Consider the following 55,870-nt stretch of genomic DNA (forward strand, 5'->3'; position numbering starts at 1 on the left):
AAGAAAGGTTGTAGCCTTCCTGGAAAAAGAGGTCGGGCGTAAGTTATTTATTTAATGATACATTGTGTTTTTGGAAAATACGACACCCAAAGAACCTTCAAAAATAAATGGCAAAACTGCAAAGAAGTATATTTGAAATAGTATTGATTACTAAAAATGGAATTGACCAATAAAAAAAGCAAGTACACTTTTTGGATTCTACAAGTTCTTGGTTGGGGCTTTGTTAATATGCTTTCACTCTTTGTTCTGAAGAAAATAAGCATAGAGCTGATATTATACTCAAGCATATTTGGGATGTTCATTGGTATTTCCTCCACTTCTATGCTTCGTTGGTATTTTAAAAAAAATATTCAATTTGATTCATTCGGTATTAAGGAACTCACCAAAGTAATGGTGTCCTTTCTTATAACAGCAATGTTGTTTGGAGCAATGAACTATGGTTTTGGTTATATCTATGCAAAATTTGGACCTGAACTAACTGATGTGGAACTCCAGATGTTCAACAATTACGATAAAGTTTGGATTCAAATATTAAATTCACTTTTTGTGATTGGAGCATGGACTACAACCTATCTGGTTGTAAAACTTCTCTTAAAGCTAAATAAAGATAGAATAGAACGTTTGGAACTTAATACCAACCTCAAACAGGCACAACTTAATACCTTGAAAGGACAAATCAATCCACATTTTATGTTTAACAGCCTTAACAATATTAGAGGGTTAATGTTAGAGGATGTGGAGAAGTCCAGAGAAATGCTAACAAAACTATCTGAGATTTTAAGATACTCGCTTACCAAGAACAATACAAACGCTATAACGGTGGCAGAAGAGTTGGAAATGGTTGGTAATTACATAGATCTCTCAAAAATCCAATTGGAAGATCGATTGGAATTTGTTGAAGAAATAGATGATGATACGCTCTCATTAAACATTCCACCAATGGTTGTTCAATTATTGATAGAAAACGCTACAAAACATGGAATTTCCAATTTAAAACAAGGGGGACGAATTGTTTTGAGCATAAAGCAAGATGGAGAGCTGTTGGTCATTCAGGTAAGAAATACGGGAAAATTGCAAATAGGAAAAAACACGACCCAATTGGGGTTAAAGAATATCCGTCAAAGACTAAAGTTATTATATGCAGATAAAGCCTCTTTTAGTTTGAAAGAGGTGTCAAGTGAAGTTGTGGCTCATATAAAAATTCCTCTGGCATGAAGATAAGAGCTGTAATTGTTGAAGATTCCAGGCTAGCTCGTAACGAGTTAAAAGAGCTCATTAAAAAGCATGAAGAAATTGAGCTTATCGGGGAGGCTGAAAATGTGGACAAAGGGTTTGAACTCATACAGAAAGAAAACCCGGACTTACTTTTTTTAGATATCAATATGCCGGAAAAAGATGGTTTTGAACTCCTTGAGATGTTGGATGAAGTCCCAATAACAGTTTTCACCACCGCTTTTGATGAGTATGCAATTAAATCCTTTGAATACAATGCATTGGATTATTTGTTAAAACCAATAAATGAAAAGCGTTTTTCAATGGCTTTGGAAAAAGTAAAAGCGCAATTAAGTGGGAATCCAGAAGAGACAGAATCTGAAAAGAAGCTAACGGAAAACAGTCAAATATTTATTAAGGACGGAGAATCTTGCTGGTTGGTAAAGGTTGGGGATATTTCTCATTTTGAAATTGTTGGGAATTATACCCGTGTGTTTTTTGAAGAGAAAAAACCATTATTATACAAGTCTCTTAATCAAGTTGAAGAAAAATTGCCCGAACAGTCTTTTTTTAGGGTAAATAGACAACAAATTGTGAATACCAATTTTATAGGAAATGTAGTGCCATGGTTTAATGGCAAGCTAAAGCTTCAGATGAAGAATGGCGAAGAAATTGAAGTGTCCAGAAGACAGTCCTATATATTTAAGGATAAAATGAGCTTATAATCAAAAAACGAGTAGCATTTAAAAAGCCCTTCTTTTATAGAAGGGCCTTTTTGCTTGAGCTTAAGCTCGTAAGATATCCTTGTATCTATCCTTATAGCCAAGAAGGACAACTATATTTAAAATAATCAATGCCAAAGCCCCGCCAATATCTGCAGGCGCTAGAGTGGCATGGAACAAAACAGCATTTACAGAAACACTCATTAAAATAAGAGCCATTAGAGCGCCATATTTATTTAATATAAATGCTAATCCTGCTAATATCTCAATGATACCTACAATTTTCAAGGTGTGTGTTGAAGACAGTGCACCAAAATAGTTCATTGCCGCTTCGGGCATTTCTCCAAATGGGATAAAACCAAAGAATTTGTTTAAACCAAATACTAAAACAAATAGCCCCAGAAGAATACGTGCGACTAGAAAAACTTTTGAATTCATGTGTTTGAATTTTATTGGTTAAGCAATAAAATTAACTAAAAATTACGAATTCAATATTTTATAAGATGAATGGTTAAATTTTTAAAAAGATTTCTGTTTAAAAAGATTTTAATAACCCACCATCAATGGGGATATTTGTCCCTGTAACATAAGCTGACTGATCGGATGCTAAAAAAGCCACTAAAAAACCATATTCTTCGGGTTTTCCAATACGTTTCATAGGTACTTGTGCTTCCATGGCGGAACGAACCTCAGAGGGGGGTATTCCTAGTTTTTCTGCTTTAGTGACATTCAGTTGAGCAATCCTATCGGTATCAAAATAACCGGTAAGAACATTGTTTACGGTAATTCCGTCTTTGGCAACATCAAAAGCAAGGCTTTTTGCCCAAGTAACCACTGCAGCCCTTATAGAATTGGACAATGCCAAATAGTTCAGCGGCTCTTTAACAGAAATGGAGGCTACGTTAATAATTCTGCCCCATTTCTTCTCCTGCATGTTTTTGAGTGCAAGCTCGGTCGTGAAAACAACGGATTTAAACAGAAAATCAAAAGCCTTTTGATAATCCTCCACATTTTTTTCCAATGCACCCCCTGCTTGTGGACCTTGGGTATTGTTGACTAAAATATCAATGGAATGTTGTTCAAAAAAGTCAGCAATGGTTTTTTTAAAAGTATCAAAGTTTGAAAAGTCAACCACCAGATATTGATGTTTCTGCCCTTTATCTGTAGGGAGCTCTGAAACAATGGTTTTCATTTTACCTTCGTTTCTGGCCATAAGTATCACCCTTGCTCCACTGTCCGCCAGTTGCCTTGCAATAGCTTCGCCAATACCTTTACTGCTTCCACCTACCAAGGCAGTTTTACCTAAGAGATATATTCATAACTATTTATATTCTTCTCTGGCTGGGCTAAAAATATCCATCAATCTACAAGGAGTTAGAGCTTTCCCTCCATGGGATATGTTAGAAGGGATTACAACTACATCTCCTGGATGATAAATGTCTGTTTTTCCTCCAACTGTAAATTCAAAATCACCTTCCAAGACATGCATAATTTGCTCATGTATATGATTGTGCTGAGGTACTTCAGCGTCTTTTTCAACATCCCAAAAAACCCAGGTCATTGTTTCGCCATGTACCATTTTTCCGTGATAGCCTGGCATGATTTCTTTAGATTGTATTTTTGATAAGTTCATTGCTTCAAATTTTACCCTAAGATAAAAATTAATAAGATGTATGGTTTATTTGTATTCGCTATGCCAATGTCTATTTTTGACTTATAAACTGTATTGATGAAAATCCATTTTATTGCAATTGGTGGTAGCGCTATGCATAACCTTGCCTTGGCATTGGAACATAAAGGGTATGAGATTACCGGAAGTGATGATGTTGTCTTTGAACCTTCAAAGAGTCGTTTAAAAGAAAAAGGTTTACTGCCTGAAGAGTTTGGATGGTATCCGGAGAAAATACATGATGAATTGGATGCGGTAATTTTGGGAATGCATGCCAAACCGGACAATCCAGAACTGCAAAAAGCCCAAGACATTGGTATTAAAATTTATTCGTATCCTGAGTTTTTATACGAGCAATCCAAATACAAAACCAGGGTTGTCATCGGAGGGAGCCATGGCAAGACCACTATAACATCCATGATACTGCACGTACTGCATTATCATGACATTGCTGTTGATTATATGGTAGGCGCACAGTTAGAGGGCTTTAACCGAATGGTTCACCTTACGGAAGAAAATGATTTTATAGTATTGGAGGGTGACGAGTATTTGTCTTCTCCAATAGATAGAAGGCCAAAATTTCACCTCTATAAACCCAATATTGCGCTCTTGAGCGGCATCGCCTGGGACCATATTAATGTATTTCCCACTTTTGAAAATTATGTGGAACAGTTCCAGATTTTTGTTGATAGTGTTGTCCGCGGAGGTAGTGTTACCTATAACGAAGAGGATTTAGAAGTGAAAAAAGTAGTGGAGGCTACTGAAAATGCTATTCGTAAGTTCCCTTATAGCACACCTAAGTATAGTGTGGAAGATGGAGAAACGCTGCTGGATACCCCTGAAGGTGAGATGCCCATTGCCATTTTTGGTAAGCACAATCTGAACAATCTGGCGGGAGCAAAATGGATATGCCAGAACATGGGTGTGGACGAAGATGATTTTTACGAAGCAATAGCTTCTTTCAAGGGAGCTTCAAAACGAATGGAAAAAATTGCGGAAGGGTCAGGAAAAGTGGCATTTAAAGATTTTGCACATTCTCCCAGCAAGGTAAAAGCGACCACAATGGCTGTGAAGGAACAATATTCTCAAAGAAAATTGATTGCCTGCCTTGAATTACATACATATAGTAGCCTTAATGCTGAATTCCTAAAAGAATATGATGGAGCTTTGGACGCAGCAGATGAAGCTGTTGTCTTCTACTCTCCAGATGCAGTAAAAATCAAGCAGCTTGAAGAAGTAACGACAAACCAAATTGCAGAAGCCCTAAACCGGGAAGATGTACAGATTTTTACTGATTCCAATGTTTTTCGAGAGTATCTTTTTGCTCAAAACTTTGATAACACTGCTTTGTTACTGATGAGTTCTGGTAATTATGGAGGACTCGATTTTAGTAGGGTCAGGGAGATTTTTCAACGATAGAATTGTCTAAAAAAGCAATTTTGTCAGCACATGAATGTATGGAACAGTAGTTGCCATACATATGGAGTGAAACCATTATTCCATTTTCCTGTCAAAAAATTATACCGCAAACTGCAACGGTTTGCTTCCATAGTGTTGGTTTCGTTCATGCTAGGAATCTCCAATGTTATCTTAGAGGAGGACAGAATGATCAATGATTCTTATAACAAAGTTGAATTGCAAGAAACCCAAGACGAAGATGAAAATCTCTAATACAGCTGATTCTATTTCCAATAATTATTGGCTTTTGCTATTGTAGCAAACTCCATTGCTACCGTTTGGCCAATAGCAATTAGCATTGAAGCATCATTGGCATATATTGGGCGTAATTTTTCTCTGGTTTTGGCATCTGGCTGCGTAATCTTTATGGTTAATCTTGCAATCTTAACCGCTAGTGCCCTTCCTTCTTCAGGAGAATTGGTTTTTAACGAGTTACCGGGAATTAATTGAAATTGTTCTGACATGTTTTTATAATTTGGGCACAAAACTATTGGTAATGCAATTTAAAAACAGTGACATATGCTACTTTACAGTACTTTTATTTTTCGCCCTATTTGTTCCACTTTTTGATTTTTGCCCAGTTTTTTCATCACACGGGTTATAACTTCTCTAGATGTACCAAGGTTGTCCGCAATTTCTTGGTGAGAGATGCCTAGAAGGTTGGACTTTTCGATTTCCGCTTTGGTTTTTAAGTAATCAATCAATCTATCTTCAAGATTATAGCAAATAACCTGTTTTGTGGTATGCAACAGGTCTGTATAATGTTTTTGATAATCATTCAGCACTATACTGGCAAAAGACGGATATTTTTTTAACCATAAACGAACTCTTTCCAATGGAAGTAGCATTAAAGTACTTTTTACTTCTGTAATGGCAGAAAACTCCGCGGGTTCATTGTTGAAGGTATGCGCAAAACTGTAAATGCAAGATGCCCCTGATGAAATGTAGTACAATAGAAATTGCATCGCATCTTCAGTACTATAGACCCTTATGCTTCCGTCTAGTACAATGGGCAATGACCTAATAAACTGCCCTTCTTTTACAATGTATTCTTTGGCTTCAAATTTTTTGATGGACGAATAGTGCTCTATTTCTGTAACGAGCTCTTTCTCAAGGCTCGGAAAACATTGGGTTAAAAAAGATGTTTTCATTTGGATTATTATTTAGAACATAATTGTTCTTTATGTATTGAAATCTAAAGTGTTTCTACTTGAGTTTAGTTTTTTTACTCTTTTTTTCCAAAGATATCAGTACGAATGAAAAGAGTATTTCAAGTGCTCCTCCTACCAATCCAAATAAATAGAAGGATGAGTTAAAAAAGAAGCCAAGAGCTCCTGATAATGCTAATATTGAGCCTAAAAGCCAGTAAAGACGCATTCCATAAATTGAGGAAAACAACAAATATCGCCCACCGATAATGAGCATCATCACTGGAAAAAACCAATTTGGACGAATGTACATTACGGAATAAGCAATAAAGAACCCAATAAACAATAAAAGGGTGCTTTCCAATGCTAAAGTTGATAATGGATTTTCTTTTTTATGCTGTCCAGAACGTTTTAAAAATTTAGATAACAAAATCCCTAGAGGGTGTATGAACATTCCTGCGAAGAAGAATACCAAAACGCTTGTTTTTTCTGTAGTTAGTATAGCCGTAACCCCAGATGCGAGCCATACAGCCCCAGATGCGAAAACCCCTGGACCTCCTCCAAAATAGGAGGTACGCATATCTTCCTGTGCTTCTGTAAAATTCATATTCAATCTAATATTAAAAGGAAACTGGCGAAAAAATCAATGTTTTGGCACATTGCCAGTCTCATCCAAAATACCTTCCATTTTTAAATGTGTTACAATTGGCTCTTTGGTCATCCTTACTAAAGTAACATGATCAAAAGACAACGAATCCGTTTTGTCTTGACCACCTCCAGTAGTACCTAAGATGGTGTAATCCCTACCTTTTCTTTTACGATGGGAAAAGGAATGGAAATGTCCATTAACAACGGTGTACCGTCGATTTGCCATAAGATTTTCAAGATTGCCCAGTCCTTTTTCATCTTCTCTCATCCAAAGTGGTTTATGCATGAGTACAAAAGTCCATTTTACATCAGGGTATTTTTCTAGAACCGATTTATAATAATCAAATTGAGCACTGCTCATTCCACCAACTCTGCGTTCGTTCATTCCAAAGTATTCCGATTCTTCATAGACGCCGTCAATTTCACCTTTGATAATTTTGATTGCTTCTGCTCGGGCATGATAAATTTCCAGCATCCTCTTTTCTTCATAATCTTCGGAATCCATCATTAGGAACAATACATCATCATATAAAAAATGATAATAGCGTGGGCCAAATCTATTCTTCCAAAATTCACGCATTTTAGGATTGGTCAAATCGTGATTTCCACCTAAATAAAAGAAGGGCATATTTAATTTTGAAGTTCTTTTATCAAAAGAATCCCATTCCTTTGCTAATTGCAAAGAATCCTCTGTTCCTCCATCAATTAAATCTCCCACACTGAGCACAAAAGTTGGGTCTAACCTATTTAATTGAGAGACCGCGGTAGCATAGATTCCTTCACGTTCACCTCCATTTAAATCAGAGATTATGGCAAAGGTGAAGTCATCTTCAGTGGTTTCAAAGTTTTCGGAAGTCCAGGGTTTTGGACCGTTTGCTACCTCAGAAATAAAAAGAACTTCCTTTTCCGCTGTTATATTAGATTTTTCCTTGCATGAAGAAATAAGGAGGAGTAAAATCAATAAATTCCAAAGTCTTAACTTAGAAGGATTCTTTGCGTTATACTTCATACTCTTTAAATTTTAAAACAATGTAAATCATCAAAATGTATTTTGAACACATTTATTTTCTCTTTTTACTGTACAACCGGAAATAGAACCAAGCTGCTATACCACCTATCAGTGAAAAGATAGCAAGCATCCAGAAGACATGTTGATGTCCTTCTGCGCCGGGAGAATTATCCAACAGATAACCCATGGCTGGTCCTGCAAATATATCTGGCGTATATCCTATGATTGAAATTAGACCTACAGCGGTTCCAGTAAGTATTAAAGGAATTTCACCTCTTTCCATTACAGCAAAATAGAGTGAACGTGCAGCATATACACCTGCTGCCACGATAAGAATTGCAATAAAAAACAAAACAGTAGCCGATTCGGAAATAATACCGGTAGCGAACAACAGTGCTCCCAAGAATGCAATGATAAAACTAACCACTAACCAATATGTGGTTCGAGAACGATCGGCCAAAATTCCAATAATAACCCCAATTACAGGACGTATAAACAATAAAAAAGTGCCCACTTGTGCCGACTGTACTTGATCATAGCGCATAACATCCTGTGCGTAGAGCGAAAACACATCGGTAATTTTATACCCCACATATGCACAAAGAATAATGATCATCAATAACAAAACAGAGGGCAGTTTTAGTACTTCTTTAATTTGTGAAACGGTTATTTTCTCCAAAATAACAGCCTTTTCCGCAGTGCGATCCATTCTCATGAAGAACCATACTAAAAATCCTACCAGAACTGCAATTCCAGCTGAAACCAATATTACGTACCTGAAGGCTTCCCTTCTTTCTGGGACTGAAGCTTCTATAATTTCTGAGGTGATAAACAAGGAGAAAATTAGGACGCCCATGGCTCCGAACAGCGCACCTACCAAACCACGGCCACCATCTAAAAAGCCAAAGGCCTTACCTTGTGAATTTGAGCCTCCCCAAACACGGGTAGCCTTTATCATTGGGGCCCAGAACAAAAAAATAGTGGTAAAGCCCCAATAGCCATAGAGTATTTTTAAAACAGTATAACTAGGGAAAGTGGCATAGACCAACCCTCCTAATGCAGTCATCCAAAGTGCTACGGCAATTAATTTTCTTGGAGGAAATTTATCAGCCAAAGGACCGCCAAAAAGATACGATACCAAAGCCACGATGCCGTAGACAGAAAAACACAGTCCCAGTTGCACGTTGTCCAACCCAAATACATCGAGTACAGTAGGTCTAAACACACGAGAAAGCACAAACGGAAGAATGAAAACGGTCTCCCCAGCCAATATAAGTAGAAGAAGGTAATACCAAGGAGCTTTCTTTTGTTGCATGCAGCTTAAGCTAAGGACTATCTATTGGTTGCTAATGCTTAAAGATAAGGTTTCAAGATTAGTTAGAAACATTTGGAAGAGTTTACTCAGCCAATAGCATTGGGAGATGTATTAATCTTTAATTATCAATATATTTTTGATCCCAAGTCTTGTTTGGGGTATGATTTCTTAAATCAATTTGAAAGTCGACCGCTGCTTTTAGACTCATCAATACAGATATCCACCCGGAATGTACTTCCAGATATTCATCTTCAGCTACGCCTTCATTGGTTAAGGTTAAATCTGTGCCGTTGTTTAAAGAAGGCTCTAGGCTAAACTTGACCGTCGAATTGAAATAATCCAATTGAAATTCAATATTTGTGTTGGATTTCAAGATTTGACTCTCATAAGATTCTCCATTTGGAAAAGAAAAGTGGATGGTTCCATTTACTTCTGGAGCTTTTTCAGCCCAGAATTTTTCCCGCCCACTTGTTGTAGAAAGAAAACCAAAAACTATTTCGGGAGAAGATTTTAAATGTATTTTCCAGACGATACTTTTCATAAATAGCTGCGCTCAGAATTTATTCCGTTTTCTTTGTTTTTTGACATCTCTGATCATTTTTCCAAAGTTCTTGTCCTTCTTTTTCTTTTCTGCAACACTGGATTCAAAAAAGACCCTTTCTTTTTCCATTTTCTGAAAATTTGCATAGGAGTCCGCATCAACCTCTCCGCGTTCTACAGCATTAAGTATGGCGCATCCATCTTCGTTTGAATGTGTGCAGTCATTGAATTTACAATTTTGTGCCAATTCAATAATTTCATCAAATGTAATTTCAAGTCCTGCGGAAGTATTGGTAATACCAATTTCTCTCATTCCGGGATTATCTATAAGAATGCCGCCATCTTCCAAAACAATTAGTTCCCTGTGAGTGGTAACATGTTTTCCTCTATCAATGCGCTCACTTATAGACCTTGTATCCATAAGTTCTTTACCCGTTAGTTGGTTTAAGAGTGTTGATTTGCCCACGCCGGACGAACCTAATAAACAGTAGGTTTTGCCTTTTTGGATAATTGCTTTTACTTCATCTAACCCAACATGGGATTGATTGCTGATTGCTATTAAGGGAACCTCTTTGATTCTTTCTTTTATTTCATCAAGAAGTGAGCTTAACGTTTGTTCGTCTATTAAGTCTATCTTACTTAAAATGATGATGGGTGCTACTTTGGCAGTATTGCAAATGGTTAAATATCTTTCTAAACGGTTGATGCTAAAATCCCTGTTTACAGATTGAACAATTAAGCCATAATCAATATTTGTCGCAATTATTTGGGTTTCTGCAGATTTGCCAACAGCCTGCCGCTCTAAAATGGAATGTCTTGGGTAAACAGCATGTATTAGTGCCTTATTCTCACCGTATTCTGAAAATGCCACCCAATCTCCAACGGCCGGTAAATCATACCTGCTTTCCGCAGTATATCGCAGATTACCAATTAGTTCTGCATCCAATTCTCCGGTTGCCGTTTTGATCACATATCTGTCTTTATGTTCCAATATAACACGACCAACGTCAAAAGAATTTATGCTATGTTCTTTTCCATATTCTTCCAGCGCAACATTGTATCCTATGTCTTGAAGTGTCATTTTACTCATTGATGATAATTAATTTTCTTTTGTAATACGTTTTACAAAGTGGTCCAAATCTTTTAGGTCTTCCTTTGTTTTAAGGTATTGATCTGTTCTTTTGTCTCCCATATCCTGTATTCGGTACTCTGGTAAATACTTACCGAAATTTAAGAATACAAAAGTGTCCACAATTCGTTCTTTTAAAGCATGGGAAACCCTATATTTATTAACAATCGCTTCTTCAATTCCAATATGGGTTATTTCGTGAATAATTGTGTTGGCGGGATTGTCATAATTTTTGAAGCGTCCGTTGGTTGTAGTGAAAATTAACACCGACCCTTCATCAGGATTATAGCTTCCACCGGGTCCATAGAGGGTAAGGTTTACTTGGTATGTCTTAAATTCTTTGAAATTCCATTTAAAGTTTGATTGGCTTATTTCATTGATCATGCTGTTGATTTGTTCAAGCTCATCTTCTATTTTTTGATACCCTTTTTGGTAGTCAGCTTCGTCATACACACTATCTTGAACAAATACCTTTAATCTTTCGTAATCCTCATTTGTGAGGTTTCCTAATTTAGATTTAACCTTTAAATCGTTTATCAATGAACCCTGGGGAAGACTTATTTGATAATTTTTCCCTTCAAAGAATTTGATGTCCTGGATTGTTCTCCAAATGTATTCGGACTCTGAATCTGCGGTAGGAATATTAACTACAACACGATTTTGACTGCTCCCATAGCAAGATGTAAGAAAGGTCAATACCGTTAATATGTGGATTTTAATCCTCATCTTTATTTCTAATTCGATTCCATCAAATTTTAGAGTAAGGGTTTATCAAAAACAACTTTCAGGTATGGGCCTTTCAATACAATTTCCATCTCCAAAACACACTGCTTCTGTTTCGTAGCCTTCCTCTTCTTGTGTGCAGGGAAATTACTTAATTTAAACAAAATAGCGATTCGGATTAGCACCCAATTTACTATTGTTCTTATACTTATTTGATTTTATTAATATACCCAAACAATTCATATCCAAAATCGTATACTTCGTTGGCATTATTGAACTGAATCAAGCCCCATTTTTCCTCCTTGTCAAAAAGAAACAAGCCATTGAACCCATCGTTGTTGCCTTCATGTCCGTAGACGATATGGCCAGAATTTTTATATTTTGCAAACCCAAGAGTCCAGGCAATGGCTCCCTCATTAGTTGCAAGAGATGGTGCTTTTAAAGATGTAATTTGATCTTTAAGTAAATCGGAAGAGCTACTTTCTGAAAGTAGACTTCCCTCCATTATTGCAATCAGCCATTTGGAGAATTCCCGAGATTCTGTATGTATGGCCGAAGCTGCATTGAATTCATTGACAGTCCAATTGTTTTTTTCTTTTTTAACACCATTAAAATGTGGGAATGCCTTGTGGTTTCTGTTGTATTCATCTTGCACAAACTTTGTATGAGCCATTCCCAGCGGTTCCGCAATACGTTTTTGAAAATAGTTCTCTAAGCCTTCAGAATCGGTTTGTAAAATTGATTTGACAGCTGCTACCAAGAATTGATACCCTTCACCCGAATAGTTGAAATCTGTGCCCGGCTCAAATGATATGGTCAACTCATTTTTTCCACGCCAATTGGGAAAACCGGTGGTATGGGACAGAACCATTCTAGCCGTTATTTTTTGATATCGGGCATCGTAAGCATAATTGGCGCGGGCGTTTTCATCGAGGTAGTTGAACAATGGAGTATCTAAATCAATTTTTTTGTCTTCTACCAATAACATGACCAAAGAAGCAAATACAGGTTTTGAAGTCGAAGCTCCTTCAAACAGAGTTGTTTTATTTACGGTTTCTTTAGTTTCTAAATTGGTGTATCCTATTACATTGTGGAAAACCAATTCCCCATTGTTGATAATGGCATAGGAAACTCCTGGAATATTCATTTCTTCCATTTTAAGTTTCACATATGAATTTATGGAATCGATTGGTACTTCTTTATGGTTTAAGTTTAGGATGGTTTTTGTTTCTTTTTGCAATGAAGTTTGATGAGTTTTTTCCCTACAACTGGTGATTAAAACCAATAGCGTCATCAAAAAAAAGTGTGGAATTTTCATGAGAAGGTTTTGTCTTTAAACAAAGACAAAACCAGAAATAGATTGTTACAGTGCCTAGTTAATTTGACCTTAATTTTTAGGGTAAGTGACTCGGGCTGCGAGTAGTTAAATCTACTTGCAGTTATACAAACATTGTTAGTGTTCTATTGTTTTTTTCTACTATAATGACCATGGCACCTATCTGTTCAATGAATGTATTATAGCTCAAGTCAGATTTGTTTGGGTTTGGCGTGCTTTCCAGCCAATCAACCCCTCCATTTTTATCGGCAATATACCCATCCAAACTTGTTGCTATAAAGACGCAGTTTTTTCATTTCGCTTAGTACTTTTTATTTGGAATCTACTTCAGGTCTTTTTCCGAGTTGCCACATTAAAATTCCACCAGTTATAAACATCCATATGGCGTAGGCTCCAGTTGGAATGCCCATTTCTATATTATTTAATATTGATGTAGCAATCACAAATGCCAACGTTCCGTTTTGTATACCACTTTCCACGGTGATTGAAATGGCGCTCTTTAAGTTCAATTTAAATAATCTGGCCGTTAAATAACCCAGACCCATGGTTATTAGGTTTAAGAGTAAGGTGACCAGCCCCACTTCTTTCATTGCTTTGCCTATTATGTTGAAATTTGCGGCCAACACTGCTAGAAATACTAAAATAAAAATTACGGTAGAAGCAATACGCATTGTTTTTTCCATGCGTTTTGCAAAATCTGTTTTAAACTTGCGAATAAGCATACCAATGGAAATAGGAATAACCGTAATGACCATTATTTGAAGGATAGTGTCTAATATGGGCAATTTGATAGTGACATTTGTGGCAGTTCCAAAATATTCCAATACATAGGACAAGATAAAGGGTATAGTTATGATACTTACAATACTGGCAATAGCAGTTAAAGTAACCGATAATGCAATATTTCCTTTGCAAACCTGCGTTATCAAATTGCTGGTAGGGCCGCCAGGACAAGTGGCCAATATCATTAACCCAACCGCCATCACGGGATTCAAATTAAAAGCTATGGCTAAAGAAAAACCAACAATAGGTAAAAAGATAAGTTGATTGGTAAGGCCAATAAAAATTGCTTTGGGATATCTTATGATTCTAGTAAAATCAGCAGGAATCAAGGTCATTCCCATACCAAGCATAATAATAGCAAGAGATAAGGGCAAAAACACCTTACTTATAAGTTCGGCTGCGGTCATAGTTTGATTAATTATATTCTTAGTAAACGTATAAAACCCAACAATCTCATGTATTACTTAGTTGTGTTGGCTAGAATTAAATTAGGAAAAGAAAACGAACTGGAGGAAATAATCACGGATTTTGTCAATTAGACTCCAAACTGTCTTAGGTGGTGGTCCAAGTGTTTGTATTGCATTTTCCCCCACTGTTCATGGGTAAAAGGACCAAAGGCGGGGTGGGGTTCCCAAGTTTCTCTATTTTTTTCTAAATGAAAATCATTCACCAAGCCCGCAAGTGTTGTTTTTTCAGGGGCAAAATCTTTTTTATCCACTACTTTAAAACCTTTTGCTGTCGGTAGATTGGGTTTCCAGGGTTTATCATCATACATACCTTTTTTAAAACTTTTAAAAATCAACTTCATAAAAGGGTTAGGCTTTTTCATTTGGTACCTACCCAACGCAAGACTTAAGGGAAATTGGCAATGGTGTAACATTTGCCCTACCTCCATTTTTCCCCACGTAGCTTTAGAAGATTCGGTGAGCGTATTAATACGGTTTAGTACTTCGGAACAGGTTTCGGTATCAAAAAGAGATTTCATAACGGAAATATTTAGTGTTAGAAAATTACATAAAATATTAATCTCCTATATTTAGACCATGCAAGAAAAAGTAACTTCTTTTTCCATTAAAAATTGGGCAGATGATGATAGGCCAAGGGAAAAATTGGTACAAAAAGGACGCTCCATACTTTCAGATGCAGAATTGATAGCTATTTTAATAGGCTCAGGCAATAAAAAGGAAAGCGCTGTGGAGCTTTCCAAACGTATTTTAGCTTCTGTAAACCATAACTTAAACGAGCTTGGTAAACTTTCTGTAAATCAGTTAATGCAATTTAAGGGTATTGGAGAGGCGAAAGCGGTTTCCATTGCAGCAGCTTTGGAAGTAGGTCGAAGAAGGAGGGGAGGAGATGCCGAGAAAATTTCAAAAATTTCTGGTAGTAAAGATGCTTTTGAGCTATTGTACCCTTTAATTGGAGAATTACAGCATGAAGAGTTTTGGATCGTCTACCTTAACAATTCCAACAAGGTGATACACAAATCCCAGTTGAGCAAAGGAGGTATTACGGGAACCTTGGTGGATGTACGTTTGGTATTAAAACAAGCTTTGGAACTTGGTGCAGTAGGTATTATACTAGCGCATAACCATCCATCAGGAACGGTAAAACCAAGCCTTGCGGACAAAGAAATTACAGAAAAGCTCAAAAAAGCTTCAGAAGCTTTGGATATTAAAATATTGGATCATTTGATTTTAACCCAGCATGATTATTTAAGTTTTGCGGACCAAGGAATACTTTAGTTGACACGTAGAGATGTTATTGATATTTACCCATAAAATTACCAACCGACTTACCTATACAGCAAAACAGCTGTTTGAAAAGATTTTGGGTATAGAAGTAACGTTTACAACCAAGGTTGAGGATTTTATTAGACATAAAGGCCCAAAAATAACGTACTCAAAACAACCCTTGCAGAACGAGTTTTTTATCAGGAGCAATGATTTGTTGTTTGAACAAGGCATTAACGATCTGGACATTAAAATTGCAGATTGGGATGGTATTCCATGTTTTTTTGCCAGTGGAGAAAAAAGCGCCATACCATATGACATATTTTCGGCAAGCTTTTATCTTTTAAGTAGATATGAGGAGTATTTGCCACATGTAAAAGACAGTGTGGGAAGATTTCCGGCAAAAGAGAGCATTGCTTATCAAAATAAATTTTTGGAACTTCCCGTTGTAGATTTGTGGGCCAATAAGCTGTTGCAGGCCTTAAAAGAACGTTTTCCGGACATACAAAACCCAAAAAGAAAGTACACTTTCACGTCAATTATAAACGTAACCACATCTCATAGTTATGCTTTACGTGGGTTTGTAAGAAGTCTTGGAGGCTTCTTTTTAGATATTGGTGGTTTTAAATTTAGGAGTATGGCCAAACGCACCTTGGTGCTTTTGGGCTTAAAAAAGGATCCCTATGATAATTTTCAGGAGCTGATAGCAATTCATAAAAAGTTTCCGATCAAAACCATGTTTTTCTTTCAGTTCGCCAAGTATTCAGCTCATGACAAGAACATTTCGCCAAACAATAACAAATTTGGGTACCTTATAAAATCGGTTGCGGATTATAGTGCTGTTTCCTTGAGTACATCCTTTTTGTCTTCTACAAACAAGTTGGTCTTAAAAGAAGAAAAACGGCTCTTGGGCAACCTTATTAATAGACCCATTAAATATTCCAGATTAAGATATAACAGGGTCAATGTGCCAAGTACCTACCGCAACCTTATTGAAACTGAGTTTACAGATGACTTTTCTATGGGATATACCCATGAAATCGGTTTTAGGGCCGGTACCTGTACGCCTTTTTATTTTTATGACATTAATATGGAAGTAAGACAGCCCCTAAAAGTGCATCCTTTTGCCATACACGATTACGCCCTTGCAAATTGTAAAAAGAAGGAAGAAGCTTTTGAAGTTATGGATAGGGTATATAGGCTGGTAAAACAAGTAAATGGAGATTTAGTGATAATTTTCTCAAATGAGCTATTGGGAAGTAGCCATAAATTAAATTGGTTAGAATTGTACCAATCCTTCTTAAGACGCTACTATGTTTAAAGAAGTGGTTACAGATGTTTTCTTTGATTTGGACCACACCTTGTGGGACTTTGAAAAAAATTCCGCGTTGACATTTCAAAAGATTCTTGAGCAAAATCAATTGGACGTGGATTTGGAGGATTTTTTAACAGCATACATTCCCATAAATCTTGAATATTGGAAATTATACCGAGAGGATAGAATAAGCAAATCTCAACTTAGATATCAACGTTTAAAAAGAACTTTTGACAACATTGGGAAAACAATTTCGGACGAAACCATAAATGTTTTGGCTTATGAGTATATAGAGCATCTATCCTCTTTTTCTAATTTGTTTCCAAATACAATTGAAGTTTTGGAATACCTGTCTCCCAGATATAAGCTTCATATTATCACCAATGGGTTTCAAGAGATTCAAGAAAAAAAATTAAAAGGTTCAAACATTCACCAATACTTTGATCAAATAATTGATTCGGAAATAGCCGGAGTAAAAAAACCACATCCTTACATTTTTGAATTGGCATTGACAAAAGCAAATGTTGCTCCTCAAAATTCGTTGATGATCGGAGATAGTATAGAGGCAGATATCATGGGGGGCAAAATCGGCAGGGTTCCATGCACTTCACTTTAATGCACATAAGGAACCTGAACATGATTTATGCAAAATCATCAACAATCTCATTGAAATAAAAAGCATTTTATAGAGTTATATTAGGGTATAACAGGGCCACATTGTTTTATTACAAAATGCTTTTGAACCTATGAAAAAATTGCTTTCCCCCCACCTGTTGTTGGCCGTAGCTGCTATGCTGATTCTGTCATGCTCAGAGGAACAGGATTTTGACCAGTTTGATGATTTGAACGTTACCCCAACAGTTGCTTCCAGTATTTTTTATTTGGAATCTGATGAAGAATTCATCAATTCTGTAAGTGCAGTAAGTACTTTTTATGCACAAACCTTCAATTTTGATGCTTTCAATGAACAATTTGTAGCGGAACGATTGCTGGAAGGGACGATTAGTTATGAACTTGAAAACACTACAAGTAAAACACTGAATATTACTATTGAGTTTTTGGATGAAGGAGGAAACATATTGGACACAGAGTCCCTAAGTATTGACCCAGCACCTGCTCAAACAGAAACTTTAGAAGTGGACTATGGTCCTGGAGGGAAGAGTTTGGATATTCTGACCAATACTTCAACATTTAGAGTAACCGGAAACAATCTGGGAGATGCTACTAGTATTTCATCTGAGCCGGACCCCAAAGTTATTGTGCGATCTGCCGCCGAATTTTTATTCCGATTAAAATGAGGCTAGGCAAATTACTCTTTTTAACCACTTTTTTTGGGGTAGCCTCCATGTGGTCCCAAAACAAGCAGTTGCTTTATGATTTTTATGAGATTCCACAATCTCTAATGGTCAACCCAGGGGTGAAGACCTCAGAAAAATGGCACACAGGAATACCTGTTTTATCCGGATTATACTTTCAAGCTGCAACAAGTGGAGTAACCGTAAATGACCTTTTTGCAAATGACGGTGTTGACTTTACCACTAAAGTTAGGGAACGATTGATAGAGGATATGAGCAAAAGAGATGATTTTAGTACTACAAGTCAGATAGAACTGTTCAATGTGGGCTTTAGAAGTAAGAACAGACCAGATGATTACTATTCTTTTGGAATGTACGGAGAGACGGATATCATTACGTATTGGCCCAAGGGTTTAGCGATTTTGGCGTTTGAGGGAAATGGAGGTGATAACATAGGAAGAAGTTTTGATTTGGGTGATCTAAACTTGAGGGGAGAGATGGTCAACGTGTTCCATTTTGGTGTTAATAGAAAAATGAGTAATAATCTTACCATTGGAGCTAGGGCTAAAATCTATTCCAGTATTTTTCAATTCCAATCTATAAAAAACTCAGGGTCTTTTACAACCACACAAGGGCAGAATAATATTTATGCCAATACCATTAGTGCTGATATGGAATTACAGACATCTGGTCTTGATGGTTTTTTGGATATAATAGATGAAGATACGTCCACTACCAGAAGGGATTTGGAGCGTCTGTTCATAAAGAAAGCACTGTTCGGTGGAAATCTTGGACTGGGTTTTGATGCTGGTTTTACATATAACATAAATCCTCAAACAACCATTACAGGAAGCGTATTGGATGTTGGCTTCATTTATAATTCTAAGGATATTAAAAATTATACATTGAGGGGGAGTGCTACCAATGAAGGTATAGAAGTTATCCTGCCAGAAGACATAAACGATTTAAACAACGATTTATGGCAGGAACTTATAGACGAAATTGAAGAATCGGTTCCATTCGATGATAATGACACAAGTGGCTATATTTCTTTTAGGCCAATAAAAGTTTATGGGTCATTTCGATATGATTTTGGTCTAGCTGAAACTTCCAATAAAGATTGCGGCTGTGCAATCAATGCAGAAAGCGGTCAAAATAATGATCTATACAGAAATAGTGTTGGGGGGCAATTATTTATGATGAAGAGACCTAGAGGTGTTCAGGCTGCGTTAACAGGTTTTTACCAAAGAAGATTGGGGAGAACACTTTCTCTTAAAACTACTTATACGGTCGATAAATACTCATTGTCCAACATTGGGCTTGGCCTTAACCTTCAAGCCGGACCAGTCAATTTCTACATTTTGGGAGATAATCTTTTAGGTTATAGAAATGTTGCTGATAGCCACTATGCTTCTTTACAGTTTGGATTTAATATTATATCTTGGAACGATAATTGATTATCTATTCCATATGAAATCTAGACTACTATTTTTTTTGATGTTTACCATAGGATTGAGTTGTTCAATATATGGACAACTAAATGATTATAAATACATTATAGTGCCTAAAAAGTTTGACTCTTATAAAGTTCAAAACAAGCATCAAACAAGTACCACAATAAAACATCTTTTTAACCAAAGAGGATATAAGGCAGTTTATGATGATGCATTGCCTGAGGATTTGAGAAAAAATAGATGTCTGGGCCTTTTAGTAAACCTCGAGGATACTTCATCCCTTTTCAGTACCAAAACTACTTTGGTTCTTAGAGATTGTCAGTCTATTGAAATTTTTAGGACAGTTGAGGGAAAAAGCAAGATCAAGGAGTTTAGGCCTGCTTATACAGATGCACTAAAGAAATCATTTGTTTCTTTTGATACGCTTCAATACAAATACATACCCAAGGAAGAGGTAAAAGAAGTGGAAAGACCTATTACGGTTAGTTTTAAAAACGATGTAAAATCGTTGGATGAGAAACCTAAGGAGCCAATGGTAGTGCAGGAAGCAACAACTGAAAATCAGAGTTTTAAAAGTATGGAACCCGTACCTTCTTCCATGAAAAAAGCGGACGTGGTTGCAGAACCTATAAATTCTGATTTGTTATATGCTCAACCTATAGAGAATGGATACCAACTTGTGGATAGCACTCCAAAAGTTAGGCTTAAATTAATGGAAACCTCTGTGGAAAATGTTTTTTTGGTGAGCCATGGAGATAAAAACGGAGTGGTTTTCAAAAAAGATGACAAATGGTTTTTTGAATATACTGAAAATGGGGAAAAGGTACTTAAAGAACTAAATGTCAAATTTTAAAATTGATATTTATCCTTCCATCTATTTTTTAGGAATTCTCTCATAGCATTTTCTCTCGGATTGCCCCCGGGTCTATAGAACGTAGTTCCTGAAATTTCTTCAGGGAGAAATTCAAAATCAACAAAATTGTTTTCATGGTCATGGGCATAATCGTACCCTTTGCCATAACCTATATCTTTCATCAATTTTGTTGGTGCATTTCTAATAGCTAAAGGGACTGACAAATCTCCTGTTTCCTTTACTTTTTGTTGTGCTTCTTTAATGGCCACATAACTGGCATTGCTTTTTGCTGAACTTGCCAGGTAAGTAGCACATTGACTCAGTATAATCCTTGCTTCCGGGTATCCAATTGTATTTACAGCCTGAAAAGCTGAATTAGCCAATACTAATGCCGTAGGATTTGCATTCCCAATATCTTCGGACGCTAAAATGACCAATCTGCGGGCAATAAATTTTACATCTTCGCCACCTTCTATCATTCTTGCCAACCAGTATACAGCTGCATTGGGGTCACTTCCTCTTATAGATTTAATGAAGGCGGAAATGATGTCATAGTGCTGTTCTCCAGTTTTATCATAAAGTACTGTGTTTTTTTGCACCTTATTCATAACCAAATCGTTGGTTATGGTAACAGTATCACCAGTTTCAGAATTTATGATAAGCTCAAAAATATTCAAAAGTTTTCTTCCGTCTCCACCAGACAACCGTAACAGTGCCTCAGTTTCTTTTAGCTTTATTTTCTTTGAATTTAAAGTGGGGTCAGTATCCATTGCCCTGCTCAAAAGAGCTTCTAGGTCTCCTTTATTAAATGGATTTAGTATGTAGACTTGACATCTGGATAAAAGTGCTGGAATCACCTCAAAACTTGGATTTTCCGTGGTGGCACCGATAAGGGTAACCCACCCTTTTTCAACCGCACCTAAAAGGGAATCTTGTTGTGATTTGCTAAATCGATGTATCTCATCAATAAACAGGATAGGGTTTTTAGAAGTGAAAAGACCTCCACTTTGTTTTGCCTTCTCAATGACCTCTCTTATATCCTTAACACCACTGCTAATGGCACTGAGCGTATAGAACGGTCTTTGGCTCTCATGGGCTATAATATTGGCTAATGTGGTCTTGCCGGTACCTGGTGGGCCCCATAAAATCAAAGAAGGAATAATCCCTTTTTTAATTTGATGCGTTAATGAGCCATTTTCTCCAACTAAATGATGTTGGCTAATGTAATCATCTAAGGTTTTAGGTCGTATACGCTCGGCAAGAGGTTCATTCATAAAGATAAAAATAAGACAATTTTATATGAAGAATGTATCAGAATGACCGTCTTTCATATAATAGTATTTTTTTAGTAAACCTGACAATTTGTGTAAATTCACTTGTATGGTCAAGTATTTGAGTATGAGCTATAGTTATGACGAATAATAATCATTTCAAATTTTCTAACTGGATTTTAATTGCTCCTTTACTGGCTGTCCTATCCATTTGGACCGTATTTTGGATTGAAGTACAATTTGGACTCAATTTTAATGAATTTGGCATTTATCCAAGAAGGTTTTCCGGTTTAATAGGTGTTTTGCTGAGCCCATTTATTCATGGGTCTTTGGAACACTTATACAACAATACCATTCCGTTAGCCGTATTGACTGGTTTTCTAGTATATTTTTACAGACATGCTGCGTTAAGAACGTTGGTGCTGGGTGTTCTTATTTCTGGACTGTTAACCTGGTTTATTGCTAGACCCTCTTATCATATTGGAGTCAGTGGTCTCATTTATGTTCTGGCAAGTTTTATTTTTTTTAAGGGAGTCTTTGCAAAACATTTTAGACTCGTTGCCCTCTCATTGATAATTGTCTTTATTTACGGAAGCATGATATGGTATATTTTCCCTGTAAAAGATAACATTTCGTGGGAGGGTCATCTTTCAGGGTTTCTAACAGGTTTGTTTTTGGCGCTTACTACGAATGTTAGGCTTCCAGCGGAAAAAAAATACGATTGGGAAAAAGAAGATTATAGGGAAGAGGATGATCCTTTTTTAAGTCATTTTGATGAAGATGGCAATTTTATTGAAACTAAAACGGAGGAAGAAGAACATCAAAAAGTTAAAGTGACCTATCACTATAAAAAAGATAAGGACGAATAGAGCTTTTTAGCTCATACGTTGGCGAACCGCTTCATATAAGAACACTCCACAAGCAACAGAGACATTTAAAGAACCAATTTCCCCTAATAAAGGAAGTTTTGCCTTATGATCAACTAGATTAAGTATGGAAGTTGAAATACCCCTGTCTTCAGCGCCCATAATTATTGCACAGGGAGTGTTGAAGTCTACCATATAGATATCATTTTCAGACTTTTCAGTGGCGGCGATAACTTTAATGCCCGAAGATTGAAGATAAAATATAGCATCTTTTAAATGGTCAACCTTTGCAATGGGAACTTTAAAGGCAGCACCTGCAGAGGTTTTAACCGTATCGTCCGTAATTGGCGCAGCACCACTTTTAGGTATAATAATGCCATTTACGCCACAACATTCTGCGGTTCTAATGATTGCTCCAAAGTTTCTAACGTCTGATACTTGGTCCAAGAGCAAAAAGAAAGGACTTTTTTCTTGCCCCAATACTTTCTCTACTAATTCCTCAAAAATATGGAACTGAACAGGAGAGATATTGGCTACAGCTCCTTGATGATTGCTTTTGGTTAAACGATTTAGCTTTTCAATAGGCACGTAAGAACTACTGATACCGTATTTTCGTATTGAGGTCTCCAGTTCTCTGAACAACTCACCGCCAAGTCCTTTTTGAAGAAATATTTTATTTATGGGTTGCTCGGAATCAATCGCTTCCAGTACTGCCCGGATTCCATAGATTTGGTTGCTCATAGTGTTCAGTTGAATAGCGTCTTTTAGATAAAAAATTGCTTAAAGATGTTACAAAGATATTTTATGTACAGACAATGGACCGTTATTAACCGTATTTATTATGTATTTCTCGTTTTTTTGATTGCTGATGATTTCAATGTCCTTGACATTTCCATCTAAAAACAAGCCAGATTCATTATTGGAGACACAGGTATAACCATCTTTTCCATTTGACAAAAGAATAAGGCCCGAAATTGCATCAAGCCTGGGGGTTTCAACTTCGGTTTCATAAATGTTCCCCACGGGAATTACATCTTCATATCCATCTCCATTTATATCGATAAAAACACAATCGAGTAACGGAAAAGACTGACTCTCGGCCGGGAGAAGTACTTTTTCAAAGCTTAAACCTCCTTTGTTGATAAGGATTATTGAGTTAAACTCCGTAACGCTGCTTTCATAGGAAGCATTTAATTTATCTCCATAAATATCTACTAGACTGGCGTTGGCAAATTCTGAATAGGTTTCAAATTTATCTTTTATAAAAGGCATTTGCTGGGATGAACATTCCCTTCCTCTTACAGGCACATAGGTCCCATTGTATTTTTTGCTCAATACAATATCGTTGGTGCCGTTATCATCAAAATCCGCGGCATACACCTTAAAAGGCTTTTCAGAGGAGGCTTTAAATTTGATATTAAGTCCTGCGTTACCAATAATATAGTCCTTAAGCCCATCATTGTTCACATCGGTTTCACTAACGGAAAACCACCAACCTTTTTCATTCAAAGCAGGAATGTCTTCACCAATCTTCTCAAATGTACCTTGGTTGTTAATGAAAATGCCAATACCAGACCATTCACCAACAGCAATAAAATCTTGCCAACCGTCATTATTGATATCAGTGATTTGTAGATCGTTTACTATGCCAAAATTCAATAGTCCCGGAACAATTTTTTCAGTTACATCAACAAGTTCTCCTTCCCTATTTTCATACAAAACGGATGATTGAGGGTTAGGATAATTTTTTGGAACAACTCTATTGCCTACCAAAATGTCATTATCTCCATCCTTATCAAAATCGATAATGGAGACTGTTTTACCATTTTTGGGGTAAGAGCTTAAAACATCAGTGTTAAGTCTGGTAAACTGTCCACCATCATTTACATAGATTCTATCCGTATGGTATGATGAATTTTCGGCAAATTCATTACCTCCGCTAACAACATATAGATCTAAGTCTTTGTCTCCATCAAAATCGAAAAAGATGGATTCCATATCTTCATAATTAGCATCGTTTGAAAGAGCAGGGGAGTTGACCTTAGTGAAGCCTCCATTCGATTGCAGGTATAATTGTCCAGACTGCCCAGAGGCTCCTCCTATATGTAAATCCAATAGGCCATCGTTATTAATATCTCCTTTGGTTATAAATGGCCCTAAATTAGATTGTTTATAGGGCAATAGAATTTCTTCTTCAAAATCATCATAAGCGTTTTCTCTATGCGTAAAATCTAAGCCTAAACTATTTGCACTAACTTCTTGGAAGTGTTTAATTCTTTCTTTCGGTGTTTTAACGGTAATATTTGCTTCGCTCTCACTAAAAGATAGGGTTGTGTTTGCTGGAACATCAAGTTTTTGCTGCATTTTACCAGATTTCCAGAAAATGGTAACCGTATCAATGGTTTTTTGATTACCAATACCAAATAAAGCATTGTTTTCCTGAGATGAACGGTATCCTCTAACTCTTTTTATTTCGATTACTTGAGCGTTTTCTCCAATATCTATTTTTACCTTGGCAAACTCTTCGGACAAATCTCCGTTTGCTATCACTTTTAGGTAGTTGCCTTTTTTTTCTTCAATAGATGTGTTTTGATATAGAAATGCATTCTCATCTATATTATTGATAACAAGGTCTAAATCCCCGTCATTGTCTAAATCTCCTGAGGCTGCACCATTACTAAAGGAGAAATCATCTAACCCCCAATTAGAAGAAACGTTGTCATAGCTTAGGTCTGATGTTCTTTTGTAGAGAATATTTGGCAACTTTTCTGATGGCATAGATTCATAGAGCCGTCGTTTTACATCCAAAGGAACATTTGAGCCATATTTTTGCCTAGCTTCAAATACCTGTCTTTGAAGGTCATTGTCGAGCGCGTAACGCCTATAACCATTAGTGATGTGTATTTCTTTATGTCCATCAAGGTCAAAGTCGTTCATAAGCACGGACCAGCTCCAATCTGTATTTGCTACACCAGAGAGTTGTGCAATATTGTTAAATTTTGAATTACCGATGTTCTTCTGTAACGAATTGTACATGTATTGATGCTGGAAATCTGCCTTATTCACTAGGTAATCAAACCTACCTGTACTCATAGAGGCCATTAGCGTTTTTGATCTTACATGATCATTTGCAGCCATGTCCAAAACAAAAATGTCCTGTAGGTTATCATTGTCAAGGTCAGCAATATCAATACCCATTCCATAGAAGGAAATTTGGTTTGTGGACTCTTTTATTTTGTCTGAAAATGTTCCATTTTGATTGTTTATATAGAGTGCATCGGGCAGATAATAATCGCTTGCCATATAAATATCCATCCAACCATCTTCGTTGATATCTGAAATGGTTAGTCCCAGCCCAAAAATTGGTTTTTCGAGCCCCGCATCTTTAGTGATATCCACAAACCTTCCATTATCATTACGGTAAAGATGTGAGGAATTAAAATAGACATTATCCGGGTTGGCCTTTAAAAGTCTTTGAAGGTTAATTGGATCTACACCATAGAGTTCATTTTCGTTCATTACAAGACAGTCCAAATCGCCATCCTTGTCAAAATCGAAAAAGACAGATTGTGTACTAATGCCCATATCAGCAAGTCCGTAGGTTTCTGCACTTTCTGTGAACGAACCGTTTTTTTGGTTAATGAACAGCAGATTTTTACGATTTTCTCTGGTATTGGGACCTCCTTGAGACACATAAATATCCATCCAATCATCTCCATTGATATCAACAAATGTGATTCCATTGGACCAATGCTTTCCAGTATTGATGTTTGAAGTTTCGGTGGCGTCTTTGAACCTTAAATTACCTTCATTTAGATAAAGTTGATTGGGAACTTGGTTTCCGCAGAAAAAGATATCTAAAAGACCATCATTGTTTAGATCTTCAAGCCCAACTCCAGCACCATTATAAAAGTAATCGTAGTCAAATAGGTTTTGCATGGTTGCTACATCATGCTCAATAGTGTTTGAAAAATTGATGCCACTTGCTGTTGTCACCAACCTTTTGAATACTGGACTTTCCTTTTCGGTTTCAGGTTTTTCACTTATACCCTGATTGTCTTTCGTTTTGTCACCACAGCTTACGAGAAGAAAAAGTAAGAGTGTTATGTAAAAAACTTTGATCATTTAATTCAACCAATTTTAATGAAATATAAACTAATAATTCAAATTTTAAACGTAGGTAGGTATAAAAGTAGGGCTATTGCAAAGTTAAACGGTTTCTTTTGAAGATAGTCGGCACTTAGTGTTTAAACTTATCCAAGAGTTTAATCAAGTACAATTTTATTAAGATATAATTTAAAAGAACAAAAAAAGGGCATCTGTTACAGATGCCCTTTTATGAAATTATCTAATGATAAACTTTTAGTCACAAACAGCTATACCAACTGTGCCCTCAACTGGGCCAAGAGCACCACCTGGGTCAACAGCAGCCTGATTTCCATTTGGATCGGCAATGTTATAAGAATGCTCTGATTCAAAAGCGCCAGGAACATAGGAAACTACTAATGACGTAGCACCTTCTGGTACAGTAAACTTACTGTTTCCTGAACTACCATTTCCAAGCGTAAATGACTGAGCAGCACCACCGTCAATAGATACGGTAATTTGAGCTCCATCCCATCCATCTCCAAAGCTATCAAAGAAGTTGATGATATATTCACCTGGGAACGGCGCATCTGCATTCAATAATGTACAATCTAGGACATTGATCTGAACAAAATTTTCTGTGCCAGGTGTTCTAGTGGTGAAAATTCTACCATCATCAGTTAAAAACTCAAAGCGGTAGTTGAATTCATCATTCACTGATAAATCAGCAAAATCCACTCCATTATAAATCTCAAGAAGTGTACGAGTAAACTCTATAGTTCTTACACCTTCTACAGATGGAAGAGCAGAAATATCATAGCTCACTTCTACAGCTTCATCTTGAGAGAGATCAGGATCACCATCCTCAACAGTTCTATCAATAAATTCTCTATAGATAGTCAATGTGTTAAGTAAAGCTCCATCCATTCCATCGTCAATTCTAATCTCAACTGAGTATTCATCGTTAACGGCTGTTGGTGCGATATTTACACCAGTCTTATCAGCAACATTAATACCATCGTTTAAAAATGGTAATAAAAGGCTGACACCATCATCAACGGTTTCCGTATAACGATAAGGAGAACTAAAGAAAGAACCTCCACTTACGTTACCTGTGGTATCCTCGTTTTTAAACGATCTGCCGTCAGTAAGGAAAAGCTCCATATTCACTATAAATTGGTCACCTGGCAATACTTGCGTAATAGGTATACCAACTGCGGTAAGAAACTCCGCTAACGTAAGGCTATAATCAAAAGTTGGAAGCCCATCTAATTCACCAAATTCACTAGCGGCGATAGTTGCAAGGGCAGCACCAGAAACAGAATCATCATCAGTACCATTGTTGTCCACATAATCTCCTGTAATCTCAACACGGTCCAAAAGTGCTCCACCTTCGGCATCTTGTTCTTGAATACTAAAGGATAAAGTAGCACCAGTATCAAACATGTCCAAGGAACCGGATGAGTCCAAGGTTCTCAAGACAGCACCGGCTGTTACAGTATCCTGTACCAGTAAAGTAATCTTGTCGTCCTCACTACAGGCGGTAACAAAGACTGCCGCAGCCAACAGGACATATATCTTAAATTTTCTCATGAAATTAAATTTTATGTTCATTGCTCTTTTTTTAGTTGGCCACAGGGGCACTTGGGTTAGTATCCCAGAATACGGGCTGTGTTTGATCCGTTTTTTGCGTAATACTAGAGTTAGTATTAACAGCATTTGCAGGATAATACATAGACCTAATAAACGTACCTGGATCAGGCTCTAGGTTAGGCTGTAATGTAGTAGGGAAACCGGTTCTTCTATAGAAGTTATAGGGTTCAACACCGTTGCCAAAATGAGCAATAAAAAACTGCTCTGCTATAACATCCCATTTTCCGTCCATGTCAGCGGCATCAAAACGAACTCCAACCGTTGTGTTCATGTATAGGTTAATCGCAGCTTCAGAAGGCTCAAATGATGTATCTGAACTTCCAGCTCTTCCTGAAAGGAAAGCCTGAACCTTAGCGATAGATTTAGAAATACCGTCCATCATATACATACGAGCATCAGAATCATTTCCATCTGCCATTGCCATTTCAGCTTTCATGAAGTCAACTCCAAAAGCTGTCAAGAGATTAGTGATGCCATTTCCGCCTCCACCTGAAGATGGGCTAATAGCTTGGAAGCTGTCATCATCAAATCTACCACCAACAGGATAGGTCCCGTAAGTAGTTCTTAACAAACCATCTGGTGGAATACCATCTGCTTCTCCATGCGCTCTACCCCAAAATCCGTTTGGTAAATAGCAGAAATCTCCTCCAAACCCTGCATCAAGATAATGTTGCGGTGGAGTCTCTAAAGAACAGTTCAATAATTCTTCGTTTGGCGCTATACCAGCTCCAGGAACTGCAGCTGTTTGTCTGTAGAAGTAGTAACGAATTCTTGGATCATCTGTAGTATCCATCAATTGCATCAACCAGTTGGACATATACTCTCCAGCACCTGCCGCTTGATAGTTAATACCATATCTAGGGTGTCTAGTATCTGGTTGTGTAGCACTTGCAGCTGGCCAGTTGTACAAGAAATCATCAGCTGTATCTTGAATATAGTCACCACTGGCGATAATAGCATCAAAGCTAGCTTTGGCATTTGTGTCTACCAATCTACGTTGTACATAGATTTTCAACTTTAATGTATTGGCTGCATTCACCCATTTATCATAATCATTTCCATAAAAGAAATCATTAGCTGGATCAGAGGAAGGTGAGCTATTGAAATTGGCAATTGCATCATCTAAAAGAAGCAACATAGCATCATAAATGCTTGCTCCTGAATCCAATGCTGGGTTAAAATTCTGCTCTGCTCCTTGAACGATTTCTGAATAAGGAACGTCGCCGAAGAAATCTACCATACTGATCATTAAATATGCCTCGATAAATTGGGCAATACCAATGTGTCTGGTTTGTTCTGCTGCTTCAGCCAAAGGTGTCATAGCGCGAATATCCGCAAGAACACCTCTATAGGCATTGATCCATTCATCGTTCATATCACTGTCCTGATAAACACTTTGGTAATTTCTACCATTCATGTTTACAACACGTGTCATCTCCATACCCAACTCATTGAAACCATCCCCGGTGGTATTACCACCTGACTGGAAGTTGTCATTAAGGTCAAAATCGGCATCACCTTCATACTGTCTTACAAAATCCTCTTGAATAGAATTCAAGAAGAAATCAACACCTGCTTGATCAGGGGTAAGCGCATTTGGATTTGCGGTAATGTCGAGCTCTGTGGTCTCACAAGAGGTAAATGCAAGCAAACCTCCTAAGACCGTCAAAGTCATATATCTGTTTATGTTTCTCATTATTTTCATTATTATAATTCTTAGAATGTTGCTTTTACACTAAATCCGTACCTTCTTGAACTTGGTCCGTTGATAAAGTCAAAACCAAATCCGTTACCTACTCCAGTACCATTGGTGTTAGGATCAAAGTTGGCACCTTTTGGTGTGTTTATTGCTCTGTACCAAAGGTTGTTACCAGATACGGTGAATGTAAGTGCTCCAAATGGTGTCTTGTCCAAGAATTTAGAAGGCAAACTATAGCTAAAAGAAGCTTCTTGCAATCTAACCGTTGTAGCATCATACACTTGCAATTCGTTAGGGCCAAATAAAAGGTTACTAAAGAAATAAGTAGAGTTGTTAATCTGTCTGTTATTGACATTGCCATCGGCATCAACACCAGGTAGAATAAAAGTATTCTCTCTATCTATAGTCTCAGTAATCAACCCTCTACCCAATAAAGTAGAAATGGTAGATGAATATACATCTCCTCCTTGAGTATAGTTCCATTGGAATCCGAAAGTAAAGTTCTTATAAGAAATACTGTTTCTTACGTTAGCTACCCAGTCTGGGTTTGGATCACCAATAATACCGTCATTTGGATCCTGAACATAATTTCCATCAGCACCTACTACAAAGTCACCATTATCGTCTGTCAAGATTTTACTTCCAAAGAATACACCAAAAGCTTCACCTTCTATAGCGGCGTTACCTAAGTTGGAAAAACCAGAGAAAACTACTTGGTCAGTATCCAACCCAAGGTCATTTACTGTAGTCTCATAAGCGGTAAAGTTTAGATTGGTAGTCCAATCGAAACCACCTTCTTCTTTTGCTCTTATCCAATTAACACCTAAGTCAATTTCAACACCTTCAGATTCAATCTCACCAATATTGGTAGCAGTAACCGTAAATCCAGTTGCTGGATCCAATGGTCTGTCCAAAATCAAATCATTAGTTTTTCTCTGATATACAGAAGCATCCAATGTAATTCTGCTATCCCACCATCTAGACTCGATACCAACTTCGATTTCTTGCAAAGTTTCAGGAGATAAATCAGGGTTTCCAAGACGTATACCTGTGGTGTTGGTCACTATATTTTGACCAGAACCATCTTGTGCATCTTGAGTATCCAATGTTAAAGTATTCGCTACTGGGAAATTAGAAGTTAGTACATCAAAGTTTGCAGAAACTCCGATACCACCACGAATTTTTAAGTAGTTCAATACATTTTCTGACTTAAGACCATCAATTGCCGCAGTTGGTATGAAAGAGATACTTGCAGAAGGATAGAATTGTGAGCGGTTATCTTTTGAGAAGTTAGATACCCAGTCATTTCTTCCTGCAAGCGTTAAATATAAAAAGTTGTCATAGTCAAAATCAGCTTGTGCATATACACCAGCGATGTTTCTTTCAGACGTTTGCTGAATTTCATTTTGGTTTAAGAAGTTGAAGTGTCTCAATACTCCAAATACCTGTTGACCATCACTGGCAACACCTTGCTGATTGAATTCCTCTCTTCTTGTAGTTGCACCAATGTTGAAAGTAGAACCAATCTTTTCTGTGATATCATAATCTCCGTTCAATACAAGGTTATGATCCCAAATAGTATTGGTGTTGTTCCAAGTTTCATAGATACCACTGGCCAATCTTACATCTCCAGAGTTACTATTGATACCACCTTTGTTTTGAAAGTTTGTATTTCCTTCACTATAAACATCCACACCAGCACGGTATACAATGTTTAGATTATCGTTAATTTCATACTGAACTGTAGCTTGTCCGAAAACCCTGTTGGTTTCCTGATTTGTTTCTGCGTTATTTACAGTCCAAAGTGGATGTTGGATAGAGTTGTTCTGTCTGTAGTATACACTACCACCAGTAACTGGGTCTTGAAACGGCAATCCTATAACATCTATACTTCTTGGAGTAAACCAAAGGTCACCAAATACAGAAGAACCTGTTCCGGTAGCACCGTTACCTTGACTCAAAGCAACTGGAGGTGAAACAAATTTAGTTCTTGCATAGTTTAATGTACCATTTATAGTAAACTTATTGGATAAAATAGCACGACCACCAACAGAAAGTGTGTTACGGTTAACACTGTTGTTAGGAGTAAAACCATTATCCTTAAGATAACCGTAGTTCATATTGTATCCAACTTTACCATCGTCAGAAGTTCCTCTAACGTTAATGGAAGTATTTGATACTGTACCTGTTTTAAAGAAGTTCTTTACACTGTCATAAGGTCTCCAATCGTAACGCGCTCCTTGAAATTCTGGGAACGCCGCTTGGATAGCTGCAGTTGAAGTTGAATATGGATGTGCAAGTGTTGCATTTTCATCAATTGCAGGCTGATTTCCATATCCTGAAGCTCCGCCTTCTGCGAAAGCTGGACCCCAGTTACTAAAGAACCATCCAAAGTTTTGATCAAATCCATTTCCATATACATCTTGGTAATCTGGAAGTGAAGCAATCTCATTAAAGAAAACCGAAGAATTAACAGTGATTTCAGTTTTCTTAGGTCCTTGTTGAGTTGAACCACCTTTAGTTGTAATTAAGATAACTCCGTTACGTCCTTGAGAACCATAAAGTGTAGCAGCGGCAAGTCCTTTAAGAACGTTGACACTTTCTATACTGTTTGGGTCTAAATCCAAGAATCTACTAGAACCATTGTTACCATTAACGAAATCTTGACGAGATCCGTTTCTTCCTGAAGGGTTGGTATCTGTACTAAAAGGAACACCATCCACAATGAACAGTGCTTGGTTACTACCACTAAAAGTTGTTTGACCCCTAATGATAATATTGGTACCAGAACCAGAAAGACCACTTTGTTGAGTGATCTGTACACCAGAAGCTTTACCTTGAAGCACACGAGCAACATCACCTTCGGCGCGTTGTTCAAGCTCCTCGGAACCTACTTCAGTCACGGCATAACCCAATGCTTGTTTCTCTCTTTTGATACCAAGAGCCGTAACAACTACTTCTTCAAGAGCTTGAGCGTCCTCCTGCATTTGAACGTTAACTACGCTCTCTGCGCCAACAGTCCTTCTCGCGGGTTTTTGCCCTATGTAAGTAAAAAGTAGTGCTTGACCTTGACTTGCACTAATAGCATAGTTTCCATCAAAATCTGTTTGAGTACCGTTAGTGGTACCTTCAACGACAATGTTAACTCCAGGCAACGGAAGTCCATCAGAATCCGTCACATTACCTGAAATCGTCTTGTCTTGTGCAAATGAAATTTGCACAACAAACGCCAATAACAGCGTTAACAATCCATTAAGTTTTGTTCTCATTTTAAAATTATTTGAATTAGCTAGGCGCTAAAATCATAATTTCATGTTAATAATCCAAACTAATTTTACTAAATTTTTAAGACAATGTTTTTAATTGGGTTAACCGTAAAATGATTCTTCATAATTATTAACTCTTCAATTATGGGTATTAAAAATTGTATTGAACGCAAATTTCCCTTATTTGAAGATTGCTTCAGAGGTGGTTCAAAAACCATTGGAGTTGTACAGGTTCTGATCTAATGCCCAAATTTGAAGACTTATTTGTTAAATATTGTTGACGAATGTTAAAAGACAATTTTAATTTGTAAATTATACCTTAATATATATACTACTATTATGAAGTCTATTTTTAGTGGAATTGTACTCTTTTTGTGTTTTACGTATTCAATGGCCCAGCAAAGTGCTAATGTTCAACCTGGCGTTATTGGTTCATATCAAAAAGGTTTACAAGGAATAGGTCCTGATTTTGGTAACAACCCAGCATCTGAGAATTTTTATAATCAAATGCGTGATAAGTTGGCCAATATGGGGATTGAACAAAAAATAGAATTAAAGGATATTGAAGGGTCTATATATTTGGAGGATGAATTTGTGTTGGGCACAATTTTCTTTAACGGTAATGAGGAGAGTAAAATGTATATGCGATATAATGCATTTAATGATGAATTTGAGATCAGGAAATCGAAGCTAAAGAAAGATGGAGTCCTTGCGCTGTTGAAGAATTCTAATATTTCATGTTCATTCGGGGGCGATAAATTTAAATACACTTCTTTTCTTGATGATAATAGCGTTAAGTCGTACGGCTATTTAAAAATGATATACTCCACGGATAATTACAAACTGTTTGAACAGAATAGAAAATTGTTCAAAGAAGGCAAGCGAGCAAAGACATCACACGCTGTGTCTTTTCCACATCGTTTTGTGGATGAGATCAACTATTATATTTCAATTGATGATAATGACCCAGTTCGTATCAGTAGAAGCAAAAAAGAGTTGGTTGATTTGTTTCGAGCTGAACATCAAAATAAAATTAAGCAATTTCTAAAAGAAAAAAATGTGGATCTAAAAAGTAGAAGTGGGTTGGTAAACCTGGTAGCTTTTAGTGGAACATTGTAAAACAGAAAAAGTAAAGGGTTTTTTGCTCTTTACCTCTTTGATGTCAAGGTCTTTCCATTTTCCTTATTGTTGTTGATTTTGGTTTTTTGAGATAGATTGCAAATTTAATCTGTAAGGATTTGAATTATTCCGAAATATCACTACATTTGCAGCCCTCAAAAAGAGGGTTGTTTACATTTATAACAAAAATTTTAATGCCAACAATTTCACAATTAGTACGAAAAGGAAGAGTCACAATTACCAAGAAGAGTAAATCGGCTGCTTTGGATTCGTGTCCTCAAAGACGAGGGGTTTGTACGCGTGTTTATACAACTACGCCAAAGAAACCAAATTCTGCAATGCGAAAAGTTGCAAGGGTAAGGTTGACAAATGGTAAGGAAGTTAACGCATACATCCCTGGTGAAGGTCACAATCTCCAAGAGCACTCGATAGTATTGGTTAGAGGTGGTAGAGTAAAGGATTTGCCAGGAGTTAGATATCATATCGTCCGTGGCGCATTGGATACTGCAGGTGTTGCGGGTAGAACACAGCGTAGGTCAAAATACGGTGCAAAACGTCCAAAAAAATAAGAAGAGATGAGAAAAAGACAGGCAAAGAAAAGACCGCTTTTACCAGATCCAAGATTTAACGATCAGCTTGTTACACGTTTTGTGAACATGATGATGTGGGATGGTAAGAAATCAGTTGCTTTTAAAGTTTTTTATGATGCAATTGATATTGTTGAGGAAAAAAATACTGACGAAGAAAAAACAGCTTTGGAGTTGTGGAAAGATGCACTTTCCAATGTAATGCCACACGTTGAGGTAAGAAGTAGAAGAGTGGGTGGTGCTACATTTCAAATTCCAATGCAAATCCGTCCAGATAGAAAGATTTCTACTGCGATGAAATGGTTGATTAGTTACTCTAGGAAGCGTAACGAAAAATCCATGGCGCAAAAATTGGCTGCAGAAGTTTTGGCTGCTGCAAAAGAAGAAGGCGCGGCGGTTAAGAAAAGAGTAGATACTCACAAGATGGCGGAAGCCAATAAAGCATTCTCTCACTTTAGATTCTAGTTGGTAAAATGTCAAGAGATTTAAAATTCACAAGGAATATAGGTATTGCAGCGCATATTGATGCTGGAAAAACCACTACTACAGAACGTATTCTGTTTTATACCGGTGTAAGTCATAAGATTGGTGAAGTGCATGATGGCGCTGCCACTATGGACTGGATGGAGCAGGAGCAGGAGCGTGGTATAACAATTACCTCGGCTGCAACTACTTGTACATGGGAATTCCCTACAGAAAATGGAAAGCCTACGGCAGATGCCAAAGGATATCACTTTAATATTATAGATACCCCAGGTCACGTTGATTTTACCGTAGAGGTAAATCGTTCATTACGTGTGTTGGATGGTTTGGTTTTCTTGTTTAGTGCTGTTGATGGTGTTGAACCACAATCAGAGACTAATTGGAGATTGGCCGATAACTATAAAGTGCCACGTATAGGTTTTGTTAACAAAATGGACCGTCAAGGGTCCAACTTTCTAAACGTTTGTAATCAAGTAAAAACGATGCTTGGTTCTAATGCTGTTCCAATTGTATTGCCAATTGGAGACGAGGCTGATTTTAAAGGAATTGTCGACTTGGCCAAGAACAGGGCTATAGTTTGGCATGATGATAACTTTGGTTCAACGTTTGATGTTGTTGATATTCCGGAAGAAATGAAAGCTGAAGTTAAGGAGTATAGAGCTGCTTTGATCGAGGCTGTTGCGGAGTATGATGAAGAGTTGATGGAGAAATTCTTTGAAGATGAAGATTCTATCACCGAGGAAGAAGTGCATGCTGCACTTAGAGCTGCGGTAATGGATAGAGCTATCATTCCTATGATTTGTGGTTCTTCATTTAAGAATAAAGGAGTTCAATTCTTATTGGATGCTGTTTGTCGTTACTTGCCATCACCTATAGATAAAGATGATATTGTAGGTACCGATCCAAATACTGGTAATGAAATTACTAGAAAACCTGATTCAAAAGAGCCGTTTTCTGCCTTGGCCTTTAAAATTGCCACTGACCCTTTTGTAGGTCGTTTGGCATTCTTTAGAGCGTACTCAGGTCGTTTAGATGCTGGTTCTTATATATTGAACAATCGTTCAGGTAAAAAAGAACGTATTTCACGTATCTATCAAATGCATTCCAATAAGCAGAATGCTATTGATTATATAGAAGCTGGAGATATAGGTGCGGCGGTTGGATTTAAGGATATTAAGACTGGGGATACTATGTCTTCGGAGAAGCATCCTATTATCCTTGAAAGCATGGACTTTCCTGATCCGGTAATTGGTATTGCTGTTGAGCCTAAGACTAAGGCTGATGTTGATAAATTGGGTATGGCTTTGGCTAAATTGGCCGAAGAGGATCCTACTTTTCAGGTAAAAACGGATGAGGCTTCAGGGCAGACCATTATATCTGGAATGGGTGAGCTTCACTTAGATATTATTGTTGATCGTTTACGTCGTGAGTTTAAGGTTGAGGTGAACCAAGGTGAGCCACAAGTTGAATATAAAGAAGCGCTTACTAAAATGGCTGCTCACAGAGAGACTTACAAGAAGCAATCTGGTGGTCGAGGTAAGTTTGGGGATATTGTATTTGAGATGAGTCCTGCGGATGAAGATTTCGAAGGAACTGGATTGCAGTTTATTGATGAGATAAAAGGTGGTCGTATTCCAAAAGAATTTATTCCATCGGTTGAGAAAGGATTTAAGGCTGCAATGAAAAACGGACCTTTAGCTGGATTTGAAATGGATACCATGAAAGTCACGTTGAAAGATGGATCTTTCCACCCTGTGGATTCTGATGCACTTTCTTTCGAATTGGCTGCAAAAATGGGCTACAAAGCTGCTGGTAAAGCTGCAGGTGCTGTGATTATGGAGCCAATCATGAAGATTGAGGTGCTTACACCTGAAGAAAACATGGGTGATATAGTAGGTGACTTGAATAGAAGACGTGGAACAATCAGTGATATGAGTGATAGAGCTGGTGCTAAAGTCGTAAAAGGAACCGTACCGCTTTCAGAAATGTTCGGTTATGTTACTTCCCTAAGAACTTTGTCTTCAGGTAGAGCAACGTCAACTATGGAATTCTCGCACTATGCGGAAACTCCATCGAGCATATCAGAAGAGGTAATTAAATCAGTAAAAGGAGTAACCGCTTAATTTTTCAGCAAGATGAGTCAAAAAATTAGAATAAAACTTAAATCTTACGATCACAATTTAGTGGATAAATCTGCTGAGAAGATTGTAAAAACAGTTAAGACAACCGGTGCTGTGGTTACTGGGCCAATCCCATTGCCAACGCACAAAAAGATATTTACGGTTTTGCGTTCGCCACACGTGAACAAGAAATCAAGAGAGCAATTCCAGTTGAGTTCTTATAAGAGATTATTGGATATTTACAGTTCTTCTTCAAAAACCATTGATGCTTTAATGAAATTAGAGCTTCCGAGTGGTGTAGAAGTCGAAATAAAAGTATAAATTTGCACGCCTTTTAAGAGAGAGGCAGACATGTCCGGAGCTGCGTGCGATGGAAAAACGGGAATAAGAAAAATATCTGGGTCACAGAATCTTTTCTTTGACCCAATTTTTTTGCCAAGAAATTGGTGTAATAAAAAAGTAAACAATTAATAATTATATATATGTCTGGGTTAATAGGAAGAAAAATCGGTATGACCAGCATCTTCGACGAGAATGGAAAGAATATTCCATGCACCGTTCTTGAAGCTGGACCATGCGTGGTTACCCAAGTCAGAACCGAAGAGGTTGACGGGTACAGTGCCCTTCAGCTTGGTTTCGATGACAAGGCAGAAAAACGTGCAAACAAGGCTGAACTTGGTCATGTTAAAAAAGCAGGTGCTTCTCCAAAGAAGAAAGTCGTTGAATTCCGAGATTTTGAAGGTGAACATAAATTAGGTGACACTTTGGGTGTTGATCTTTTTATGGAAGGTGAATTTGTAGATGTAATAGGTACATCAAAAGGAAAAGGTTTTCAAGGTGTTGTTAAAAGACACGGCTTTGCCGGAGTTGGTCAAGCAACCCACGGTCAGCATAACAGACTAAGAGCTCCTGGTTCCATTGGTGCAGCGTCTTATCCAGCTCGCGTTTTCAAAGGAATGAAAATGGCAGGTAGAATGGGTGGAGGAAGAGTAACAGTTCAAAACTTGAAAGTATTAAAAGTGGTTCCGGAGAAAAACCTTATTGTAGTAAAAGGTTGTGTTCCAGGTCATAAGAATGCTTACGTAACAATTGAGAAGTAATGAAGGTTGCAGTTTTAGATATTAAAGGAAAAGAAACGGGAAGAAAGGTTGAGCTTTCTGACGATGTTTTCGCTATAGAACCTAATGAGCATGCCATCTATTTAGATGTTAAGCGATATTTAGCACACCAAAGACAGGGTACTCACAAAGCTAAAGAGAGAGCTGAGATAGCGGGTAGTACCAGAAAGATAAAAAAACAGAAAGGAACGGGTACCGCAAGGGCTGGTAGTATTAAATCTCCTGTTTTTAGAGGTGGTGGTAGAATTTTTGGTCCTAGACCGAAAGATTACCAACAAAAATTAAACAAGAATGTTAAGCGTTTGGCAAGGAAATCTGCCTTAACATTAAAGTCAAAAGACAAAGCTTTGGTTGTTGTTGAAGACTTCAATTTTGAAGCTCCTAAAACCAAGGATTTTAAAGCGTTTTTGACCTCTCTTGGAATAGAAAATAAAAAGTCTCTTATAGTGTTGGGCGATTCAAATAATAATGTATATTTGTCGTCGCGCAATTTGGAGCGTTCCGAAGTTGTAAATAGCTCAGAATTAAGTACTTACAAGATTATTAATGCTGGTAAGGTAGTACTGACCGAAAGCGCTTTGGAAGGAATAGAATCGAACCTAAAGAAATAAGAATATCATGAGTGTGTTGATAAAACCAATCATTACGGAAAAAATGACCGCGGACAGCGAGCTTTTCAATCGTTATGGTTTCTATGTTGACCCAAAGGCCAACAAACTTCAGATCAAAGAAGCGGTTGAGACTACCTATGGTGTTTCTGTGGATAAAGTACGTACCATGAACTATGGTCCAAATCGTAAGAGTCGCTATACAAAAACAGGAATCCAACACGGAAAAACAAACGCCTTGAAAAAAGCGATTGTTGATGTGGCGGAAAGCGATATTATTGATTTTTACAGTAATCTATAAAGACAAGAAATGTCAGTTAGAAAATTAAAACCGATAACCCCTGGACAGCGTTTTAGAGTAGTAAACGGATTTGACGCGATTACTACTGATAAGCCGGAGAAAAGCTTGCTTGCTCCGTTAAAAAAGTCTGGTGGTAGGAACAGTCAAGGAAAAATGACCATTCGCCATAGAGGTGGAGGGCATAAAAGAAGATATCGTGTTATCGACTTCAAAAGAGATAAGCAGGGTGTTGATGCTACTATTGTATCAATCCAGTACGATCCTAACAGAACTGCATTTATCGCACTAGTTGAATATAAAGATGGCGAGAAGAGATATGTGGTTGCTCAAAATGGAATGCAGGTAGGTCAGAAGATTTCTTCTGGTACTAAGGCTGCTCCAGAAATTGGAAATGCACTTCCTTTAGGTGAAATTCCATTGGGTACCATTATTTCTTGTATTGAACTAAGACCAGGTCAAGGAGCTGTAATGGCAAGAAGTGCTGGTACTTTTGCGCAATTAATGGCAAAAGATGGAAAATTTGTTACCATTAAACTGCCATCTGGTGAAACACGTATGATATTGGCCAATTGTTTGGCTACTATTGGAGCTGTTTCTAACTCTGACCACCAATTATTGGTATCTGGTAAAGCCGGTAGAAGCAGATGGTTGGGTAGAAGACCAAGAACTAGGCCAGTAGCTATGAACCCTGTTGATCACCCAATGGGTGGTGGTGAAGGAAGGGCTTCTGGAGGTCATCCAAGATCTAAGAACGGTATTCCTGCTAAAGGATTTAGAACGCGTTCCAAGACAAAAGATACAAATAGATATATCATAGAACGTAGAAAGAAATAAAAGTAAAAGCAAATGGCACGTTCATTAAAAAAAGGACCTTACGTTCATCATAGTCTGGAAAAGAAAGTCCAGAATAATATAGATTCAGGTAAGAAAACGGTTATCAAAACATGGTCTAGAGCCTCAATGATAACGCCAGATTTCGTAGGACAAACTATAGCTGTGCATAATGGGAGACAATTTGTTCCTGTTTATGTAACGGAAAACATGGTAGGTCACAAGCTTGGAGAATTTTCACCTACAAGATCCTTTAGAGGTCATGCAGGAGCTAAAAACAAAGGAAAAAAGTAAGTAAGCTATGGGAGTTCGAAAAAAACAAATGGCCGAAAGGTTGAAGGAAGAGAAAAAGCAACTTGCTTTTGCAAAGCTTAACAACTGCCCTACCTCACCAAGAAAGATGCGTTTAGTAGCTGACTTGATTAGAGGAAAGCAGATAGAAATGGCACTTGCAATTTTAAAGTTCAATTCAAAAGAAGCTTCTAGAAAGTTGGAGAAACTTTTGCTTTCTGCAATTGCTAACTGGGAAGCTAAGAATGAGGATGCAAGTATTGAAGATGCGGACCTTTTTATAAAGGAAATCCGTGTGGATGGCGGTACTATGTTGAAAAGATTGCGTCCAGCACCACAAGGTAGAGCACATAGAATTAGAAAACGTTCCAATCATGTTACCATGGTTTTGGAATCTAATAACAACGTTCAAAGCTAGAGTATAATATGGGACAGAAAACCAATCCGATAGGAAATCGCTTAGGAATTATCAGAGGATGGGAATCCAACTGGTACGGCGGTAAAGATTACGGCGATAAGCTGGCTGAGGATGATAAAATAAGAAAATACATCCACGCACGTTTGGCGAAAGCAAGTGTGTCAAGGGTTATTATTGAAAGAACTTTAAAACTTATTACCATTACTATTACTACGGCAAGACCAGGTATTATTATTGGTAAAGGGGGCCAGGAAGTTGATAAGCTGAAAGAGGAGCTTAAGAAAATTACTGGTAAAGAAGTTCAAATCAATATTCATGAAATCAAAAGACCTGAGCTTGATGCCAATTTGGTAGCTGCAAGTGTTGCTAGACAGATTGAGAGCAGAATTTCATATAGACGTGCTATTAAAATGGCAGTTGCAGCAGCAATCCGTATGAATGCAGAAGGTATTAAGATTCAGATTTCTGGACGTTTGAACGGAGCTGAAATGGCACGTTCTGAGTCTTATAAAGAAGGAAGAATCCCTTTGTCAACTTTCCGTGCAGATGTAGATTATGCTTTACATGAGGCGCACACTACGTACGGAAGATTGGGAATCAAAGTTTGGATTATGAAGGGTGAGGTTTATGGTAAAAGAGAACTTTCCCCATTAGTAGGATTGTCCAAAGGTCAAGGAAAAGGCGGCAAACAAGATGGTAAAAAACCACAACGTCGTAGAAAGTAATAAGATAAAGTAAAGGTAAAATGTTACAGCCAAAAAGAACAAAATTTCGTAAAGCCCAGAAGGGACGTATGAAAGGAGACTCCCAAAGAGGGCACCAACTTTCCAATGGAATGTTTGGTATTAAGTCCTTGGATTCACACTTCATCACTTCTCGTCAGATAGAAGCTGCACGTATTGCTGCGACAAGGTACATGAAAAGGCAAGGTCAACTGTGGATTAAAATATTCCCGGACAAACCTATCACTAAAAAGCCTCTTGAAGTACGTATGGGTAAAGGTAAAGGTGCTCCTGAATATTTTGTTGCAGTTGTTAAGCCAGGAAGAATCATGTTTGAGGTAGCTGGAGTTCCAATGGATGTTGCAAAAGAAGCATTGAGGCTTGCGGCGCAAAAATTACCAGTGAAGACTAAGTTTATCGTAGCAAGGGATTATTCCGCTTAATTTTTAATTGAGAAGAAGATGAAACAATCAGAGATAAAAGAACTTTCAATTGAAGAGCTAAAAGAAAGATTAGCTGAGCATAAAAAACAACACGCTGATTTGAAAGTAGCGCATTCAGTTACTCCTTTGGAAAATCCTTTACAGATAAGAAAAACGAGAAGGACGGTAGCAAGACTTGCAACAGAATTAACAAAAAGGGAATTACAATAATTGGTTCTGCCTTATGGAAAAAAGAAATTTAAGAAAAGAAAGAATAGGGGTTGTTACCAGCAATAAAATGGAGAAATCGATTGTGGTTGCTGAAGTAAAGCGAGTAAAGCACCCTATGTACGGTAAGTTCGTTTTGAAGACCAAGAAGTACGTTGCCCATGATGAAAAGAATGATTGCAAGGAAGGTGACACTGTTAAAATAATGGAAACAAGACCATTGAGTAAGACTAAATGTTGGAGACTGGTTGAAATCCTTGAAAGAGCTAAATAATTATGTTACAGCAAGAATCTAGATTAAAGGTCGCGGACAACACCGGTGCAAAAGAAGTTTTGACCATTCGTGTGCTTGGAGGAACAAAAAGAAGATATGCTTCATTGGGAGATAAGATTGTGGTGACTGTTAAAGAAGCCGCCCCCAATGGTACTGTAAAAAAAGGTTCTGTTTCAACAGCTGTTGTGGTTCGTACAAAGAAAGAAGTAAGAAGACCGGATGGCTCTTACATCCGTTTTGATGACAACGCATGTGTGTTATTGAATCCAACAGGTGAAATGAGAGGAACTAGGGTTTTTGGACCAGTTGCCAGAGAGCTTAGGGACAAGCAGTTCATGAAGATTGTTTCATTAGCTCCAGAGGTGCTTTAAAAGAAATATCAGAAAGATGAAGTTGAAAATAAAAACAGGAGATACGGTAAGGGTCGTTGCGGGAGACCACAAAGGCACTGAGGGCAAAGTACTTCAGCTTGACCGTGAAAAGAACAAAGCTATCGTGGAAGGAGCCAATATAGTCTCTAAGCACGAAAAGCCGAGTGCAAAGAATCCTCAAGGAGGAATTGTAAAAAAAGAAGCTCCTATCCATGTTTCCAACCTTTCGTTGATCGATCCAAAATCTGGAGAGAATACACGAGTAGGGTATGAAGTGAGAGATGGAAAGAAAGTTAGATTTGCGAAGAAATCCAATGAAGTAATTTAGTTATGAGTTACATTCCAAGATTAAAGACAGAATATAAGGAACGTGTTGTAAAGGCATTGTCCGAAGAGTTTGGTTACAAAAATGTAATGCAAGTTCCAAAGTTGGAGAAGATAGTTGTCAGCCGTGGGGTTGGTGCTGCCGTATCTGACAAGAAACTTATCGATCATGCGGTTGATGAGTTGTCGAATATTACTGGGCAAAAGGCGATTGCTACCCTTTCAAAAAAGGATGTTGCTTCCTTTAAATTGAGAAAAGGTATGCCAATTGGTGCCAAAGTAACTCTTAGAGGTGAAAGAATGTATGAGTTCTTGGATAGATTGATTACATCTGCACTTCCTAGAGTACGTGATTTTCAAGGGATAAAGGCTACAGGTTTTGATGGAAGGGGTAATTATAACCTTGGTGTTACGGAGCAAATCATTTTCCCAGAGATCAATATTGATAAAATCAACAGAATTAACGGTATGGATATCACATTCGTTACTTCTGCAGACACAGATAAAGAAGCTAAATCATTGTTAACCGAATTGGGATTACCCTTTAAAAAGAACTAAGTATGGCTAAGGAATCAATGAAAGCCCGTGAGGTAAAAAGGGCTAAAACGGTAGCAAAATATGCTGAAAAGAGAAAGGCTTTGAAAGAAGCGGGTGATTATGAAGCTTTACAAAAGCTTCCTAAGAACGCATCTCCAGTACGTATGCGTAACCGATGCAAATTGACTGGAAGACCAAGAGGGTATATGAGAACATTTGGTATATCTAGGGTTACTTTTAGGGAAATGGCCAATCAAGGTTTGATCCCGGGAGTTAAAAAAGCAAGTTGGTAAACAGATAAAGAAAAGAAATGCTTACAGATCCAATTTCAGATTATTTGACCAGAATTAGAAATGCCAGTAGTGCAGGTCATAGGGTAGTGGATATTCCCGCTTCCAATCTAAAAAGACAGATTACCAAAATATTGTTCGATCAAGGATATATTTTGAGCTACAAGTTCGAGGATAACAAAGTTCAAGGGAACATTAAAATTGCCTTGAAGTATGATAAGTTTACCAAAGAGCCGGTTATTAAAAAATTGCAAAGGGTAAGTAAACCTGGACTACGTAAATATGCAGGTTCAGGTGAATTGCCAAGAGTTCTTAACGGTTTGGGTGTTGCTATTGTTTCAACATCTCACGGAGTTATGACAAGCAAACAAGCTAAGCAAGATAACGTAGGTGGCGAAGTTTTGTGCTACGTTTATTAATTGAGTAAAGAGAAAAAAAATGTCTAGAATAGGTAACAATCCAATTACAATTCCTGATGGAGTCACTATAGAAGTGAACGAGAATGTAGTTACCGTTAAAGGTAAGTTGGGAGAACTGTCTCAAGAATTTTCAGGGGTTACAGTTAAGGTTGAAGATGGAAGCATTCATGTGGCAAGACCCTCTGATTCCAAAGAGCATAAAGCCAAGCACGGTCTTTACAGATCATTGTTTTTGAATATGGTTGAAGGAGTTTCCAAAGGATGGACCAAAGAACTTGAATTGGTTGGTGTAGGGTACAGAGCAAGTAACCAAGGACAAAAATTGGATTTGGCTCTAGGTTTCTCTCATAACATTGTAATGAATATTGCTTCAGAAGTAAAAATTGAAGCTGTTTCTGAGAAAGGAAAGAACCCGATTATAAAGTTAACGTCTCATGACAAACAATTGGTTGGTCAAGTGGCTGCCAAGATTAGAGCTTTCCGTAAGCCTGAGCCTTACAAAGGAAAAGGAATCAAGTTTGTAGGTGAGCAGTTAAGAAGAAAAGCCGGTAAATCAGCATAATAAGTAATACGATGGGATTATCTAAGACCGAAAGAAAATTACGAATCAGAAGAAGAATACGAAAGGTTTCTGCTGGTACTGAAACAAGGCCGAGATTGTCTGTTTTCAGAAGTAATAAAGAGATATACGCTCAATTGATTGATGATAACAATGGTGTCACATTGGCAGCGGCATCATCAAGAGATAAAGGTGTAGACGCAAAAGGAACAAAAATTGAGATTGCGAGCCAAGTCGGTAAAGCAATTGCAGAGAAAGCTGCAAAACTAGGTTTTGAAACAGTGGCTTTTGATAGAGGTGGAAACCTTTACCATGGAAGAGTTAAATCATTGGCTGAAGGAGCTAGGGAAGCAGGACTTAAATTCTAATAAACTATGTACCAGAAATACAAAAACGTAGAAACAGTTAAGCCAGGTGGACTGGAGTTGAAAGATCGTTTGGTTGGTGTCCAAAGGGTTACTAAAGTTACCAAAGGTGGTAGAGCATTCGGTTTTTCGGCAATTGTTGTTGTTGGTGATGAGAATGGTGTGGTAGGACATGGTTTAGGAAAATCTAAAGAAGTTGCTACTGCTATTGCCAAGGCTATTGAAGATGCTAAAAAGAATTTAATAAGAATTCCTTTGAACAAAGGAACACTTCCTCATGAGCAGAAAGGAAAGTATGGTGGTGCACGGGTATATATTCAGCCAGCATCTCATGGTACAGGAGTTATTGCAGGTGGTGCGGTTAGAGCAGTATTGGAAGCAGTAGGAGTACATGATGTACTTTCAAAATCGCAAGGTTCTTCCAATCCCCACAATGTTGTTAAAGCCACTTTTGATGCGCTTTTACAATTAAGAGGAGCACAAACAGTAGCTAACCAAAGAGGTATTTCTTTAGAAAAAGTCTTTAAGGGATAAATAAGAGGATATTATGTCAAAGATTAAGGTTAAACAAGTAAAGAGCGCTATTAAGAGAACCCAAAACCAAAAAAGAACTTTGGAGGCTCTTGGTTTGCGTAAGATTGGGCATGTTGTTGAGCATGATGCAACGCCTAATATCCTTGGAATGATAAATAAGGTAAAACACTTGGTTTCCACTGAGGAAGCTTAAAATATAACGGTACATGGATTTACATAATCTTAAACCAGCAGAAGGCGCTGTTAACAGAGATGGAAAACGCTTAGGAAGAGGTCAAGCTTCTGGTAAAGGCGGAACTGCCGCAAGAGGGCATAAAGGTGCAAAGTCTAGATCTGGATATTCCAAGAAGATTGGTTTTGAAGGTGGGCAAATGCCTTTACAGCGTCGTGTTCCTAAATTTGGTTTTAAGAACATCAACAGAAAGGAATACCAAGGAATCAATTTGAGCAAATTGCAAGAGTTGGTGGATAATGGTACCCTTAAAAAGGAAGTAACCTTGGATATTCTTGTTGAGAACAGATTGGCTCACAAGAATGATTTAGTGAAAATTTTAGGAAATGGCGAATTAAAGGCATCTCTAAAAATATCAGTACATAAATTTACTGCTTCTGCTAAAGCAGCAATTGAAGCCGCAGGAGGTGAAGCAATAAGTTTATAAGAAAAATAGCATGAAGAAATTTATTGAGACCATATCAAATATTTGGAAGATAGAAGAACTAAGACAACGAATCCTCGTTACCCTTGGTTTACTTATAGTGTACCGTTTTGGTGCCCAAGTTGTCCTTCCAGGTATTGATACTTCCCAATTGGCGCAATTAACCTCTAATACCGAACAAGGTATTTTGGGTATTCTTAATGCTTTTACCGGTGGAGCTTTTGCAAATGCTTCTGTTTTTGCATTGGGTATTATGCCATACATTTCTGCTTCTATTGTAGTTCAACTAATGGGAATTGCCATTCCTTATTTGCAAAAATTACAGAAAGAAGGAGAAAGTGGTAGAAAGACCATTAATCAAATTACACGATGGCTGACCATTGCTATCTGTATTGTTCAAGCTCCAGCATATTTATTTGGTTTAGGTGCTCTTGGAGTTCCGGACAGTGCTTTTGTATTGGGCAAAGGACCTGATTTCATAATCCCTGCTGTAATCATATTGGTGACAGGATGTGTGTTTGCTATGTGGTTGGGAGAAAAAATTACGGATAAAGGTATCGGAAACGGTATTTCTTTATTGATTATGATTGGTATTATTGCTACAATGCCACAGTCGTTCGTTCAAGAATTTATATCTAGAACAACCAACAATACAGGTGGTATTATGTTTATCCTTATAGAAGTTATCATTTGGTTCTTGGTAATATTGGCCAGTGTCCTTTTGGTAATGGCAATAAGACAAATTCCAGTACAGTATGCTAGAAGAACTGCTTCGGGCGGGTATGAGAAAAACGTTATGGGGTCTAGACAGTACATCCCATTAAAGTTGAATGCATCTGGAGTAATGCCTATCATTTTTGCACAAGCCATTATGTTCGCACCTAGTTTATTGGGTAGAACGTTTAACAATACAGCTGTTGGCCAATGGATGGAAGTCCAGTTTGCCGATATATTTGGATTGGCATATAATATCCTGTTTGCTGTGTTGATTATCATATTTACATATTTCTATACAGCTATTACAGTTCCTACGAATAAAATGGCTGATGATTTAAAAAGAAGTGGTGGATTTATTCCTGGAATACGACCTGGCAAAGAAACTGGGGATTATCTGGATAAAATTATGTCGTTGATCACATTACCTGGTTCTGTCTTCTTGGCGCTATTGGCAGTTTTACCTGCTGTGGTTGTAAAGTTGATGGATGTGCAGGCGGGTTGGGCCTTGTTCTATGGCGGTACTTCGCTGTTGATTATGGTTGGTGTTGCAATCGACACGGTGCAACAAGTAAATTCATATTTGTTGAATAGACATTATGATGGTTTGATGAAAACCGGAAAAAATAGAAAAGTAGCATAATTTATGGCAAAGCAGCCAGCAATAGAACAAGACGGAACAATAATAGAGGCATTGTCAAATGCAATGTTCCGGGTAGAATTAGAAAATGGGCATGTTGTTACGGCACATATCTCTGGGAAAATGCGTATGCATTATATAAAATTACTTCCTGGAGACAAGGTAAAACTTGAAATGAGCCCATACGATTTAACAAAAGCAAGAATTACTTACAGATACTAATACGATGAAAGTAAGAGCATCAATAAAGAAGAGAAGCGCCGAATGCAAGATAGTTCGCAGAAAAGGCAGATTATACGTAATCAACAAAAAGAATCCTAGATTTAAACAAAGACAAGGGTAATTATGGCAAGAATCGCAGGTGTAGATATACCAAAACAAAAGCGTGGAGTTATTTCACTTACCTACATTTACGGAATTGGTAAAAGTAGGGCGCAAGAGATTTTAGAGAAAGCCCAAGTAAGCGAGGATACTAAAGTTTCAGATTGGAATGATGAAGAAATAGGAAGAATCAGGGATTCTGTTTCCTCTTATACAATTGAAGGTGAACTTCGTTCAGAAACACAATTGAACATCAAACGTTTGATGGATATTGGTTGTTATCGTGGAATTCGTCATAGATCAGGATTGCCACTAAGAGGTCAACGTACCAAGAATAACTCTAGGACGAGAAAAGGAAAAAGAAAAACGGTTGCCAACAAGAAGAAAGCAACTAAATAATAGGTAGGTATTATGGCAAAGGCAAATACTAAAACAGCTAAGAAGCGCAAAGTAATAGTAGAATCTACAGGTGAGGCTCATGTTACTGCTTCATTCAACAATATCATTATTTCTTTGACCAATAAAAAAGGAGATGTAATCTCTTGGTCATCTGCTGGTAAACTTGGTTTTAGGGGTTCTAAAAAGAACACACCTTATGCAGCTCAAGTTGCAGCTGAAGATTGTGCTAAAGTTGCACATGAAGCGGGTCTAAGAAAAGTGAAAGTATATGTAAAAGGACCAGGAAATGGTAGAGAATCTGCCATTCGTTCTATTCATAATGCTGGTATAGAAGTAACAGAAATAGTTGATGTTACCCCACTTCCGCACAACGGTTGTAGACCACCAAAAAGAAGAAGAGTTTAATTAGTTAATAAATCGGCCCGTTAGGGTCTTCACGAAAGTGCTTTATAGATTATCGAAGGATAAGCCTTAATTCATAATCGCACTTTCCAATTTAAAGAAGATGGCAAGATACACAGGACCAAAATCAAAAATCGCTAGAAAATTTGGAGAAGCGATTTTCGGAGACGATAAAGCCTTCGAAAAGAAAAGTTACCCTCCAGGACAACACGGTAACAACAGACGTCGTGGAAAAAAGTCTGAATATGCAATCCAGTTGATGGAGAAGCAAAAAGCCAAGTATACCTACGGTATTTTGGAAAAACAATTTAGAAACCTTTTCGAAAAAGCTAACAGAAGCAAAGGGGTAACCGGTGAGGTCTTACTTCAATTGTGTGAGTCCCGTTTAGATAATGTAGTCTACAGAATGGGTCTTTCTCCTACGAGAAGTGGTGCAAGACAATTGGTTTCACACAGACATATCATCGTAAACGGTGAAATAGTAAACATTCCTTCTTACTCTTTAAAACCAGGAGATGTGGTTGGAGTTAGGGAAAAATCCAAATCCGTTCAAGCGATCCTTGATTCACTGTCTAATAACAGTAGCGTTTACGAATGGATTACCTGGAATACTGAAAAGCAAGAAGGTTCTTTTGTAACCGTTCCAGAAAGAATGCAGATTCCTGAAAATATCAAGGAACAATTAATCGTCGAGTTATACTCTAAATAAAATCAACATTAATCCAATATGGCATTACTAAATTTTCAGAAGCCCGATAAAGTTATAATGATAGATTCAACCGATTTCGAAGGGAAATTTGAATTTCGCCCTTTGGAACCTGGTTACGGATTAACAGTTGGAAATGCGTTAAGAAGAGTTCTTCTTTCCTCTTTGGAAGGTTTTGCAATCACTTCTGTTCGTATTGATGGAGTTGAACATGAGTTTTCTGTTATTCCTGGCGTTGTTGAAGACGTTACAGAAATGATATTGAACCTTAAGCAAGTTCGTTTCAAAAGACAGATTGATGATGTTGAGAGCGAAACAGTTTCTGTTTCCGTTAGTGGAAAAGAACAATTGACTGCTGGTGATTTTCAAAAATTCATCTCTGGATACCAAGTACTAAATCCAGATTTAGTTATCTGTAACATGGATCCTAAAGTAAGTATTAACCTAGAGGTTATTATTGAAAAAGGACGTGGTTACGTTCCTGCTGAGGAAAACAAAAAATCCAATGCACCTTTGGGTAGTATTGCGGTTGATTCTGTTTACACTCCGGTAAAGAACGTAAAGTACAGTATTGAAAACTTTAGGGTTGAGCAAAAAACCGATTACGAAAAATTGGTTTTTGAAATCGTAACAGATGGTTCTATCCACCCTAAAGATGCATTGACTGAAGCTGCTAAAGTTTTGATTCACCACTTCATGTTATTCTCTGATGAGCGTATTACATTAGAAGCTGATGAAATTGCACAAACTGAAACATATGATGAAGAATCTTTACATATGCGTCAGTTGTTGAAAACCAAATTGGTAGACATGGACTTGTCCGTTAGGGCTTTAAACTGTCTTAAAGCTGCTGAAGTTGATACTTTGGGAGATTTGGTTTCTTTCAACAAGAATGATTTAATGAAGTTCAGAAACTTTGGTAAAAAATCATTGACCGAATTGGAAGAGTTGGTAATCAACAAAGGCCTTCAATTTGGAATGGATTTATCCAAATATAAATTGGACAAAGATTAAGTAATCATATTTTGCTCCTCGTGGTACTACGAGTTAGGAAGCAAGATGATAAAACAAAAACATGAGACACGGAAAGAAATTTAATCACTTAGGTAGAACAGCTGCCCACAGAAAGGCAATGTTGGCCAATATGGCGTGTTCCCTAATAGAACATAAAAGAATCAACACTACAGTTGCCAAAGCAAAAGCGTTAAAGCAATTTGTGGAGCCGTTGATTACCAAGTCTAAAGTAGAGAACAATCAAACTACTGAGAAAGGTACTCACAACAGAAGGATTGTTTTTAGTAACCTAAGGAACAAGTATGCTGTTACAGAACTTTTCAGCACAGTTGCGGAAAAAGTTGCTGATAGACCGGGAGGATATACAAGAATCATCAAGTTGGGTAACCGTCTTGGAGATAACGCTGATATGGCCATGATAGAGTTAGTGGACTTCAACGAAGTTTATAACGCTGGAAAACCTGCCAAGAAAACCACACGAAGAAGTAGAAGAGGTGGAGGTAAAAAAGTAGAAGCTGCTGCTCCAGTTGCTGAAACCAAAACAGCAGATGATTCAGAAGAATAGCAATATGTTATTAACTATTGTATTAGAAAAAAAAGGATAAGTGAAAACTTATCCTTTTTTTATGTTTTTTTGTCAAACTTGAAATTAAAAATCGCATGAAGTATCACTCAAAGAAAAGAGCACTGTTATTACTGGCAGATGGTACTATTTTTTATGGCAAAGCCATTGGGAATAATGAAGGTACCGCTGTTGGAGAAGTATGTTTCAACACCGGAATGACGGGTTATCAAGAAATTTTTACGGACCCCTCCTATTTTGGCCAATTAATGGTTACGACCAATGCACATATTGGTAACTATGGAACCAATGCGGAAGAAATAGAATCGGATTCCATAAAAATTGCTGGACTTATCGTAAAAAACTTTAGTTATGAGTATTCACGTCCAAGTGCGGACATGAGCCTATTGGATTTTTTGGAGAAGAACAATCTTTTTGCCATTTCTGATGTGGATACCAGGGCATTGGTAAGCTATATTCGTGATAACGGGGCAATGAACGCTTTAATTTCCACAAGAGTTGATGAGATAGAAGAATTAAAAAAAGAGTTGGCCAACGTTCCAAGTATGGAAGGGTTGGAACTCTCCTCTAAAGTTTCAACTGCAGAACCATATTACTTTGGCGAAGAAAATGCTACATATAAAATTTCAGCCTTAGATATAGGTATCAAGAAGAACATTCTTAGAAACCTTGCTAAAAGAGGAGCTTATATAAAAGTATTTCCATACAATACTCCATTTGAAGAAATGAAGAAATGGAATCCAGATGGATATTTCATATCCAATGGACCTGGAGATCCAGAACCCTTGACAGATGCTATTTCTGCAACAAAGGAGATGATAAAATCCAATAAACCATTATTTGGAATATGCCTAGGGCATCAAGTGCTGGCATTGGCAAATGGCGTTTCAACATATAAAATGCACAATGGGCATAGAGGGATTAACCATCCAATTCTCAATTTAGTCACCGGAAAAGGGGAAATAACTTCGCAAAACCATGGTTTTGCTGTGAATAGGGAAGAAACAGAAGCTAATCAAGATTTGGAGATTACCCATTTGCATCTTAATGATGATACAGTAGCTGGTATCAAAATGAAAGGAAAAGAAGTGTTTTCTGTTCAATATCACCCAGAAGCCAGCCCTGGACCACATGATGCAGATTATTTATTCGATCAATTTTTTGAAGCGATCAAGACAAGTCGCAACTAAAACGTTGTAGTTTATTTTTAGGTTATTATCAGTGTTTTATGAGTATTATCATGAAGCTAAAAAGTTCACCTTTCGTATCTTAGCCAAATTAATTTCAACCATAAATATTAAGTTCAGATGAGCATTATTATAAACATTCATGCAAGACAGATTTTAGACTCAAGAGGTAATCCAACAGTAGAAGTAGATGTGCTGACCGAAAACGGAATTTTGGGAAGAGCAGCTGTGCCTTCTGGAGCATCTACGGGAGAGCATGAAGCTGTTGAGTTAAGAGATGGTGGAAATTCATTTATGGGAAAAGGTGTTGGCCAGGCGGTTAATAATGTCAACACAACTATAGCAGAAGAATTAGTGGGAACGTCAGTTTTTGAACAAAACTATATTGATGAAACCATGATTGCTTTGGATGGAACACCAAACAAATCCAAGCTGGGGGCAAATGCAATTCTAGGGGTATCTCTTGCCGTTGCTAAAGCTGCCGCAAATGAATTGGGCATGCCTTTGTATAGATATGTTGGTGGCGTTAGTGCAAATACATTACCGGTGCCTATGATGAATATTATTAATGGAGGTTCTCACTCAGATGCTCCAATTGCTTTTCAAGAGTTTATGGTAATGCCGGTTAAGGCGAAAAGCTTTTCGCACTCCATGCAAATGGGAACTGAGATTTTTCACAATTTGAAAAAAGTTCTACACGATAGAGGACTAAGTACCGCTGTAGGTGATGAAGGCGGTTTTGCACCTAATCTGGCAGGAGGAACTGAAGATGCTTTGGATACCATTGCTAAAGCTGTTGACAAGGCTGGATATAAACTAGGTGATGATGTAATGATTGCTCTAGATTGTGCCGCTGCAGAATTTTTCGTAGACGGTAAATATGACTATACAAAGTTCGAAGGTGATAAAGGTGTTGTAAGAACTTCAGAAGAACAAGCTCAATATTTAGCTGATTTATCTGCAAAGTATCCTATCATTTCAATCGAGGATGGTATGGATGAAAATGATTGGGATGGATGGAAATCATTAACAGATAAGATTGGGGATAAGGTACAGTTAGTTGGGGATGACTTGTTTGTAACCAATGTGGAGCGTTTATCAAAAGGAATCGAAAATGGTATAGCCAACTCTATCCTTATAAAAGTAAATCAAATAGGCACGCTTTCTGAAACAATTGCTGCAGTTAATATGGCAAAGAATGCTGGGTATACTTCCGTAATGTCCCACCGTTCAGGAGAAACCGAAGATAATACTATTGCAGATTTAGCAGTCGCTTTGAATACAGGACAAATTAAGACAGGTTCTGCTTCAAGAAGTGATAGAATGGCCAAGTACAATCAGTTGTTGCGTATTGAAGAGGAGCTGGGAAGTATAGCTTACTATCCACAAGAGAAAGCTTTCAAAATAAAGTAATGATAATGATTTTTTAGCACTATGAACGCCTTTCTCAATTGGGAAAGGCTTTTTTTTGTTTCAGAAATAAACTTTGGTTAACTTAATTGACTAAACAAAACTTACCTAATGAACAATTTTCTTTTTGCTGCGGCAGAAAATGATGCTTTGGCCAATTGTAAGGCTGGTGGAATGGGAGACGTGGTTAGAGACGTTCCTAGACAAATTTCAGAACAAGGAGATAAGGTTCATGTAATTGTACCGTCGTACTCTAGACTTCATCAAGATGGTCTATTTAAAACAAACCTAAACTTTAGTCTAAGAGGACTGTCCTATACCGCGGAACTTTACGAGGTAAAACCAAAGAAAGAATACCCAAATATTGTCCATTATGTAATACACCACCCTGAAATTGAAGCAGGTGACATTGCCCATATCTATCATAATGACCCCGAAGAACCTTTCTATACGGATGCGGTAAAATACTTTATTTTTTGCACCGCTGTGGCCGAGGCTATTAAAAAAGGAGCTTTTGGGAAGTTGGATATTATTCATCTACATGATTGGCACTCAAGTTTGCTTTTATTTTTAAGGGAATACCATAAGGATTATCAGAGCCTAAAAGATATTCGTACCGTTTATAGTATCCACAATTTGGCCATTCAAGGTATTAGACCATTTGATGATAATTACTCATCGCTTAAGAACTGGTTTCCAGATATACCAATTGACTATATGTCACTAATGGATTATCGGTACCAGGATTGTATTAACCTAATGGCAGTTGGTATCCGTTTTGCTGATGCCGTACATACCGTTTCTCCTTCCTATAAAGAAGATGTGTTGCTTCCTAGTTCCCCGCCGGAGTTTATTGGTGGCGAAGGGTTAGAAAAAGACTTATTAAAAGCTGATGAAGAGGGAAGACTCTTTGGTATTTTGAATGGGTGCAATTACAAAAATATCAATGCAGAAGAAAAAGGTTTTATTTACAGAAATACTGTGAAAGCCCTTTTTAGGTGGCTACAAGAAGAATCAAAAAAATACAAAGCTGATTTTTTGGCGCATACAGGTGAAAAAATAATGGAATACGTGGATAACAGACCAAAATTCATTGTATCCAGCGTAGCTAGATTAACAGAGCAAAAATTTTACTTTTTTAGACGTTCCCCTGAGGCTTTTGTTGAAATTCTGAAAAAGCTAGAAAAGGTAGATGGTATTTTCATGCTTTTAGGCACTGGAGCCCCTGAGTATGAGGAGCTTTTTAGAAAATTGAGCTACGAGCATAAGAATTTTGTTTTTACCAATGGCCAATCTGAAAGCCTTATTGACTCCATTTATCTAGAGTCAGATCTATATTTTATGCCAAGTCTTTTTGAGCCCTGCGGAATTAGTCAAATGCTGGCTATGCGAAATGGAAACCCTTGCTTGGTTCATCATACGGGAGGTTTAAAAGATACCGTCTCTCATATGAAAACAGGCTTTAGTTTTGATGGAGATACTTATGATGAAAAAATCAAGAGTATGTTGGAAGGTTTTGATCTAGCCTTAGATGTTTATAAGAATGATAAACCTGCATGGAAAAAAATTCAAAATGCGGCCAAGAAAAAGAGATTTACCTGGAAGAAATCTGTAGATAACTATTATAGAGAGTTGTATAATTTTAGTTAGCTACCCCGTTAGTTTACGACTTATAAAATAAGCAGTTCCTGAACCATAATTGAAGCCTGGAATATTGTTAATGGCCGTGCTTTTTCG

Annotated in this window: 69 protein-coding genes (1 of these 69 cut by a window edge); 48 read left to right on the forward strand and 21 right to left on the reverse strand. The window is 37.5% G+C overall.

The annotated features are described in order from the left end of the window. From LV704_RS12410 to LV704_RS12420, 3 genes are all read left to right on the forward strand, one after another. Positions 1-42: the 3' portion of a hypothetical protein gene (locus LV704_RS12410; protein WP_163423608.1), read on the forward strand. The gene continues 162 nt to the left of window position 1, outside the view; only the last 42 of its 204 coding nucleotides appear in the window; the start codon falls outside the window, past its left edge; the stop codon is at positions 40-42. A gap of 114 nt (positions 43-156) precedes the next feature. Further along, entirely contained in the window at positions 157-1,215 is a 1,059-nt protein-coding gene (locus tag LV704_RS12415; RefSeq protein WP_163423607.1) for a sensor histidine kinase, read from the forward strand. Next, entirely contained in the window at positions 1,212-1,937 is a 726-nt protein-coding gene (locus LV704_RS12420) for a LytTR family DNA-binding domain-containing protein (RefSeq protein WP_163423606.1), read from the forward strand. Before LV704_RS12415 ends, LV704_RS12420 begins: the two co-directional genes overlap by 4 nt. Positions 1,938-1,997: 60 nt before the next feature. Here the strand turns inward: LV704_RS12420 and LV704_RS12425 are convergent, their stop codons facing one another. From LV704_RS12425 to LV704_RS12435, 3 genes are all read right to left on the reverse strand, one after another. Further along, positions 1,998-2,372 (reverse strand): DoxX family membrane protein, encoded by a 375-nt coding sequence (locus LV704_RS12425; RefSeq protein WP_163423605.1) that lies wholly within the window; start codon positions 2,370-2,372, stop codon positions 1,998-2,000. Positions 2,373-2,469: 97 nt separating this feature from the next. Next, on the reverse strand, positions 2,470-3,225 hold the full coding sequence (locus tag LV704_RS12430) for an SDR family oxidoreductase (protein WP_317164657.1): 756 nt from the start codon (positions 3,223-3,225) through the stop codon (positions 2,470-2,472). A 30-nt stretch (positions 3,226-3,255) separates the two neighbouring features. Beyond that, a complete protein-coding gene (locus tag LV704_RS12435) occupies positions 3,256-3,567 on the reverse strand; it encodes a cupin domain-containing protein (RefSeq protein ID WP_163423604.1) in 312 nt (103 codons plus the stop codon). A gap of 96 nt (positions 3,568-3,663) precedes the next feature. Between LV704_RS12435 and murC the strand changes: the two genes are divergently transcribed. Together murC and LV704_RS12445 are read left to right on the forward strand one after the other, a co-directional pair. After that, positions 3,664-5,022: a UDP-N-acetylmuramate--L-alanine ligase gene (gene murC / locus LV704_RS12440; RefSeq protein WP_163423603.1), complete on the forward strand. Its 1,359-nt coding sequence runs from the start codon at positions 3,664-3,666 to the stop codon at positions 5,020-5,022. A 30-nt stretch (positions 5,023-5,052) separates the two neighbouring features. Further along, positions 5,053-5,274 carry a hypothetical protein gene (locus tag LV704_RS12445; protein WP_163423602.1) on the forward strand — a complete coding sequence of 74 codons (222 nt, stop codon included), beginning with the start codon at positions 5,053-5,055 and terminating at the stop codon, positions 5,272-5,274. An 11-nt stretch (positions 5,275-5,285) separates the two neighbouring features. Here LV704_RS12445 and LV704_RS12450 read toward each other — a convergent pair whose 3' ends face one another. The 12 genes from LV704_RS12450 to LV704_RS12505 form a co-directional block, all read right to left on the reverse strand. Next, the gene (locus tag LV704_RS12450; RefSeq protein ID WP_163423601.1) at positions 5,286-5,525 is read right to left on the reverse strand and encodes a hexameric tyrosine-coordinated heme protein; all 240 of its coding nucleotides are present in this window, start codon (positions 5,523-5,525) and stop codon (positions 5,286-5,288) included. A 63-nt stretch (positions 5,526-5,588) separates the two neighbouring features. After that, the gene (locus LV704_RS12455; protein WP_163423600.1) at positions 5,589-6,212 is read right to left on the reverse strand and encodes a Crp/Fnr family transcriptional regulator; all 624 of its coding nucleotides are present in this window, start codon (positions 6,210-6,212) and stop codon (positions 5,589-5,591) included. 55 nt (positions 6,213-6,267) lie between these two features. Continuing rightward, entirely contained in the window at positions 6,268-6,816 is a 549-nt protein-coding gene (locus LV704_RS12460) for a hypothetical protein (RefSeq protein ID WP_163423599.1), read from the reverse strand. Between the two features lie 36 nt (positions 6,817-6,852). Then, positions 6,853-7,866 carry a metallophosphoesterase gene (locus LV704_RS12465; RefSeq protein WP_163423598.1) on the reverse strand — a complete coding sequence of 338 codons (1,014 nt, stop codon included), beginning with the start codon at positions 7,864-7,866 and terminating at the stop codon, positions 6,853-6,855. A 52-nt stretch (positions 7,867-7,918) separates the two neighbouring features. Then, the gene (locus LV704_RS12470) at positions 7,919-9,181 is read right to left on the reverse strand and encodes a nitrate/nitrite transporter (RefSeq protein WP_163423597.1); all 1,263 of its coding nucleotides are present in this window, start codon (positions 9,179-9,181) and stop codon (positions 7,919-7,921) included. Between the two features lie 118 nt (positions 9,182-9,299). Beyond that, entirely contained in the window at positions 9,300-9,722 is a 423-nt protein-coding gene (locus tag LV704_RS12475; RefSeq protein WP_163423596.1) for an SRPBCC domain-containing protein, read from the reverse strand. Between the two features lie 12 nt (positions 9,723-9,734). Next, on the reverse strand, positions 9,735-10,811 hold the full coding sequence (rsgA, locus tag LV704_RS12480) for a ribosome small subunit-dependent GTPase A (RefSeq protein WP_233782037.1): 1,077 nt from the start codon (positions 10,809-10,811) through the stop codon (positions 9,735-9,737). A gap of 9 nt (positions 10,812-10,820) precedes the next feature. Beyond that, complete coding sequence (locus LV704_RS12485; RefSeq protein ID WP_205597906.1) at positions 10,821-11,576, reverse strand: hypothetical protein; 756 nt, start codon at positions 11,574-11,576, stop codon at positions 10,821-10,823. 205 nt (positions 11,577-11,781) lie between these two features. Then, positions 11,782-12,891, reverse strand: coding sequence for a serine hydrolase (locus LV704_RS12490; RefSeq protein WP_163423595.1), 1,110 nt, complete (start codon positions 12,889-12,891; stop codon positions 11,782-11,784). A 121-nt stretch (positions 12,892-13,012) separates the two neighbouring features. Further along, positions 13,013-13,174 (reverse strand): hypothetical protein, encoded by a 162-nt coding sequence (locus LV704_RS12495; RefSeq protein ID WP_205597905.1) that lies wholly within the window; start codon positions 13,172-13,174, stop codon positions 13,013-13,015. A 46-nt stretch (positions 13,175-13,220) separates the two neighbouring features. Beyond that, complete coding sequence (locus tag LV704_RS12500) at positions 13,221-14,099, reverse strand: bile acid:sodium symporter family protein (protein ID WP_163423594.1); 879 nt, start codon at positions 14,097-14,099, stop codon at positions 13,221-13,223. A gap of 128 nt (positions 14,100-14,227) precedes the next feature. After that, the gene (locus tag LV704_RS12505; protein ID WP_163423593.1) at positions 14,228-14,677 is read right to left on the reverse strand and encodes a DUF1569 domain-containing protein; all 450 of its coding nucleotides are present in this window, start codon (positions 14,675-14,677) and stop codon (positions 14,228-14,230) included. A 58-nt stretch (positions 14,678-14,735) separates the two neighbouring features. Here LV704_RS12505 and radC point away from each other — a divergent pair, with 58 nt between their 5' ends. The 6 genes from radC to LV704_RS12535 all read left to right on the forward strand — a co-directional run bounded on the left by radC (position 14,736) and on the right by LV704_RS12535 (position 20,339). After that, positions 14,736-15,434 (forward strand): DNA repair protein RadC, encoded by a 699-nt coding sequence (radC, locus tag LV704_RS12510; protein WP_163423592.1) that lies wholly within the window; start codon positions 14,736-14,738, stop codon positions 15,432-15,434. A gap of 13 nt (positions 15,435-15,447) precedes the next feature. Beyond that, positions 15,448-16,743: a polysaccharide deacetylase family protein gene (locus tag LV704_RS12515; protein WP_163423591.1), complete on the forward strand. Its 1,296-nt coding sequence runs from the start codon at positions 15,448-15,450 to the stop codon at positions 16,741-16,743. Continuing rightward, positions 16,736-17,353, forward strand: coding sequence for a YjjG family noncanonical pyrimidine nucleotidase (locus tag LV704_RS12520; protein WP_317164656.1), 618 nt, complete (start codon positions 16,736-16,738; stop codon positions 17,351-17,353). Before LV704_RS12515 ends, LV704_RS12520 begins: the two co-directional genes overlap by 8 nt. Positions 17,354-17,483: 130 nt before the next feature. Continuing rightward, positions 17,484-18,035 carry a hypothetical protein gene (locus LV704_RS12525; RefSeq protein WP_163423590.1) on the forward strand — a complete coding sequence of 184 codons (552 nt, stop codon included), beginning with the start codon at positions 17,484-17,486 and terminating at the stop codon, positions 18,033-18,035. Beyond that, positions 18,032-19,489 (forward strand): DUF5723 family protein, encoded by a 1,458-nt coding sequence (locus LV704_RS12530; protein WP_163423589.1) that lies wholly within the window; start codon positions 18,032-18,034, stop codon positions 19,487-19,489. The genes LV704_RS12525 and LV704_RS12530 overlap by 4 nt, the downstream gene beginning before the upstream one ends. 13 nt (positions 19,490-19,502) lie before the next feature. Further along, entirely contained in the window at positions 19,503-20,339 is an 837-nt protein-coding gene (locus LV704_RS12535) for a hypothetical protein (RefSeq protein ID WP_163423588.1), read from the forward strand. Here the strand turns inward: LV704_RS12535 and LV704_RS12540 are convergent. Further along, positions 20,336-21,613, reverse strand: a complete 1,278-nt coding sequence (locus LV704_RS12540; RefSeq protein WP_163423587.1) for a replication-associated recombination protein A — start codon at positions 21,611-21,613, stop codon at positions 20,336-20,338. The two genes, LV704_RS12535 and LV704_RS12540, sit on opposite strands and share 4 nt — an antisense overlap. Positions 21,614-21,750: 137 nt before the next feature. On the opposite strand from LV704_RS12540, the gene LV704_RS12545 reads away from it, so the two are divergent. Continuing rightward, positions 21,751-22,479 carry a rhomboid family intramembrane serine protease gene (locus LV704_RS12545; protein WP_163423586.1) on the forward strand — a complete coding sequence of 243 codons (729 nt, stop codon included), beginning with the start codon at positions 21,751-21,753 and terminating at the stop codon, positions 22,477-22,479. Between the two features lie 6 nt (positions 22,480-22,485). On the opposite strand, the gene rlmB is transcribed toward LV704_RS12545, so the two are convergent. From rlmB to LV704_RS12570, 5 genes are all read right to left on the reverse strand, one after another. Next, positions 22,486-23,217: a 23S rRNA (guanosine(2251)-2'-O)-methyltransferase RlmB gene (gene rlmB, locus LV704_RS12550; protein ID WP_163423585.1), complete on the reverse strand. Its 732-nt coding sequence runs from the start codon at positions 23,215-23,217 to the stop codon at positions 22,486-22,488. A gap of 48 nt (positions 23,218-23,265) precedes the next feature. Further along, positions 23,266-26,601, reverse strand: a complete 3,336-nt coding sequence (locus LV704_RS12555) for a VCBS repeat-containing protein (RefSeq protein WP_163423584.1) — start codon at positions 26,599-26,601, stop codon at positions 23,266-23,268. 237 nt (positions 26,602-26,838) lie between these two features. Further along, positions 26,839-28,155, reverse strand: a complete 1,317-nt coding sequence (locus LV704_RS12560; RefSeq protein ID WP_163423583.1) for a hypothetical protein — start codon at positions 28,153-28,155, stop codon at positions 26,839-26,841. 31 nt (positions 28,156-28,186) lie between these two features. Next, a complete protein-coding gene (locus tag LV704_RS12565) occupies positions 28,187-29,911 on the reverse strand; it encodes a SusD/RagB family nutrient-binding outer membrane lipoprotein (RefSeq protein ID WP_163423582.1) in 1,725 nt (574 codons plus the stop codon). A gap of 20 nt (positions 29,912-29,931) precedes the next feature. Next, positions 29,932-33,183, reverse strand: coding sequence for a SusC/RagA family TonB-linked outer membrane protein (locus tag LV704_RS12570; RefSeq protein ID WP_163423581.1), 3,252 nt, complete (start codon positions 33,181-33,183; stop codon positions 29,932-29,934). A gap of 336 nt (positions 33,184-33,519) precedes the next feature. On the opposite strand from LV704_RS12570, the gene LV704_RS12575 reads away from it, so the two are divergent. The 36 genes from LV704_RS12575 (at position 33,520) to LV704_RS12750 (ending at position 55,783) form a co-directional block, all read left to right on the forward strand. Next, a complete protein-coding gene (locus tag LV704_RS12575) occupies positions 33,520-34,299 on the forward strand; it encodes a hypothetical protein (protein WP_163423580.1) in 780 nt (259 codons plus the stop codon). Between the two features lie 194 nt (positions 34,300-34,493). Continuing rightward, positions 34,494-34,868 carry a 30S ribosomal protein S12 gene (gene rpsL / locus LV704_RS12580; protein ID WP_031445118.1) on the forward strand — a complete coding sequence of 125 codons (375 nt, stop codon included), beginning with the start codon at positions 34,494-34,496 and terminating at the stop codon, positions 34,866-34,868. A 6-nt stretch (positions 34,869-34,874) separates the two neighbouring features. Beyond that, positions 34,875-35,351, forward strand: coding sequence for a 30S ribosomal protein S7 (gene rpsG, locus LV704_RS12585; RefSeq protein ID WP_055397037.1), 477 nt, complete (start codon positions 34,875-34,877; stop codon positions 35,349-35,351). 8 nt (positions 35,352-35,359) lie between these two features. After that, on the forward strand, positions 35,360-37,492 hold the full coding sequence (gene fusA / locus LV704_RS12590) for an elongation factor G (RefSeq protein ID WP_163423579.1): 2,133 nt from the start codon (positions 35,360-35,362) through the stop codon (positions 37,490-37,492). 12 nt (positions 37,493-37,504) lie between these two features. Next, complete coding sequence (rpsJ, locus tag LV704_RS12595) at positions 37,505-37,810, forward strand: 30S ribosomal protein S10 (protein WP_007094989.1); 306 nt, start codon at positions 37,505-37,507, stop codon at positions 37,808-37,810. A 161-nt stretch (positions 37,811-37,971) separates the two neighbouring features. Next, on the forward strand, positions 37,972-38,589 hold the full coding sequence (gene rplC, locus LV704_RS12600; protein ID WP_163423578.1) for a 50S ribosomal protein L3: 618 nt from the start codon (positions 37,972-37,974) through the stop codon (positions 38,587-38,589). Continuing rightward, complete coding sequence (rplD, locus tag LV704_RS12605) at positions 38,589-39,218, forward strand: 50S ribosomal protein L4 (RefSeq protein WP_163423577.1); 630 nt, start codon at positions 38,589-38,591, stop codon at positions 39,216-39,218. The genes rplC and rplD overlap by 1 nt, the downstream gene beginning before the upstream one ends. 7 nt (positions 39,219-39,225) lie before the next feature. After that, positions 39,226-39,516, forward strand: a complete 291-nt coding sequence (gene rplW, locus LV704_RS12610) for a 50S ribosomal protein L23 (RefSeq protein ID WP_163423576.1) — start codon at positions 39,226-39,228, stop codon at positions 39,514-39,516. A 9-nt stretch (positions 39,517-39,525) separates the two neighbouring features. Then, the gene (rplB, locus tag LV704_RS12615; protein ID WP_163423575.1) at positions 39,526-40,350 is read left to right on the forward strand and encodes a 50S ribosomal protein L2; all 825 of its coding nucleotides are present in this window, start codon (positions 39,526-39,528) and stop codon (positions 40,348-40,350) included. A gap of 12 nt (positions 40,351-40,362) precedes the next feature. Further along, positions 40,363-40,641, forward strand: coding sequence for a 30S ribosomal protein S19 (gene rpsS / locus LV704_RS12620; protein WP_097047030.1), 279 nt, complete (start codon positions 40,363-40,365; stop codon positions 40,639-40,641). 7 nt (positions 40,642-40,648) lie between these two features. Further along, complete coding sequence (rplV, locus tag LV704_RS12625) at positions 40,649-41,056, forward strand: 50S ribosomal protein L22 (RefSeq protein WP_163423574.1); 408 nt, start codon at positions 40,649-40,651, stop codon at positions 41,054-41,056. Positions 41,057-41,064: 8 nt separating this feature from the next. Then, positions 41,065-41,781 (forward strand): 30S ribosomal protein S3, encoded by a 717-nt coding sequence (gene rpsC / locus LV704_RS12630; RefSeq protein WP_163423573.1) that lies wholly within the window; start codon positions 41,065-41,067, stop codon positions 41,779-41,781. Positions 41,782-41,801: 20 nt separating this feature from the next. Beyond that, positions 41,802-42,221, forward strand: a complete 420-nt coding sequence (rplP, locus tag LV704_RS12635) for a 50S ribosomal protein L16 (RefSeq protein WP_163423572.1) — start codon at positions 41,802-41,804, stop codon at positions 42,219-42,221. 18 nt (positions 42,222-42,239) lie between these two features. After that, positions 42,240-42,431 carry a 50S ribosomal protein L29 gene (gene rpmC / locus LV704_RS12640; protein WP_163423571.1) on the forward strand — a complete coding sequence of 64 codons (192 nt, stop codon included), beginning with the start codon at positions 42,240-42,242 and terminating at the stop codon, positions 42,429-42,431. A gap of 13 nt (positions 42,432-42,444) precedes the next feature. After that, complete coding sequence (rpsQ, locus tag LV704_RS12645; RefSeq protein ID WP_163423570.1) at positions 42,445-42,702, forward strand: 30S ribosomal protein S17; 258 nt, start codon at positions 42,445-42,447, stop codon at positions 42,700-42,702. A 2-nt stretch (positions 42,703-42,704) separates the two neighbouring features. Continuing rightward, entirely contained in the window at positions 42,705-43,073 is a 369-nt protein-coding gene (gene rplN / locus LV704_RS12650) for a 50S ribosomal protein L14 (RefSeq protein WP_055397059.1), read from the forward strand. A 16-nt stretch (positions 43,074-43,089) separates the two neighbouring features. Next, positions 43,090-43,401, forward strand: coding sequence for a 50S ribosomal protein L24 (gene rplX, locus LV704_RS12655; protein WP_163423569.1), 312 nt, complete (start codon positions 43,090-43,092; stop codon positions 43,399-43,401). Between the two features lie 2 nt (positions 43,402-43,403). Continuing rightward, on the forward strand, positions 43,404-43,955 hold the full coding sequence (gene rplE / locus LV704_RS12660) for a 50S ribosomal protein L5 (RefSeq protein ID WP_163423568.1): 552 nt from the start codon (positions 43,404-43,406) through the stop codon (positions 43,953-43,955). Positions 43,956-43,957: 2 nt separating this feature from the next. Beyond that, positions 43,958-44,227: a 30S ribosomal protein S14 gene (rpsN, locus tag LV704_RS12665; protein WP_055397065.1), complete on the forward strand. Its 270-nt coding sequence runs from the start codon at positions 43,958-43,960 to the stop codon at positions 44,225-44,227. A gap of 17 nt (positions 44,228-44,244) precedes the next feature. After that, positions 44,245-44,643 (forward strand): 30S ribosomal protein S8, encoded by a 399-nt coding sequence (rpsH, locus tag LV704_RS12670; RefSeq protein WP_163423567.1) that lies wholly within the window; start codon positions 44,245-44,247, stop codon positions 44,641-44,643. A 19-nt stretch (positions 44,644-44,662) separates the two neighbouring features. Then, positions 44,663-45,205 (forward strand): 50S ribosomal protein L6, encoded by a 543-nt coding sequence (gene rplF / locus LV704_RS12675; protein WP_163423566.1) that lies wholly within the window; start codon positions 44,663-44,665, stop codon positions 45,203-45,205. A gap of 11 nt (positions 45,206-45,216) precedes the next feature. Beyond that, positions 45,217-45,570, forward strand: a complete 354-nt coding sequence (gene rplR, locus LV704_RS12680; RefSeq protein WP_163423565.1) for a 50S ribosomal protein L18 — start codon at positions 45,217-45,219, stop codon at positions 45,568-45,570. A 6-nt stretch (positions 45,571-45,576) separates the two neighbouring features. Next, positions 45,577-46,101, forward strand: coding sequence for a 30S ribosomal protein S5 (gene rpsE, locus LV704_RS12685; protein ID WP_109661663.1), 525 nt, complete (start codon positions 45,577-45,579; stop codon positions 46,099-46,101). Positions 46,102-46,114: 13 nt separating this feature from the next. Further along, on the forward strand, positions 46,115-46,294 hold the full coding sequence (gene rpmD, locus LV704_RS12690) for a 50S ribosomal protein L30 (RefSeq protein ID WP_055397075.1): 180 nt from the start codon (positions 46,115-46,117) through the stop codon (positions 46,292-46,294). Between the two features lie 13 nt (positions 46,295-46,307). Next, positions 46,308-46,760 (forward strand): 50S ribosomal protein L15, encoded by a 453-nt coding sequence (rplO, locus tag LV704_RS12695; RefSeq protein WP_163423564.1) that lies wholly within the window; start codon positions 46,308-46,310, stop codon positions 46,758-46,760. 10 nt (positions 46,761-46,770) lie between these two features. Continuing rightward, positions 46,771-48,114 carry a preprotein translocase subunit SecY gene (gene secY / locus LV704_RS12700; RefSeq protein WP_163423563.1) on the forward strand — a complete coding sequence of 448 codons (1,344 nt, stop codon included), beginning with the start codon at positions 46,771-46,773 and terminating at the stop codon, positions 48,112-48,114. Between the two features lie 3 nt (positions 48,115-48,117). Then, positions 48,118-48,333 carry a translation initiation factor IF-1 gene (gene infA / locus LV704_RS12705; RefSeq protein ID WP_014031991.1) on the forward strand — a complete coding sequence of 72 codons (216 nt, stop codon included), beginning with the start codon at positions 48,118-48,120 and terminating at the stop codon, positions 48,331-48,333. 4 nt (positions 48,334-48,337) lie between these two features. Next, positions 48,338-48,454 (forward strand): type B 50S ribosomal protein L36, encoded by a 117-nt coding sequence (gene ykgO, locus LV704_RS12710; protein ID WP_013621733.1) that lies wholly within the window; start codon positions 48,338-48,340, stop codon positions 48,452-48,454. Positions 48,455-48,456: 2 nt separating this feature from the next. Continuing rightward, complete coding sequence (gene rpsM, locus LV704_RS12715; protein ID WP_163423562.1) at positions 48,457-48,831, forward strand: 30S ribosomal protein S13; 375 nt, start codon at positions 48,457-48,459, stop codon at positions 48,829-48,831. 12 nt (positions 48,832-48,843) lie between these two features. Beyond that, the gene (rpsK, locus tag LV704_RS12720) at positions 48,844-49,236 is read left to right on the forward strand and encodes a 30S ribosomal protein S11 (protein WP_109661671.1); all 393 of its coding nucleotides are present in this window, start codon (positions 48,844-48,846) and stop codon (positions 49,234-49,236) included. A 100-nt stretch (positions 49,237-49,336) separates the two neighbouring features. Then, positions 49,337-49,942 (forward strand): 30S ribosomal protein S4, encoded by a 606-nt coding sequence (rpsD, locus tag LV704_RS12725; protein WP_163423561.1) that lies wholly within the window; start codon positions 49,337-49,339, stop codon positions 49,940-49,942. 18 nt (positions 49,943-49,960) lie between these two features. Next, positions 49,961-50,953: a DNA-directed RNA polymerase subunit alpha gene (locus LV704_RS12730; RefSeq protein ID WP_055397087.1), complete on the forward strand. Its 993-nt coding sequence runs from the start codon at positions 49,961-49,963 to the stop codon at positions 50,951-50,953. Between the two features lie 61 nt (positions 50,954-51,014). Continuing rightward, complete coding sequence (gene rplQ, locus LV704_RS12735) at positions 51,015-51,518, forward strand: 50S ribosomal protein L17 (RefSeq protein ID WP_163423560.1); 504 nt, start codon at positions 51,015-51,017, stop codon at positions 51,516-51,518. A gap of 95 nt (positions 51,519-51,613) precedes the next feature. After that, positions 51,614-52,726: a glutamine-hydrolyzing carbamoyl-phosphate synthase small subunit gene (gene carA, locus LV704_RS12740; protein WP_163423559.1), complete on the forward strand. Its 1,113-nt coding sequence runs from the start codon at positions 51,614-51,616 to the stop codon at positions 52,724-52,726. Between the two features lie 117 nt (positions 52,727-52,843). Beyond that, on the forward strand, positions 52,844-54,136 hold the full coding sequence (eno, locus tag LV704_RS12745) for a phosphopyruvate hydratase (RefSeq protein WP_163423558.1): 1,293 nt from the start codon (positions 52,844-52,846) through the stop codon (positions 54,134-54,136). 108 nt (positions 54,137-54,244) lie between these two features. Further along, a complete protein-coding gene (locus LV704_RS12750) occupies positions 54,245-55,783 on the forward strand; it encodes a glycogen synthase (RefSeq protein ID WP_163423557.1) in 1,539 nt (512 codons plus the stop codon). Positions 55,784-55,870: the final 87 nt, after the last annotated feature.

The sequence above is a fragment of the Flagellimonas sp. CMM7 genome, assembly GCF_021390195.1.
Classification (GTDB): domain Bacteria; phylum Bacteroidota; class Bacteroidia; order Flavobacteriales; family Flavobacteriaceae; genus Flagellimonas.

Bases quoted from the DNA above. Each gene is read 5' to 3' on its own strand.
- LV704_RS12415 (WP_163423607.1), top strand. From the start codon at position 157: ATGGAATTGACCAATAAAAAAAGCAAGTACACTTTTTGGATTCTACAA.
- LV704_RS12420 (WP_163423606.1), top strand. From the start codon at position 1,212: ATGAAGATAAGAGCTGTAATTGTTGAAGATTCCAGGCTAGCTCGTAAC.
- LV704_RS12425 (WP_163423605.1), bottom strand. From the start codon at position 2,372: ATGAATTCAAAAGTTTTTCTAGTCGCACGTATTCTTCTGGGGCTATTT.
- LV704_RS12435 (WP_163423604.1), bottom strand. From the start codon at position 3,567: ATGAACTTATCAAAAATACAATCTAAAGAAATCATGCCAGGCTATCAC.
- murC (WP_163423603.1), top strand. From the start codon at position 3,664: ATGAAAATCCATTTTATTGCAATTGGTGGTAGCGCTATGCATAACCTT.
- LV704_RS12445 (WP_163423602.1), top strand. From the start codon at position 5,053: ATGAATGTATGGAACAGTAGTTGCCATACATATGGAGTGAAACCATTA.
- LV704_RS12450 (WP_163423601.1), bottom strand. From the start codon at position 5,525: ATGTCAGAACAATTTCAATTAATTCCCGGTAACTCGTTAAAAACCAAT.
- LV704_RS12455 (WP_163423600.1), bottom strand. From the start codon at position 6,212: ATGAAAACATCTTTTTTAACCCAATGTTTTCCGAGCCTTGAGAAAGAG.
- LV704_RS12460 (WP_163423599.1), bottom strand. From the start codon at position 6,816: ATGAATTTTACAGAAGCACAGGAAGATATGCGTACCTCCTATTTTGGA.
- LV704_RS12465 (WP_163423598.1), bottom strand. From the start codon at position 7,866: ATGAAGTATAACGCAAAGAATCCTTCTAAGTTAAGACTTTGGAATTTA.
- LV704_RS12470 (WP_163423597.1), bottom strand. From the start codon at position 9,181: ATGCAACAAAAGAAAGCTCCTTGGTATTACCTTCTTCTACTTATATTG.
- LV704_RS12475 (WP_163423596.1), bottom strand. From the start codon at position 9,722: ATGAAAAGTATCGTCTGGAAAATACATTTAAAATCTTCTCCCGAAATA.
- rsgA (WP_233782037.1), bottom strand. From the start codon at position 10,811: ATGAGTAAAATGACACTTCAAGACATAGGATACAATGTTGCGCTGGAA.
- LV704_RS12485 (WP_205597906.1), bottom strand. From the start codon at position 11,576: ATGAGGATTAAAATCCACATATTAACGGTATTGACCTTTCTTACATCT.
- LV704_RS12490 (WP_163423595.1), bottom strand. From the start codon at position 12,891: ATGAAAATTCCACACTTTTTTTTGATGACGCTATTGGTTTTAATCACC.
- LV704_RS12500 (WP_163423594.1), bottom strand. From the start codon at position 14,099: ATGACCGCAGCCGAACTTATAAGTAAGGTGTTTTTGCCCTTATCTCTT.
- LV704_RS12505 (WP_163423593.1), bottom strand. From the start codon at position 14,677: ATGAAATCTCTTTTTGATACCGAAACCTGTTCCGAAGTACTAAACCGT.
- radC (WP_163423592.1), top strand. From the start codon at position 14,736: ATGCAAGAAAAAGTAACTTCTTTTTCCATTAAAAATTGGGCAGATGAT.
- LV704_RS12515 (WP_163423591.1), top strand. From the start codon at position 15,448: ATGTTATTGATATTTACCCATAAAATTACCAACCGACTTACCTATACA.
- LV704_RS12520 (WP_317164656.1), top strand. From the start codon at position 16,736: ATGTTTAAAGAAGTGGTTACAGATGTTTTCTTTGATTTGGACCACACC.
- LV704_RS12525 (WP_163423590.1), top strand. From the start codon at position 17,484: ATGAAAAAATTGCTTTCCCCCCACCTGTTGTTGGCCGTAGCTGCTATG.
- LV704_RS12530 (WP_163423589.1), top strand. From the start codon at position 18,032: ATGAGGCTAGGCAAATTACTCTTTTTAACCACTTTTTTTGGGGTAGCC.
- LV704_RS12535 (WP_163423588.1), top strand. From the start codon at position 19,503: ATGAAATCTAGACTACTATTTTTTTTGATGTTTACCATAGGATTGAGT.
- LV704_RS12540 (WP_163423587.1), bottom strand. From the start codon at position 21,613: ATGAATGAACCTCTTGCCGAGCGTATACGACCTAAAACCTTAGATGAT.
- LV704_RS12545 (WP_163423586.1), top strand. From the start codon at position 21,751: ATGACGAATAATAATCATTTCAAATTTTCTAACTGGATTTTAATTGCT.
- rlmB (WP_163423585.1), bottom strand. From the start codon at position 23,217: ATGAGCAACCAAATCTATGGAATCCGGGCAGTACTGGAAGCGATTGAT.
- LV704_RS12555 (WP_163423584.1), bottom strand. From the start codon at position 26,601: ATGATCAAAGTTTTTTACATAACACTCTTACTTTTTCTTCTCGTAAGC.
- LV704_RS12560 (WP_163423583.1), bottom strand. From the start codon at position 28,155: ATGAGAAAATTTAAGATATATGTCCTGTTGGCTGCGGCAGTCTTTGTT.
- LV704_RS12565 (WP_163423582.1), bottom strand. From the start codon at position 29,911: ATGAGAAACATAAACAGATATATGACTTTGACGGTCTTAGGAGGTTTG.
- LV704_RS12570 (WP_163423581.1), bottom strand. From the start codon at position 33,183: ATGAGAACAAAACTTAATGGATTGTTAACGCTGTTATTGGCGTTTGTT.
- LV704_RS12575 (WP_163423580.1), top strand. From the start codon at position 33,520: ATGAAGTCTATTTTTAGTGGAATTGTACTCTTTTTGTGTTTTACGTAT.
- rpsL (WP_031445118.1), top strand. From the start codon at position 34,494: ATGCCAACAATTTCACAATTAGTACGAAAAGGAAGAGTCACAATTACC.
- rpsG (WP_055397037.1), top strand. From the start codon at position 34,875: ATGAGAAAAAGACAGGCAAAGAAAAGACCGCTTTTACCAGATCCAAGA.
- fusA (WP_163423579.1), top strand. From the start codon at position 35,360: ATGTCAAGAGATTTAAAATTCACAAGGAATATAGGTATTGCAGCGCAT.
- rpsJ (WP_007094989.1), top strand. From the start codon at position 37,505: ATGAGTCAAAAAATTAGAATAAAACTTAAATCTTACGATCACAATTTA.
- rplC (WP_163423578.1), top strand. From the start codon at position 37,972: ATGTCTGGGTTAATAGGAAGAAAAATCGGTATGACCAGCATCTTCGAC.
- rplD (WP_163423577.1), top strand. From the start codon at position 38,589: ATGAAGGTTGCAGTTTTAGATATTAAAGGAAAAGAAACGGGAAGAAAG.
- rplW (WP_163423576.1), top strand. From the start codon at position 39,226: ATGAGTGTGTTGATAAAACCAATCATTACGGAAAAAATGACCGCGGAC.
- rplB (WP_163423575.1), top strand. From the start codon at position 39,526: ATGTCAGTTAGAAAATTAAAACCGATAACCCCTGGACAGCGTTTTAGA.
- rpsS (WP_097047030.1), top strand. From the start codon at position 40,363: ATGGCACGTTCATTAAAAAAAGGACCTTACGTTCATCATAGTCTGGAA.
- rplV (WP_163423574.1), top strand. From the start codon at position 40,649: ATGGGAGTTCGAAAAAAACAAATGGCCGAAAGGTTGAAGGAAGAGAAA.
- rpsC (WP_163423573.1), top strand. From the start codon at position 41,065: ATGGGACAGAAAACCAATCCGATAGGAAATCGCTTAGGAATTATCAGA.
- rplP (WP_163423572.1), top strand. From the start codon at position 41,802: ATGTTACAGCCAAAAAGAACAAAATTTCGTAAAGCCCAGAAGGGACGT.
- rpmC (WP_163423571.1), top strand. From the start codon at position 42,240: ATGAAACAATCAGAGATAAAAGAACTTTCAATTGAAGAGCTAAAAGAA.
- rpsQ (WP_163423570.1), top strand. From the start codon at position 42,445: ATGGAAAAAAGAAATTTAAGAAAAGAAAGAATAGGGGTTGTTACCAGC.
- rplN (WP_055397059.1), top strand. From the start codon at position 42,705: ATGTTACAGCAAGAATCTAGATTAAAGGTCGCGGACAACACCGGTGCA.
- rplX (WP_163423569.1), top strand. From the start codon at position 43,090: ATGAAGTTGAAAATAAAAACAGGAGATACGGTAAGGGTCGTTGCGGGA.
- rplE (WP_163423568.1), top strand. From the start codon at position 43,404: ATGAGTTACATTCCAAGATTAAAGACAGAATATAAGGAACGTGTTGTA.
- rpsN (WP_055397065.1), top strand. From the start codon at position 43,958: ATGGCTAAGGAATCAATGAAAGCCCGTGAGGTAAAAAGGGCTAAAACG.
- rpsH (WP_163423567.1), top strand. From the start codon at position 44,245: ATGCTTACAGATCCAATTTCAGATTATTTGACCAGAATTAGAAATGCC.
- rplF (WP_163423566.1), top strand. From the start codon at position 44,663: ATGTCTAGAATAGGTAACAATCCAATTACAATTCCTGATGGAGTCACT.
- rplR (WP_163423565.1), top strand. From the start codon at position 45,217: ATGGGATTATCTAAGACCGAAAGAAAATTACGAATCAGAAGAAGAATA.
- rpsE (WP_109661663.1), top strand. From the start codon at position 45,577: ATGTACCAGAAATACAAAAACGTAGAAACAGTTAAGCCAGGTGGACTG.
- rpmD (WP_055397075.1), top strand. From the start codon at position 46,115: ATGTCAAAGATTAAGGTTAAACAAGTAAAGAGCGCTATTAAGAGAACC.
- rplO (WP_163423564.1), top strand. From the start codon at position 46,308: ATGGATTTACATAATCTTAAACCAGCAGAAGGCGCTGTTAACAGAGAT.
- secY (WP_163423563.1), top strand. From the start codon at position 46,771: ATGAAGAAATTTATTGAGACCATATCAAATATTTGGAAGATAGAAGAA.
- infA (WP_014031991.1), top strand. From the start codon at position 48,118: ATGGCAAAGCAGCCAGCAATAGAACAAGACGGAACAATAATAGAGGCA.
- ykgO (WP_013621733.1), top strand. From the start codon at position 48,338: ATGAAAGTAAGAGCATCAATAAAGAAGAGAAGCGCCGAATGCAAGATA.
- rpsM (WP_163423562.1), top strand. From the start codon at position 48,457: ATGGCAAGAATCGCAGGTGTAGATATACCAAAACAAAAGCGTGGAGTT.
- rpsK (WP_109661671.1), top strand. From the start codon at position 48,844: ATGGCAAAGGCAAATACTAAAACAGCTAAGAAGCGCAAAGTAATAGTA.
- rpsD (WP_163423561.1), top strand. From the start codon at position 49,337: ATGGCAAGATACACAGGACCAAAATCAAAAATCGCTAGAAAATTTGGA.
- LV704_RS12730 (WP_055397087.1), top strand. From the start codon at position 49,961: ATGGCATTACTAAATTTTCAGAAGCCCGATAAAGTTATAATGATAGAT.
- rplQ (WP_163423560.1), top strand. From the start codon at position 51,015: ATGAGACACGGAAAGAAATTTAATCACTTAGGTAGAACAGCTGCCCAC.
- carA (WP_163423559.1), top strand. From the start codon at position 51,614: ATGAAGTATCACTCAAAGAAAAGAGCACTGTTATTACTGGCAGATGGT.
- eno (WP_163423558.1), top strand. From the start codon at position 52,844: ATGAGCATTATTATAAACATTCATGCAAGACAGATTTTAGACTCAAGA.
- LV704_RS12750 (WP_163423557.1), top strand. From the start codon at position 54,245: ATGAACAATTTTCTTTTTGCTGCGGCAGAAAATGATGCTTTGGCCAAT.